At 60.1% G+C, this 57671-nt stretch carries 48 protein-coding genes (2 of these 48 running past the window's edge); 35 read left to right on the top strand and 13 right to left on the bottom strand.

What is annotated here, in order from left to right:
• The 6 genes from HY795_01825 to HY795_01850 form a co-directional block, all read left to right on the top strand.
• Nucleotides 1–1351, top strand: the end of a protein-coding gene (locus tag HY795_01825; GenBank protein ID MBI4803954.1) for a pyruvate carboxylase. Its footprint begins 2351 nt before the window's first position; the window shows 1351 of its 3702 coding nt (coding positions 2352–3702); its start codon lies beyond the left edge, outside the window; it ends in the stop codon at nt 1349–1351.
• Nucleotides 1352–1452: 101 nt separating this feature from the next.
• Entirely contained in the window at nt 1453–5001 is a 3549-nt protein-coding gene (locus HY795_01830) for a phosphoenolpyruvate synthase (GenBank protein MBI4803955.1), read from the top strand.
• A gap of 157 nt (nt 5002–5158) precedes the next feature.
• On the top strand, nt 5159–7156 hold the full coding sequence (locus tag HY795_01835) for a YgiQ family radical SAM protein (protein ID MBI4803956.1): 1998 nt from the start codon (nt 5159–5161) through the stop codon (nt 7154–7156).
• Between the two features lie 164 nt (nt 7157–7320).
• Nucleotides 7321–7572 carry a hypothetical protein gene (locus HY795_01840; protein MBI4803957.1) on the top strand — a complete coding sequence of 84 codons (252 nt, stop codon included), beginning with the start codon at nt 7321–7323 and terminating at the stop codon, nt 7570–7572.
• 48 nt (nt 7573–7620) lie between these two features.
• Nucleotides 7621–8733 carry a peptide-methionine (R)-S-oxide reductase MsrB gene (gene msrB / locus HY795_01845; protein ID MBI4803958.1) on the top strand — a complete coding sequence of 371 codons (1113 nt, stop codon included), beginning with the start codon at nt 7621–7623 and terminating at the stop codon, nt 8731–8733.
• Between the two features lie 9 nt (nt 8734–8742).
• Complete coding sequence (locus HY795_01850; GenBank protein ID MBI4803959.1) at nt 8743–9441, top strand: YceI family protein; 699 nt, start codon at nt 8743–8745, stop codon at nt 9439–9441.
• A gap of 88 nt (nt 9442–9529) precedes the next feature.
• On the opposite strand, the gene HY795_01855 is transcribed toward HY795_01850, so the two are convergent.
• Nucleotides 9530–9925, bottom strand: coding sequence for a hypothetical protein (locus HY795_01855; GenBank protein MBI4803960.1), 396 nt, complete (start codon nt 9923–9925; stop codon nt 9530–9532).
• A 125-nt stretch (nt 9926–10050) separates the two neighbouring features.
• Nucleotides 10051–11040, bottom strand: a complete 990-nt coding sequence (locus tag HY795_01860) for a zinc-dependent alcohol dehydrogenase family protein (protein ID MBI4803961.1) — start codon at nt 11038–11040, stop codon at nt 10051–10053.
• A gap of 238 nt (nt 11041–11278) precedes the next feature.
• Here HY795_01860 and HY795_01865 point away from each other — a divergent pair, with 238 nt between their 5' ends.
• A complete protein-coding gene (locus HY795_01865) occupies nt 11279–12469 on the top strand; it encodes a beta-lactamase family protein (GenBank protein MBI4803962.1) in 1191 nt (396 codons plus the stop codon).
• A gap of 51 nt (nt 12470–12520) precedes the next feature.
• On the opposite strand, the gene HY795_01870 is transcribed toward HY795_01865, so the two are convergent.
• Nucleotides 12521–13819, bottom strand: a complete 1299-nt coding sequence (locus HY795_01870) for a M23 family metallopeptidase (protein MBI4803963.1) — start codon at nt 13817–13819, stop codon at nt 12521–12523.
• Nucleotides 13820–14104: 285 nt separating this feature from the next.
• Here HY795_01870 and HY795_01875 point away from each other — a divergent pair, with 285 nt between their 5' ends.
• The 12 genes from HY795_01875 (at nt 14105) to HY795_01930 (ending at nt 31337) form a co-directional block, all read left to right on the top strand.
• The gene (locus tag HY795_01875; protein MBI4803964.1) at nt 14105–14581 is read left to right on the top strand and encodes a HyaD/HybD family hydrogenase maturation endopeptidase; all 477 of its coding nucleotides are present in this window, start codon (nt 14105–14107) and stop codon (nt 14579–14581) included.
• 33 nt (nt 14582–14614) lie between these two features.
• The gene (locus HY795_01880; GenBank protein MBI4803965.1) at nt 14615–15742 is read left to right on the top strand and encodes an efflux RND transporter periplasmic adaptor subunit; all 1128 of its coding nucleotides are present in this window, start codon (nt 14615–14617) and stop codon (nt 15740–15742) included.
• Nucleotides 15739–18810, top strand: a complete 3072-nt coding sequence (locus HY795_01885; GenBank protein ID MBI4803966.1) for an efflux RND transporter permease subunit — start codon at nt 15739–15741, stop codon at nt 18808–18810. The genes HY795_01880 and HY795_01885 overlap by 4 nt, the downstream gene beginning before the upstream one ends.
• A gap of 232 nt (nt 18811–19042) precedes the next feature.
• A complete protein-coding gene (locus HY795_01890) occupies nt 19043–19939 on the top strand; it encodes a delta(1)-pyrroline-2-carboxylate reductase family protein (protein MBI4803967.1) in 897 nt (298 codons plus the stop codon).
• Between the two features lie 4 nt (nt 19940–19943).
• Complete coding sequence (locus HY795_01895; protein MBI4803968.1) at nt 19944–22976, top strand: glycosyltransferase family 39 protein; 3033 nt, start codon at nt 19944–19946, stop codon at nt 22974–22976.
• A gap of 18 nt (nt 22977–22994) precedes the next feature.
• Nucleotides 22995–24236: a class I SAM-dependent methyltransferase gene (locus tag HY795_01900; GenBank protein MBI4803969.1), complete on the top strand. Its 1242-nt coding sequence runs from the start codon at nt 22995–22997 to the stop codon at nt 24234–24236.
• Entirely contained in the window at nt 24233–25177 is a 945-nt protein-coding gene (locus HY795_01905) for a GDP-mannose 4,6-dehydratase (GenBank protein MBI4803970.1), read from the top strand. Before HY795_01900 ends, HY795_01905 begins: the two co-directional genes overlap by 4 nt.
• Entirely contained in the window at nt 25174–26598 is a 1425-nt protein-coding gene (locus HY795_01910) for a glycosyltransferase (GenBank protein MBI4803971.1), read from the top strand. The genes HY795_01905 and HY795_01910 overlap by 4 nt, the downstream gene beginning before the upstream one ends.
• A gap of 12 nt (nt 26599–26610) precedes the next feature.
• Nucleotides 26611–28296: an energy-dependent translational throttle protein EttA gene (gene ettA / locus HY795_01915; protein MBI4803972.1), complete on the top strand. Its 1686-nt coding sequence runs from the start codon at nt 26611–26613 to the stop codon at nt 28294–28296.
• Between the two features lie 131 nt (nt 28297–28427).
• Nucleotides 28428–29123, top strand: a complete 696-nt coding sequence (locus HY795_01920; protein MBI4803973.1) for a cytosolic protein — start codon at nt 28428–28430, stop codon at nt 29121–29123.
• Nucleotides 29124–29150: 27 nt separating this feature from the next.
• Entirely contained in the window at nt 29151–30659 is a 1509-nt protein-coding gene (locus HY795_01925) for a sigma-54-dependent Fis family transcriptional regulator (protein MBI4803974.1), read from the top strand.
• Between the two features lie 339 nt (nt 30660–30998).
• Nucleotides 30999–31337: a hypothetical protein gene (locus HY795_01930; protein MBI4803975.1), complete on the top strand. Its 339-nt coding sequence runs from the start codon at nt 30999–31001 to the stop codon at nt 31335–31337.
• 450 nt (nt 31338–31787) lie between these two features.
• Here HY795_01930 and arsM read toward each other — a convergent pair whose 3' ends face one another.
• The 3 genes from arsM to HY795_01945 all read right to left on the bottom strand — a co-directional run bounded on the left by arsM (nt 31788) and on the right by HY795_01945 (nt 34735).
• Nucleotides 31788–32627, bottom strand: coding sequence for an arsenite methyltransferase (gene arsM, locus HY795_01935; protein ID MBI4803976.1), 840 nt, complete (start codon nt 32625–32627; stop codon nt 31788–31790).
• The gene (locus tag HY795_01940; protein MBI4803977.1) at nt 32563–32985 is read right to left on the bottom strand and encodes a winged helix-turn-helix transcriptional regulator; all 423 of its coding nucleotides are present in this window, start codon (nt 32983–32985) and stop codon (nt 32563–32565) included. The genes arsM and HY795_01940 overlap by 65 nt, the downstream gene beginning before the upstream one ends.
• Nucleotides 32986–33064: 79 nt before the next feature.
• A complete protein-coding gene (locus HY795_01945) occupies nt 33065–34735 on the bottom strand; it encodes an FAD-dependent oxidoreductase (protein ID MBI4803978.1) in 1671 nt (556 codons plus the stop codon).
• Nucleotides 34736–34836: 101 nt separating this feature from the next.
• Between HY795_01945 and HY795_01950 the strand changes: the two genes are divergently transcribed.
• The 8 genes from HY795_01950 (at nt 34837) to rpoD (ending at nt 44444) form a co-directional block, all read left to right on the top strand.
• Nucleotides 34837–36150: an O-acetylhomoserine aminocarboxypropyltransferase/cysteine synthase gene (locus HY795_01950; GenBank protein ID MBI4803979.1), complete on the top strand. Its 1314-nt coding sequence runs from the start codon at nt 34837–34839 to the stop codon at nt 36148–36150.
• Nucleotides 36147–36932, top strand: a complete 786-nt coding sequence (gene rsmA / locus HY795_01955; protein ID MBI4803980.1) for a ribosomal RNA small subunit methyltransferase A — start codon at nt 36147–36149, stop codon at nt 36930–36932. Before HY795_01950 ends, rsmA begins: the two co-directional genes overlap by 4 nt.
• Before the next feature lie 251 nt (nt 36933–37183).
• Complete coding sequence (locus tag HY795_01960) at nt 37184–37456, top strand: HU family DNA-binding protein (GenBank protein MBI4803981.1); 273 nt, start codon at nt 37184–37186, stop codon at nt 37454–37456.
• Nucleotides 37457–37716: 260 nt separating this feature from the next.
• Complete coding sequence (locus tag HY795_01965) at nt 37717–37917, top strand: 30S ribosomal protein S21 (GenBank protein ID MBI4803982.1); 201 nt, start codon at nt 37717–37719, stop codon at nt 37915–37917.
• On the top strand, nt 37917–38363 hold the full coding sequence (locus HY795_01970) for a GatB/YqeY domain-containing protein (protein ID MBI4803983.1): 447 nt from the start codon (nt 37917–37919) through the stop codon (nt 38361–38363). Before HY795_01965 ends, HY795_01970 begins: the two co-directional genes overlap by 1 nt.
• 122 nt (nt 38364–38485) lie before the next feature.
• Nucleotides 38486–40879: a Smr/MutS family protein gene (locus tag HY795_01975; protein MBI4803984.1), complete on the top strand. Its 2394-nt coding sequence runs from the start codon at nt 38486–38488 to the stop codon at nt 40877–40879.
• Nucleotides 40880–40950: 71 nt separating this feature from the next.
• Nucleotides 40951–42675, top strand: a complete 1725-nt coding sequence (gene dnaG, locus HY795_01980; protein ID MBI4803985.1) for a DNA primase — start codon at nt 40951–40953, stop codon at nt 42673–42675.
• The gene (gene rpoD, locus HY795_01985) at nt 42672–44444 is read left to right on the top strand and encodes an RNA polymerase sigma factor RpoD (protein MBI4803986.1); all 1773 of its coding nucleotides are present in this window, start codon (nt 42672–42674) and stop codon (nt 44442–44444) included. The genes dnaG and rpoD overlap by 4 nt, the downstream gene beginning before the upstream one ends.
• A gap of 391 nt (nt 44445–44835) precedes the next feature.
• On the opposite strand, the gene HY795_01990 is transcribed toward rpoD, so the two are convergent.
• Both HY795_01990 and HY795_01995 read right to left on the bottom strand, forming a co-directional pair.
• Nucleotides 44836–45018 (bottom strand): hypothetical protein, encoded by a 183-nt coding sequence (locus HY795_01990; protein ID MBI4803987.1) that lies wholly within the window; start codon nt 45016–45018, stop codon nt 44836–44838.
• The gene (locus HY795_01995; GenBank protein ID MBI4803988.1) at nt 45015–45527 is read right to left on the bottom strand and encodes a nucleotidyl transferase AbiEii/AbiGii toxin family protein; all 513 of its coding nucleotides are present in this window, start codon (nt 45525–45527) and stop codon (nt 45015–45017) included. The genes HY795_01990 and HY795_01995 overlap by 4 nt, the downstream gene beginning before the upstream one ends.
• A 180-nt stretch (nt 45528–45707) precedes the next feature.
• Here HY795_01995 and HY795_02000 point away from each other — a divergent pair, with 180 nt between their 5' ends.
• Complete coding sequence (locus HY795_02000; protein MBI4803989.1) at nt 45708–45992, top strand: EF-hand domain-containing protein; 285 nt, start codon at nt 45708–45710, stop codon at nt 45990–45992.
• Nucleotides 45993–46156: 164 nt separating this feature from the next.
• Here the strand turns inward: HY795_02000 and HY795_02005 are convergent, their stop codons facing one another.
• The 5 genes from HY795_02005 to HY795_02025 form a co-directional block, all read right to left on the bottom strand.
• Nucleotides 46157–46912: a ThiF family adenylyltransferase gene (locus HY795_02005; protein ID MBI4803990.1), complete on the bottom strand. Its 756-nt coding sequence runs from the start codon at nt 46910–46912 to the stop codon at nt 46157–46159.
• 245 nt (nt 46913–47157) lie between these two features.
• Nucleotides 47158–47442, bottom strand: coding sequence for a MoaD/ThiS family protein (locus HY795_02010; GenBank protein ID MBI4803991.1), 285 nt, complete (start codon nt 47440–47442; stop codon nt 47158–47160).
• A 172-nt stretch (nt 47443–47614) separates the two neighbouring features.
• Nucleotides 47615–47842: a MoaD/ThiS family protein gene (locus HY795_02015; protein ID MBI4803992.1), complete on the bottom strand. Its 228-nt coding sequence runs from the start codon at nt 47840–47842 to the stop codon at nt 47615–47617.
• 162 nt (nt 47843–48004) lie between these two features.
• Nucleotides 48005–49732 carry an aldehyde ferredoxin oxidoreductase gene (locus HY795_02020; GenBank protein MBI4803993.1) on the bottom strand — a complete coding sequence of 576 codons (1728 nt, stop codon included), beginning with the start codon at nt 49730–49732 and terminating at the stop codon, nt 48005–48007.
• 458 nt (nt 49733–50190) lie between these two features.
• Entirely contained in the window at nt 50191–50841 is a 651-nt protein-coding gene (locus tag HY795_02025) for a carbonic anhydrase (protein ID MBI4803994.1), read from the bottom strand.
• 546 nt (nt 50842–51387) lie between these two features.
• Here HY795_02025 and HY795_02030 point away from each other — a divergent pair.
• The 7 genes from HY795_02030 to secD all read left to right on the top strand — a co-directional run.
• Nucleotides 51388–52911, top strand: coding sequence for a 4Fe-4S dicluster domain-containing protein (locus HY795_02030; GenBank protein ID MBI4803995.1), 1524 nt, complete (start codon nt 51388–51390; stop codon nt 52909–52911).
• A gap of 3 nt (nt 52912–52914) precedes the next feature.
• Complete coding sequence (locus HY795_02035; GenBank protein ID MBI4803996.1) at nt 52915–53367, top strand: 4Fe-4S dicluster domain-containing protein; 453 nt, start codon at nt 52915–52917, stop codon at nt 53365–53367.
• Between the two features lie 13 nt (nt 53368–53380).
• On the top strand, nt 53381–54670 hold the full coding sequence (locus tag HY795_02040; protein ID MBI4803997.1) for an NAD(P)/FAD-dependent oxidoreductase: 1290 nt from the start codon (nt 53381–53383) through the stop codon (nt 54668–54670).
• Between the two features lie 15 nt (nt 54671–54685).
• Nucleotides 54686–55783, top strand: coding sequence for a glutamine amidotransferase family protein (locus HY795_02045; GenBank protein ID MBI4803998.1), 1098 nt, complete (start codon nt 54686–54688; stop codon nt 55781–55783).
• Between the two features lie 12 nt (nt 55784–55795).
• Nucleotides 55796–56536, top strand: a complete 741-nt coding sequence (locus tag HY795_02050; GenBank protein MBI4803999.1) for a hypothetical protein — start codon at nt 55796–55798, stop codon at nt 56534–56536.
• A 36-nt stretch (nt 56537–56572) separates the two neighbouring features.
• On the top strand, nt 56573–56977 hold the full coding sequence (gene yajC / locus HY795_02055; protein ID MBI4804000.1) for a preprotein translocase subunit YajC: 405 nt from the start codon (nt 56573–56575) through the stop codon (nt 56975–56977).
• A gap of 78 nt (nt 56978–57055) precedes the next feature.
• On the top strand, nt 57056–57671 hold the start of the coding sequence (secD, locus tag HY795_02060) for a protein translocase subunit SecD (GenBank protein MBI4804001.1). It continues 986 nt past the right edge of the window; the window shows 616 of its 1602 coding nt (coding positions 1–616); it begins with the start codon at nt 57056–57058; its stop codon lies beyond the right edge, outside the window.

The raw sequence follows: 57671 nt of genomic DNA on the forward strand, positions 1-57671 counted from the left end.
CTGGTACGGCCAGGGCGAGGTGCTCTCCCAGGCCGCCTACATCGAGGACGAACTGGGGCTCAAAACCCACCTGAACAAGGAGATGATCCGCACCTGCGGCTTCGCGCTCAAGCAGATCATGCCCTACTACGACCGCTATACCGCTCCTTACTTCCAAGGCATCGACTACGACGTGGTGGAGCACGGCATGCCCGGCGGGGCCACCAGCTCGAGCCAGGAAGGAGCCCTCAAACAGGGGTACATCCACCTGTTGCCCTACATGCTCAAGTTCCTGGCGGGCACCCGGCGCATCGTGCGCTACCACGACGTGACCCCGGGCTCGCAGATAACCTGGAATACCGCGTTTCTGGCCGTTACCGGCGCATACAAGCGCGGCGGCGAACGCGCGGTGCGCGACATGCTGGAAGTGCTCGACGCAACCAGCCAGCACCAGGACGAGTGCATCACCCAGGCCTGCAAGGCGGACCGGCTCATGCTCTATGCGGACGCCAACGACGCCTTCCGCCAGCTGCTTCTGGGCAAGTACGGCAAGCTGCCCTTGGGGTGGCCGCCGGACTGGGTCTACGAGTCCGCTTTCGGAGCGGAGTGGAAGACCGCCATTGAGCAGCGCACCACGGAATCTCCCCTGGCTTCGCTCAAGGACATGGACCTCTCGGCCGAGTTCGAATCCCTGGCCAAGCGTTTGCAGCGCGAACCAACAGGCGAGGAATTCGTGATGTATCTGAACCATCCTGGCGATGCGCTCAAGACCATCGAGTTCAAGACCAAGTACGGCGACCCCAACCGCCTGCCCTTGGACGTGTGGTTCGAGGGCCTGGAGCCTGGCCAGGAAGTGTTCTTCGAGGACTCGCGCGGCAAGCCGCACACCTTCACCCTGCTCGACATCTCCGCCCCGGACCACCAGGGCATGAGCGTGGTGCGCTACGTGTTGGACTCGGAAATCCTGTCGCATCAGGTCAAGGTGGCCGAAGCCGTGGGCGGCCAGACCGGCCAGGAAGTGGCCATGGCCGATCCCTCGAACCCCTATCACATATCGGCCCCGTGCAACGGCGACCTCTGGGTCATGCACGTGAGCCCAGGCGACTTCTTGAAGCCCGGACAAGAGGTGTTCAACATCTCGGTGATGAAGCAGGAGAAGTCCGTTCTGTCCCAGGTGGAAGGCGTGGTGAAGCGTGTGCTGAAAAACGCCGACTACTTTGAGGACAAGAAGATGGTCCCGGTGAAAGAGGGCGAACTGCTTGTGGAACTCATGCCCGTGAGCAAGGTGTGCCCCGGTTGCAAAGAGCCCCTGGCCACCGAGGACTTCCACTATTGCCCCTGGTGCGGGCATGGAATGGAGTACACGGATTAACCGGGTTTAACTTGCTCGCCGGTTCCCGCGTCTGATAGCTCGTAGATCATGAGGTTGGCGTCGCGTACGACGCTGTTTGGACATTCCTAAGGAGGACTCGAATGGCTAAAGCCGCTCCTAAAGCTCCCACCAAGGAGAAAAAAGACTTGACCAAGAAGCTCATCCTCACCGGAGCCGATATCTCCGTTATCGGCGAGGAGTCCGAGCTTCTGGTGGGGGGCAAGAACTATAACACCGCCATCATAAGCCAGGTTCCTGGCATCCGCGCTCCTCAGTTCAGGGCGGTTTCCTCCATCGCTTTCCATAAGCTTCTCGATGAGACCAAGGTCAATGCGGCTCTCATCCGCCAGACCGTGGACCACGAATATAACCGCGTCGACTGGACCAGCGAAGAGGTCAACAAAGACCCGGAATTCCTCAAGCACTTCGTTCGCACCCTGGCGCAGGAGGTGAAAGCCACCGCTGCCGAAAAGGCCACGCTCATAAAGCTTCGGACCTTCGTGAACAACGTGGTCGAGGGTTTCGCCACCTCCCCGGAAGGCATCGACCAGCTTCGCAAGCGTAGCGTTTTGGTGCAAGTGGCCATCCTCTGCGTCGAATTGCCCGAAGAAGTAGCCGAGGCAGTTCGCAGCGCCTATCAGGACATCTGCCGCGACGCCGGACTCGAAGACGTGCCCGTGGCTGTGCGCTCCTCCGCGGCTGGAGAAGATTCCCGCAAGAAGGCCTTTGCCGGACTTCAGGACACCTACTTGAACATCGTGGGCGACGACCGCGTGGTGGAAGCCTACCAGTGGGACTGCTCCTCGGCCTACAACCTGCGTTCCATGACCTATCGCCGCGAGGCCATCCTGGACGCGGTCTCCCTGGCCGAACGCACCGGCGACGACACGATAGCCGAACAGGCCAAGCAGGAATGGGCCATCGAGAACACCTCGCTCTCGGTGTGCATCATGCGCATGATCAACCCCGTGATCTCGGGGACGGCCTTTTCCGCGGACACCGCCACCGGCTGCCGGGGAACCGACCGCAGGGATCTGGTCTCCATCGACTGTTCCTACGGCCTGGGCGAAGCCGTTGTGGGTGGCATGGTCACCCCGGACAAGCTCTTCGTGTTCCAGAGCGAGGACTCCCGCGAGGTGGTCATCCGCTTCATGGGCTTCAAGGACAACAAGATCATTTACGACGAGCGTGGCGGCACCAAGATCGTGCCCGTGGACGAGCTCGAGGCCTACCGCTGGGCTTTGTCCCTGGCCCAGGCCGAGGAAGTGGCCAGGGGCGTGCGCGCCATCTCCAAGGCGTACGGCGGCATGATCATGGACACCGAGTTCTGCATCGACCAGTCCGAACGGCTCTGGTTCGTGCAGGCCAGGCCCGAGACCCGCTGGAACGAGGAGTTCGAGCAGCACCCGGACACCATCTTCATGCGCCGCATGGAAGTGGACAAGAATGCACTGTCCCGGGCCGAGGTGATCCTTGAAGGCAACGGCGCCTCCCGAGGCGCCGGGCAGGGCACCGTGCGCTTCCTGCGCTCGGCCTTGGAGCTCAACAAGATCAACAAGGGCGACATTCTGGCCGCTGACCGCACCGATCCGGACATGGTGCCTGGCATGCGCGTGGCCTCGGCCATTTTGGCCGACGTAGGCGGAGACACTTCGCACGCGGCCATCACCTCGCGCGAACTCGGCATCCCGGCGGTCATCGGCATCCAGCGCGCTGAACTGCTGCGCTCCCTGGACGGCCAGGAAGTCACCGTGGACGGCTCGCGCGGCGTGGCCTACCGGGGGCTGTTGCCCCTGGTCGCCGTGGGCGGCGAGATGGACCTCTCGAAACTCCCCGCCACCAAGACCAAGATCGGCCTCATCCTGGCCGACGTGGGCCAGGCCCTGTTCCTGTCCCGCCTGCGCTCGGTGCAGGACTTCGAAGTTGGCCTTCTGCGCGCCGAGTTCATGCTGGGCAACATCGGCGTGCACCCCATGGCGCTTGAAGCCTATGACCAGGGCACATTGAATCAGCTTGTCGACAAAAAGCTCCAGGAATACGACCGCCGCCTGACCAAGGTCATCAAGGAGCAGATGGCCGCGGGCTATATCACCCTGGACTTGAAGCTCAGACAATACGTCGGGCTGGTCACCGGTCTGGCCAAGGAACTTGAAAACCTTACAGAACGCGAGGGCGCGCGCGGCACCGACGAAGTGCTGGCCATCCACCGCCGCCTGCGCGAGCTGGACAAGAAGCTCGACGAATACCTGGGCAACGCCACCAGGCGCCTGGACGTGCTCAAAACGTCCACCAGCCTGGAAGACCACGTGGCCGTCATCATGGGCTACTGGGAAGAATTAAGCGACACCGCGACCCATGCCGACGCCGTGAAGCGCCGCATGGAGGTCAAGGCCCACGTGGGCGAGCGAGCCCAGGCCGTGGCCAAGGAACCCTTCATCATCGAGACGCTGGAGAAGATCAGCCAGATGCGCGCCGAGATCGCCCGCCAGGTGGGCATCCAGCGCGACATGGAAGAGGTCCGCACCCTGCCCGGCCGCATCTCCAAGCAGCTGCGTTCGCGCGGCTACCGCACCGGCAAGGAACTCTACGTCCAGACCCTGGCCCAGAACCTGGCGCTTTTCGCCATGGCTTTCTACGGCAGGCCCATCATCTACCGCACCACTGACTTCAAATCCAACGAGTACCGCAACCTTGTCGGCGGCATGCTCTTCGAATCCTTCGAGGACAACCCGATGCTGGGTTACCGCGGCGTTTCCCGCAACATCCACGACTGGGAGATCGAGTCCTTCAAGCTCGCCCGGGGAGTGTTCGGCGGCAAGAACCTCCAGATGATGCTGCCCTTCGTGCGCACCCTGGAGGAAGCCCGCAGCACGCGCCGCTACCTGTCTCGCGTGCACAAGATGCGCTCCGGCGAGGACGGCCTGAAGATCCACCTCATGAGCGAAATCCCCTCCAACGCCATTCTGGCCAAGGAGTTCATCGCGGAGTTCGACGGCTTCTCCATCGGCTCCAACGACATGACCCAGATGGTGCTGGCCACCGACCGCGACAACCCGAGCCTGAAGCACATCTACGACGAAGAGGACCCGGCCGTGGTCTGGGCCATCCTGGTGACCATCTTCACCGGACAGAAGATGGGCAAGAAAGTGGGCTTCTGCGGCCAGGGCGTGTCCAACAGCCTCATCCTGCGCGGCCTGGTGTCCATCGCGGGCATCGTGAGCGCCTCGGTGGTGCCCGACACCTACTACCAGACCAAGTTCGACGTGGCCGCCGTGGAGGCCTTGAACATCCCTGTGTCCAGGCTTGGCGGCTGGCTCTCCGAGCAGCACCTGAACAGGCTGCACGAGCTCTTGAAGGCTCACAAGTACGAGCACATCCTGAAGAAGTACAAGTCGTCCAAGGATCTCGACGAATGGTACGAGGGCGAACTGACCAGGCTGTGCACCCAGCTGCGCGACCACCTGGACACCCCCAAGGAGGGCTTCTACCGTCAGGAGCTGGAGAAGTTCCGCGCGGCTTTCCATAAGCCCGTTATCTATGCCGCCTGGGACTGGGAGAAGACCGTGGGCGACGCCCTCTACCACGCCGGCTTCAGCGACTGGGAAGAGCAGGCCACGGCCATGGAAGCGCAGAGGAAGAAGACCTGGTAGAAGTAAAGATTAGCTGGAGGGGAAAGCCTCCGGCGGCCAAAGGGGCAGCGCCCCTTTGGAATCCCAATAGAGCAAAAAGGCGGCCCGAAGGCCGCCTTTTTGCGTGGGTCTGAATGCGCCACTGGACGGAACCCCTTCCAGTGGCCATACTCTGCCGATGCCCCGCACGCCCATAAGCCAGCCCGATTTTCTCCCAATGAGCCGTTCCGAGATGGAGCGGCTGGGTTGGGACGAGCTCGACGTCCTGCTCGTCACTGGCGACGCCTACGTGGATCATCCGTCCTTCGGCGCGCCGCTTCTTGGGCGCTGGCTGGTTTGCCACGGCTACAAAACCGGCATCGTGGCCCAGCCGCGCTGGGACGAAGTGGACGACGTGACCGCCATGGGCCGCCCCCGCCTGTTCGCCGGGGTGACTGCGGGATCGCTTGATTCCATGTTGTCCCATTACACGGCGTTTCGCAAAAAACGCTCCGACGACGCCTACACACCCGGCGGCCTGTCCGGAAAACGGCCGAACCGGGCCGCGATAGCCTACACCAACCTGGCGCGCCGGGCCTTTCCCGGCTTGCCGGTCGTCCTGGGCGGCATCGAGGCGTCCCTTCGGCGCATCTCCCACTATGATTTCTGGTCCGACTCGCTCAGGCGCTCCATTCTGCTGGATGCCAAAGCCACGCTTGTGCTCTACGGCATGGCCGAGCACTCGGTCCTTGCCCTGGCCGAAGCGCTTGACCGGCTGGCCGAAGAGGGTGGTGAGGTAAAAAGCGTGTTTTCCAGCATACCGGGCGCGGTATATGCCGGGAGAGCCGGGGACGCCCCCGGGGGGGCGGAACTCATGGAGCTGCCCTCCCACGAAGCCATTCTGGCTGACCCGAAGCTGCTCGTTGAAGCGACGCTTCTGCTCGAACGCCATGTTCACCAGAACCGTCAGGTCGCGGTGCAGCAGTCAGGCGACCGCCACGTGTTCATCACCTCCCCAGGGGAGGGGCTTGACGGGGCTGAACTGGACGAGCTCTATGCCTTGCCGTTCTCCAGGAAGGCTCATCCGTCCTATTCCCAGCCCATACCGGCCACGGAGATGATCAAGGGCAGCCTGAACATCCACCGGGGCTGCGCTGGCGGGTGCTCCTTCTGCACCCTGGCCCTGCACCAGGGGAGAAAAATCCGCTCCCGCAGCCGCGAGTCGGTTCTGGAGGAGGCCGGACGCCTGGCCGGGATGAAGGGATTTTCCGGAAGCATTAGCGACGTGGGCGGGCCCAGCGCCAATATGTGGGGCGGATACTGCGCGGGGGAGATGGCCGAATGCAAGCGCCCCAGCTGTCTGACTCCAAGGATATGCAAGCATTTCCGGGTGGATCAGAAGGATTTCGTCAACCTGCTTGAGGATGTGGGCGCAGTACCCGGGGTCAAGCATGTGCGCGTGGCCAGCGGCTGGCGCATGGATCTGGGCCTGGCGGACAAGGCGGCGCTTGGCAGGATGATCCGGGAGTTCACCGGAGGCCAGGCCAAGGTGGCACCCGAGCACATGGGCGGGCGAATTCTGCGGCTCATGCGCAAACCCTCCTTTGCGGTGTTTGAGCAGTTCACGGAGCTCTTCGAGCGTGAATCCGCAAGGGCTGGCAAGGAGCAGTACATCGTCCCCTACCTCATGAGCGCCTTTCCCGGCTGCACGCAGGAGGACATGCGTGAATTGGCCGGGTGGCTTAAGTCCAAAGGCTGGAAGCCGAGCCAGGTGCAGTGCTTCATCCCTCTTCCGGGAACGGCTGCAGCGGCCATGTACTTCGCGGGAACCGACCTGGAGGGCAATCCGCTCCATGTGGCAACCACCGATGCCGAGCGCCTGAGCCAGCACGCCATCTTATCCCCGGAAAGGGACAATCGTCCGGGCCGGCCCGCGCCAGCCAGATCGAGCCGGCCTGCGCCAGCGCACCCCCGTGAAGGACGCAGGCCGGACCGGGTCGGAAAACACACGTCGAATCAGGACTCGAAGCACGCGTCTGGCCAGGATGGGCGACGCCCGTCCAGTAAGGACTCGAAACGATCGTCTCATCCTGGCAAGACCCATGAACCCGGCCAGGACGAGAAGCGCAGGGCCGACCAGGACGCAAAGAGGATCGCGGGACGCGGCGGGAAGCGTCGCGGTCCCAAGGGAAGATAGCCCCGCATCTCTTGTTTCTTGCTGCTGTTTTGTTCTCGCCAAAGAAAAACGAAATCCTCACGTAACCGACTCATTTTGCGTTGCCTTTCCTGAAAAGAGTGGTATGCGGGCGATAAGACTCCGAAGTTCGTTTGTCATCCAACCGCTCAACAAGGAGGCACGGCATGCTCGGACTGTTCACTCTTCCCGTTCTGGATGGCGAGACAGGCGAAATAATCGGCATGACCCCCCCGAATATGGGCATGATTACAAATTTCGGCGCGATCTTGCGATACGAGGGGTGTGGATTCACCTTCCTGGATGATAATGGGATCGTTTCCGTGCATGACGCGGCCAGGCCCTGGGTGGAGGAGGAAGAAGCCAAAAGATGGGGGTTCGCCCCGGCTACCCGCTTGACTACCGCCATCGCGGTCTAATCTTAAGGCTTTACAACCCAGTAACCAAGACGGTGGTAACGGATGTTCATGCGCGCGACAGGCTGGTTTTTGACCCTCATCGCGGCCGGATGTGTCTGGCCGCTTGGAGATGGAGCCATGGCGGTGACTGCGGAAGAATTAAGTCCCAAGCCCGGCGAGGCCGTGGCCACATTCGCCGGGGGCTGCTTCTGGTGTACCGAGTCCGACTTCGAGAAGCTCCAGGGGGTCACCCGCGTGATCTCGGGCTACTCCGGCGGCAAGGAGAAGAACCCCACCTACCAGGATGTCTCGGCCGGAGCCACCGGCCATCTGGAGTCCATCCAGCTGTATTTCGATCCCAAGAAGGTGAGTTACGCCGATCTGGTGGAGTATCTGTGGCAACACATTGACCCCACCGACGCCGGAGGGCAGTTCGTTGACCGGGGCAAGCAGTACCGGTCGGCCATCTTCTACCACGACGAGGAACAGCGCAAAGTTGCCGAAGAGTCCAAGGAACGCCTGGCCAAGTCCGGGAAGTTCGGCAACAAGGCAATAGTTACCGAGATCCTTCCTTTCCAGTCCTTTTATCCAGCGGAGGACTACCACCAGGATTACTTCCGTAACAATCCGGTGCGCTACAACTACTACCGCTGGGGCTCCGGCCGCGACCAGTTCCTGAAAAAGACGTGGGGAGACAAGCCGGAGACCAGCAAGAGCACAAGCGAGCCTGTCGCTCCGCCCAAGCCCTTCAAGAAGCCCAGCGACGACGAACTCAAGAAAACGCTCAGCCCCATGCAGTACAAGGTGACCCAGCACGAGGGGACCGAGCAGCCTTTCAAGAACGAATACAACGACAACAAGCGCCAGGGCATCTATGTGGACGTGGTTTCCGGAGAGCCGCTCTTTTCCTCCCTGGACAAGTTCGACTCCGGCACGGGCTGGCCGAGCTTCACCCGGCCTTTGGTGCCCGGGAACATCGTGGCCAAGGAAGACAGGACGCTGTTCAGCGTGCGTACCGAGATACGTTCCAAATTCGCGGATTCGCACCTGGGCCACGTATTCGAGGACGGCCCCCCCCCCACTGGCCTGCGCTACTGCATGAATTCGGCGGCACTTAAGTTCATTCCTGTCGAGGACTTGGAAAAAGAGGGCTACGGGCAGTACGTCAAACTGTTTCAATAGGAACGCCGCATGCGAACGAGCAGGGTATTGCTGATTCTTTTCGTGCTTGCCTGGGCTGGAGTGGCCGCGGCCGCGTCAGGGGATGCTTTGTCAGGTCCCACTCTCGTACTGGCCGGCGGGGAAGGGGTCCAGGTGGCCAAAACCTACACCCCGGAACAGGGCGACGTCCGGCCAGCCCAGGGTGGAGCCATTGCGTCCTGGAGCTTCGACCCGGCGCACTGCTCCATAGTCTTTTTCGTCAAGCACATCTTGGCCAAGGTGCCGGGAAGCTTCGACGTCTACTCCGGGACCGTCCGGTTTGACCCGGCCAACCCCGAGGCCGGTTCCATAGACGTCAGCGTGGACTTAAAGAGCGTGAACACCGGCATCCAGAAGCGCGACGAGCACTTGAGGAGTCCGGACTTTTTCGATGTGGCCAAGTATCCGGCCATGTGGTTCGTCAGTCAGAAGATCGTGAAGAAGGGTGAGAACAAGTACGTGGCCGAGGGCGATCTGACCATAAAGGACGTGACCAAGCGCATCGAGCTGTCGTTCACCTTCCTGGGAACGAAGCCTTCTCCCATGGAAAAGGGGAAGCAGGTGGCGGGATTCGAAGCCACATTTTCCATCAATATGCTCGACTATCATGTGGGGGACGGCAAGTTCCAGCAGATGGGGGTGCTGGGCGAGACCGTGGACATCATCTTGAATATGGAGATGCTGCGGTAGGCTGTCTTCCGCTGCTGCCTGAAGAGGCAAAACGCTTTTTATGCCATGCGAAAGGGCCTCCGGGAGTCATCCGGAGGCCCTTGTTTTATTACTTCACCCGCTTGTACTCCACATATCCAGCCCTGGGGTTCGCACCGCCCGGCACCACATAGTAGAAAGTGAAGGCGTTCGCTCCTTCCATCTTGCCCAGGCGCAGACCCTCGGCGTGTCCGGCCAGGTAGAAGCTGACGTTGTCCTTGTCGATCACGCCGGAGAAGGAGTCCTTGCCCGGAGCCTTCCCACCCCATTCAATCGTGCCGTGGAATACGCGGCCTTCCTGCGCGGTTACCACCAGTCTGGCTGTCTTTTCTCCTTCGGCCTTGATGAAGCCGGTGCTTTTATGGTGCAGATGGAAGGGCCCCGCCTCCCATGTGCCAACCAGATTGGGTACGGCTGCCTGGGCTTGTTGGTTCAGCTTCTGTGGAGCCATGGAGGTCTGGGCCATGGCCGGGAGGCTCAGGCAGAGAGTCAGGAACGTTGCCGTAAGAAGGATTCGAATCATTTCCGTGCTCCTTGCACAAAACGGTTGGGGATGAGCTCATTATTCTGTGCCCTAACGAGCATCCCCAGTCAACGAATCTCCACCACCACCTTGCCCACGGCCTGGCCGCTGTCCAGGTAGTCGTGCGCCTGGGCTATTTCATCCAGCATGAATCGTTTTTCCGCCAGATGCGGGCGAAGTTTGCCCGCGTCAGCAAGGTCCGCGGCCAGAGAGAGTATGTCTCCGTGCCGCTCGCGGCCATCCCCGGTTAAAAGCGGCAGGAGCATGAACACCACGGTCAGGGTAAGACCCTTTGCGTGCAGCGGGGAAAGGTCGTGGCTGGAGCGGGTGTTGGTGGAAGCCACCACGCCCTTTGTGCGCACGGCCGTAAACGAGGTCTCCAGAGTGGTCCCGCCCACGGTGTCGAACACGGCGTCGAACCCCCGGTCGTTCGTAAGCCGGGCCACGTATTCGTCCACGGACTCCTGACGGTAGTTGATGATGTCGTCCGTTCCGAAGGATGAGGCCAGCGCGGCCTTGTCGGGAGAAGACACGGTAGCGGCCACGCGCGCGCCATGGGCCTTGGCCAGCTGCACGGCCACATGCCCCACGCCTCCGGCTCCGCCGTGAATCAGGACATGCTGGCCCGGAGCCACGCGGGAGCGGTCGAACAGTGCTTCCCAAGCGGTGATGGTCACCAGGGGGAGGGCGGCCGCCTCGACCATGGAAAGGGTCCGAGGCTTTTTTGCCACGAGCCTGGCGTCCGCCAGCATGTATTCGGCCAGGGCGCCGGGAATATCCCCGACGCCGCCCGGACAGCCGTATACTTCATCCCCGGGTTTGAATGGGTGGACTCCGTCGCCCACAGCCTCCACCACCCCGGCCATGTCCATGCCAAGGATGGCGGGCAGTGCGGGTGCGAAGGCCGGTTTCAGCTTGCGGATCTTAATGTCGATGGGATTGACGCTGCTGGCCGCCACCCGCACCAGTATGTGGCCGGGTTTCAGCGAAGGTTTTGGGATGTCAGCCGGGCGGAAATCCGGCTTGTCGCCAAAGGTATGCAAGAGCATGGCTTTCATGGATTCTCTCCTTAAGGCAAATGGGGTATCAAGACCCATGCCCCGCGAGTTCAGCCCGGGGAGGAGATGATACTATATGAGCCAAGCATACCAGCATTTGCGGGATAGGTCATGCGCCTTCCGGTGACGCAAGGGGGCTTAAGCGGAGTACATCATTATGGCGGATGGCCGGGGGAACCGCCGCCGGGTGGCTTCCGGTGCTCACCCGATCCGCTGTTCACCCCAAAGGAGTCTTTTCATGAACAGAGTCCGATGCCTCCTGTTGTTCGTTCTGGTCTGCTCAACCTCGCCCCTCGCATCCGGACCGGTTTTGGCGCAGGCTTCGCTCGACGCCATGCTGCGGCCGTATCTCGCCAGCCACGGCCTCCCGGCCCTGGCTGCCGCTGTGGTCAAAAACGGTGAGATAGTTGCCGCCGGGGCGGTGGGTACGCGCCGGATGGGGGCGGATGCCCCGGTGACATTGAACGACAGATTCCACATCGGCTCGGACACCAAGGCCATGACCGCTCTTCTCGCGGCCATGCTGGTGGAGGAGGGGGCGCTGCGCTGGAATTCGACCCCGGCCGCGGTCTTTCCTGAATTCGCACCCGGGATGGACCCCGGATTCGCCAAAGTCACCCTGGAACAGCTCCTGTCGCACTCGGGCGGCCTGCCCACGGACAACGAGGTCATCGGCGAGGTCTGGAAACAGGCGATGCTTCAGGGCGGAAATCTCGACACCATGCGCCGTTTCGTGGTTGAGGCATGGAGTACAATGCCGCTCGCCTCTTCTCCGGGGGCACGCTTCGAGTATTCCAACATGGGCTATGTCATCGCCGGGGCCATGATCGAGCGGGCCGCAGGAAGAACCTGGGACGAGCTGATGGTGGAGCGGATCTTTTCGCCCCTCGGCCTTTCCACCGCCGGGCTTGGTTGCCAGGCCTCTCTCGGCAAGGTGGACGCGCCCCTGGGGCACATAATGATTGACGGCAAGGCGCAGGCGTTGTTGGCAGGGCCCAACTGCGACAATCCTTCCATCATCGGGCCGGCCGGGATAGCGCACCTGTCGATTCTGGACTTCGCCCGCTGGGCCTCCTGGAACGCGGGGGAGGGAAAACGCGGTCCGGCCCTGGTCAGCCCCAAAACCGCGCGCAAGCTGCATACGCCGGTCATAGGCTTCACACCCAGGGAGGACGCCAAGCCGGGCACGCCGAAGATCAAGGGCGGATACGGCTTCGGCTGGGGGGTGGTGAAGATTGATTCCGTATCACATCCGCTTCTGCAGCACGGTGGGTCCAACACCTATAACCTGGCGCAAGTCTTGGTGGACACGAAAAAGAACCTGGCCGTGGTCATGGCCGCCAACATCGGCGGTGAAAAGGCCGACGAAGCCATGGGCATCCTGATGCGGGAACTGTACGCGAAATACGCTGTGGCGGCGAAGAACTGAAGGCTACGAGGCATTTGAAGTAAGGGGGCCGCATGGGCCCCCTGAAGCCGGTTACTGGAACTTGCTGGTGATGTTGTCTTTTATCCAGTGCGAGTCCCACCATTCGATGGGCTGAACCTCGATGCCGTGGAGGATGACGCCGAAGTGCAGGTGATCGCCGGCAGCCAGGCCAGTGGCCCCGGTGTTGCCGATGATGGTTCCCCTCTTGACCTCGTCGCCTTCCTTGGCGCTTATCTGGCTCAAGTGCGAGTAGATGGTCTGCAAGCCCCACCCATGGTCGATGACCACGGCGTTGCCGTAGATGCCGAAGAATCCCGTGAAGATCACCTTGCCCGCGTTGGCCGCGGGAATCTGGGCGTTTTCCAAAGAGGCCAGGTCCACTCCCAGGTGGGTCTCCTCGTCGATGCGCTGGTTCTTGTAGTTGTAGGTGCGCCCGTCTCCGAATCCGGCCCTGGGCGCGGCGTTCGGCATGCGCAGGAAGGGGCCCTCCCAGAGCATCTTGGGGGAGGTCTTCTTGGCGAACTCGTGGAGTTTGGCCACGTTTTCCTTGCGCAGGTCGCGGTTGACCTTCACGTAGAGCTGCACCGGGTCCTTGATGTCGGGATACATGGCCTCGAACTGGGGCATCTTGGACTGAAGGAATTCCTCGCCAACGTTTATGGTGTCGTGTTTGAACTTGGTGGCCTTGGCCTGGTAGCGGAAGGTGATGGACCGCTCGTTTCCGGCCGAGTCCTCGGCGTAGAGCTTGGGCTGGAACTTGGAGGGGTCCATGTTCCAGGGGTACACAAAAACGCAGGCGTAGTTGCCCGAATCGAGCTTATAGCCGGGGAAGAAGTACTCCCCCACCTGGACGCCTGAGCGCTCGACATCCTTGTTCACCTGATAAACCACTCCGCAGGCTCCGCCCTGCTTGATGATATGCGCCTGGGACAGAACGCTTATCACCGGAGCCCTGTTGTCCAGGGTCATGGTCTTGGTGATGCGGGTGGTGTTGCCCGCGCTGAAATTGAACACGGACTTGTCCGTGACGACCAGCACCAGGTCGAATTGACCTTCGCGCAGACCGGCCTGGTCCAGGCTGAACTTCTCCTGGATTTCGCGCGGCGCCCCGTCGTAGTTCTTTGAAATAACGGTAGTTTCCTTCTGGGCCTGGAGCACGGACACCTTGAGGGTCTTGATTCCCGAGCCAGGGTCCTTGGCCGTGGCCAAGAACTCGCGCTTGCTGCCGGTGACGGCCCTGTCCGGCGAGAGGACCACTTCGGGGGCGGCCATGTCTCTGGTGAAGAAATACGCGCCGATGCCAAGACCGACGAGGATCAGCAGAAGAAGAAACGAGAGAAATTTGCCCATACTGTGCCGGAGTGGTTGTTTAAGGTGCTGCGCACTGTTCGGCGCGGGTTTCGACCTAGTAACGTGGCGGGGGGGAACGCGCAAGAGGTCTCGGCTCTAAGGGCCTCTCCTTCGGCCCTTGCCGGGTCGCTGTGCGCTCGTGCCTCGCCGGTGGATCTGGCTGATGCTTGAGTATGCCTTGGCGTAGGAGAGATGCTGGGCGAGTCAGCCGGAAACGGAGGTGGGGATCACCGGGAATAAAGGTCCCGGCTTGATAAACCGGACCGGCGCGGGTAGCACCGCTGCATGAAGATTCTCGTCATGGGCATAGGAAACACGCTGTTGGGCGACGAAGGGGTGGGCGTGTACGCCCTGCGCGAGCTGGAATCGCGCTCATGGCCGGAGGGGGTGGAATTCCTGGACGGAGGCATTTTCAGCCAGGACTTCTTCCACCTCTACCAGGACTACGCCTGGCTGGTGGTGCTTGACTGCGTGAAGGCCGGAGGTAAGCCTGGAGAGCTTCACCGGCTGGGCGAGGCCGATCTGGCCAAGGCCAGCCGTCAGGCTGTGGGCGTGCACGACTTCGGCATGCTCGATTCGCTCACCTTTGCCGAGGTGTTGGGCGGGCAGCGGCCCAGCCTGGTGGTTCTCGGCGTGGAGCCCGGGGAGATTGGCTGGTTCGAAGGCCTGACCCCTGCCGTTGCCGAAGCTTTGCCCCGTCTTGTGGACGCTGCGACCCGCGAAATACGTACGCTCCTGGACGGCGTGGTGCAAAACGGGTAATAGCGCGCAAAACGTTATTCCCGAGGCCAACGCGTGAAGATCATTCTGGCATTGGTTCTGGCTGTCCTCGTCTTGCCGGGCTGTGAGAAGAAAAAGGATGCTCCAGCCTTGAGGCCGGTTGCGGTCGGCGTGGCCAAGGTTGAACGCAAGGACGCCCCCCTCACCGTGGCCGGAGTGGGCCATGTGATCGCCATGCGCACGGTGTCCGTGCAGCCCCAGGTCACCGGCAAGCTGGAGAAACTGCACTTCCTGGAAGGGGCCCTGGTGCGCGAGGGCCAGCTGCTGGCCAACATCGACTCCCAGCCTTTCGTGGCGGCGCTTGGCCAGGCCAAGGGCAACCTGGACCGGGATTGGGCCACGGCCGTCCAGGCCGGACGCGATTACGTGCGCTACAAGGACCTTGTGCGCCAGGAAGTGGTGAGCGTCGACGATTACGAACAGAAGCTCACCGCGTTCGACACGGGCTGGCAGCAGGTCAAGGCCGACCAGGCCGCCCTGGAAACAGCCCGCATCAACCTCAATTATTGCAGCATCTTTTCTCCGGTCACCGGCGTCACCGGATACCAGCAGGTGAAGCCGGGCAACACGGTGAGCGCCTACACCTCCACCATGGTCACCATAAACCAGATCCAGCCCGTGCTGGTGCGCTTCTCGGTGAGCGAGGGGGACCTGGCCCTGGTACGCCGCTATTACGGCAAGGAGGTTATCCCCGCCTCGGCCAAGCCGCCCAAGGAGGAACAGGACCTCAAGGAGAAAGGCTTTCTCACCGCCATAGACAACGCCATCGATCAGCAGACAGGCATGATAAGCCTCCAGGCCCAGTTCGAGAATCAGTCCCTGGCCTTGTGGCCTGGCCAGTTCGTGAACGTCGTCGCCACTCTGGCCGTGGACAAGGACCAGACCGTGATACCCTCGGACGCGGTCATGAACCGCCAGGACGGCTCCTTCGTGTTCGTGGTTTCGCAGAATTCAACTGCGGAGATGCGCAAAGTGACCACCGGTCGCACCGTGGGCAGGAAGGAGGTGGTGATCCTGGATGGTGTGTCTCCCGGCGAAACGGTGATCACCGAAGGCGTCATCCGGGTTGCCCCTGGCGGGCCAGTCACCGTGCGCCAGCCCGGAACCGGACAGCCCGAAGCCCAGACCGGGGCCGGTAAATGACCGACCTGTTTATCAAGCGCCCCATAGCCACGGCGCTTATCACCTTCGGCCTGATGTTTCTGGGCATAACGGCGTACAACGCCTTGCCGGTGTCCGAGATGCCGGCCATCGATTTTCCCACCATTCAGGTCAGCGCGTCCCTGCCCGGTGCGGACCCGGAGACCATGGCCTCCTCAGTGGCCACGCCCTTGGAGAAACAGTTCTCCACCATCGCCGGGATCACCTCCATGAACTCGGTGAACACCCTGGGCCAGTCCACCATCGTCTTGCAGTTCGAACTGTCGCGTAACATGGACGGTGCTGGTTCGGACGTGCAGACAGCGATTTCGGCGGCGTCAGGCTATCTGCCGCCCAACCTGCCGAATCCGCCCACCTACCAGAAAGTGAATCCGGCGGACGTGCCCGTTCTCTATATCGGCATGCGATCCAAGACATTGCCGCTCTACAAGCTTACCGACTTCGCCAAGACCTTCGTGTCCCAGCGCATCTCCATGGTGGCCGGCGTGGCCCAGGTGGCCATTTACGGCGACCAGACCTACGCCCCGCGCATCCAGGTGAACCCGGACAAGCTGGCCGCCTATAACCTTTCCATCAACCAGGTGGCCGACGCGGTTCAGGCCCAGAACGTCAATCTGCCCACCGGATCGCTCTACGGCGAGATGAAGCTCTTCACCATCAAGGCCAAGGGCATGCTGATGAATGCCAAGCACTACCTGAACCAGATAGTGGCCTGGCGCTCCGGAAAACCCATCCGCCTCTCAGACGTTGGAACCGCCATCGATTCAACCATCAACGACAAGAACGCCTCCTACCACAATCAAGACCCATCGCTCACCATCGCGGTGCGCCGCCAGCCAGGCACCAACACCATAAAACTGGTGGACGAGATAAAGGCCCTGCTGCCTGCCATTCAGGCCACGCTGCCGCAGTCCATTGAGTTCGAGGTGATGTACGACCGCTCCCAGACCATCCGGGAGTCGGTTCAGGACGTGAAGCTCACCATGGCCCTGGCCGTGGCCCTGGTGGTCGTGGTGGTGTTCTTGTTTTTGAAAAACCTGCGCGCCACGGTGATAGCGAGCCTGGCCCTGCCTGCTGCCCTTATCGGCACCTTCGCGGTGATGAAGCAGATGGGGTTTTCCCTGGACAACCTTTCGCTCATGGCCCTGACCCTGGCCGTGGGCTTCATCGTGGACGACGCCATCGTCATGCTGGAGAACATCGTCCGGCACATGGAGATGGGCAAGCCTCCCATGCAGGCCTCCCTGGAGGGCGCCCGGCAGATCGGCTTCACCATCGTCTCCATGACCTTGTCCCTTGCCGTGGTGTTCGTGCCAATCATGTTCATGGCGGGCATTCTCGGGAGAATCCTCAACGAACTGGCCGTCACCATAACCATAGCCATTCTTGTTTCGGGCTTTGTGACGCTCTCGTTCACGCCCATGCTGTGCAGCCAGTTTCTGCGCCACGGCTCGGTTGGGCATTCGGGCCGCTTCTTTGGCGCGCTGGAGCGGGCCTACGAGAAAAGCCTGCGTTATCTTCTGAAGCACCGTTTCGCCACGCTCATGGCCAGCTTCGGCATACTTGGGATGACGCTCTGGCTCTTCACCAAGGTTCCCACGGGTTTTATTCCCACCACGGATTCTGGCTTTATTTTCGGCTACGCCATGGCCGAGCAGAGCGCTTCCTTCGAAACAATGAAGAAGCGCATCCTAAACGTTGCCGGACTGGTGGCGGAAAACACCAGCGTGCACAAAGTGGTGGGCATCGTGGGAGTTGGCGGACCCAACACGTCCATGAACAATGCGGCCTTCTTCACCTTGGTAAAGCCAGCCCACGAGCGAAAGGACAATATCGACACCGTGCTCGCCCAGCTTCGCCAGAAGGTCTCTGGCGTGAACGATCTGCGCATTTTCATGTTCAACCCGCCAGCCATCCAGATCGGCGGGCGCAGCACCCGCGCTCTTTACCAGTTCACGCTTCTTTCGCCTGAAGTGGACAAACTCTACGAACACGCCAGGAAGTTCGAAGGACTGATGCGGGCATTGCCCGAATTACGAGATGTGAACTCTGACATGCAGATCGACGGCCCCCAGGTTCTTTTGCGCATCGACAGGGACAAGGCGGCCAGCCTCGGTGTCTCGGCCAAGGCCATTGAGACGGCCCTCTGGTCCGCCTATGGCGCGCGCCAGATATCGAACATCTACGCCACCACGGACACCTACCGGGTGGTCATAGAGGTTCAGCCGGAGTTCCAGCTGGATCCTGAGCTTCTCTCCAAGCTTTACGTCCAGCCGGACCTGGAAGAGAACAAAGACAAGAACAAGGACAAGCTGATCCAGCTGAACAATCTGGTGGCCATCGAGCAGACCGTTGGCCCCATCACGGTGAACCACACCGGCCAGCTCACCTCGGCCACCATCTCCTTCAATACCGCCCCTGGCTATTCCTTAAGCCACGCCGTGGCCGCCATCGAAGCCCTGGCAGCCAAGGAGCTTCCCGGGGAGGTGAGCAAAACCTTCGAGGGACAGGCCACCGCCTTCCGGGAGTCCGCTGCCAGCGTGCCTTTTCTGCTGCTTCTGGCCATCGTGGTCATCTATATCATTCTGGGAGTGCTCTACGAGAGTTTCGTGCACCCCATCACCATCCTCTCGGGCCTGCCGTCGGCCGCCCTTGGAGGTCTGTTGACGCTTCTGATCTTCGGGCGCGAGCTGGACCTCTACGGGTTCGTGGGCATCATCATGCTCATAGGCATCGTGAAGAAGAACGCCATCATGGTCATCGACTTCGCCATCGAATCCGAGAAGAGCGGAAAATCCGCCTACGACGCGGTGTTCGAGGGCTGCATCACCCGTTTCAGGCCCATCATGATGACCACCGTGGCCGCCATTGCCGGCATCCTGCCCATCGCCATGGCCTACGGCTCCGGCGGAGAGGCGCGCCAGCCGCTGGGGTTGGCCGTTGCCGGCGGCCTGGCCATATCCCAGGTGGTCACCTTGTTTCTGACCCCGGTGGTGTACACCTATCTGGACGAACTCCAGGGATGGATGAAAAAACGCTACGGAAAGTAGGTGAGGACAATCTCTCTAAGCCGACATGGCGTTTTAACCAGTAGTGAAAAGCCTCCGGCGGCCAAAGGGTTGACTCGGGCCGTCCTGGCCCTCGCCCTGCGGGCGCTGCAAGCAGCGCCTAATTCCGCTGTCCTGCGGAATTGTCAGGCCCTTTGGAACCCCCTACGGTTGCTATCTCGTATCCGGCAGCCTGGTGTGAATGAAGCGGAAATCTTTTAGCGAGCAACACATGATGCGTATTTTCGATGCGGCGGCCACGGCCTCCATGCTGCCCTATGTTCCCCTTTCCGAATCCATAGCCAAGGTCCTGGCAGGCAAGGCCAGTGGAGCCGTATGCTCCCCGGCGCGTTTAAGCATGCCTTTGCCGGATGGCGGAGTGTTGCTGTTGATGCCCGCCGCTGACCAGGATCTGGCCGTGACCAAGCTGATAACGGTGTGTCCCGGCAATTCAGAGAAGGGGCTGCCGCTCATCATGGGCGAGGTGGTGGTGATGCGCGCGGACACCGGCGAGCGCCTTGGAGTGCTGGACGGCCCCGAGGTAACGGCCCGGCGTACCGCAGCGGCATCGCTTCTGGCTGCGGAGCGCTTGGCCCCGAACACCGATGGCCCGCTCCTGGTGGTGGGAGCCGGAGTGCAGGCCCTGTCGCACGCCTTGGCATTTACATCAGGCCTTGGAGTGGGGGAGGTGTTCGTGTGCTCGCGTTCGAGAGGCTCGGCCGACGCCCTGGCTGATCGGTTGCGCGCTGCGGGTCTTGTGGCGTGGAGCGTGGGTCATCCGGAAGAGGTGTTGGACAAAACGCCGCTCATTGTCACCGCAACCACCAGCCCCGTACCGGTGATTCCGGCAAAGGTCCGCCAGGACGCGTTTATCGCGGCAGTGGGATCTTTCAGTCCCAAGCAGGCTGAAATACCGGCTGAGCTGGTGCGCCGCTGCCAACTGTTCGTGGACGACCTGGATGCGGCCAGGTCCGAGGCTGGGGATCTGATCCTGGCAGATGTGGAATGGAAGGAAGTGACCCCTCTTGAACTCGTGCCGGAGCGGCTTGAATTGCCTGGGCCGGTATTCTACAAGGCCGTCGGCTTCGCAGCTCTCGATTTGGCCGCGGCCAGGCTGGCTTTTCCTAGATAAACTTATGCACCAAGACAATTCTTCTCGCATTTGGGGTATTGCCGTTGTTTCGGTGACCCTCTTAGCCTTTGCATTGCGCCTGACAGGGATTGACGGGCCATCCTTCAAAATATGGGATGATTTCTTTGCACTACGCCTGGCGATTAAGGACTATGGAGCCATTATCCATACCTTGATGCACCAGCCCTTCGACGCATATCAGGAATTCCAGCCGCCTTTGTATTATTTTTTTGTGCATGCCTTCCTTGAGTTCGGTAAAACTGACACTCTTGCTCGACTCACGGGCGTGCTGGCCGGAACATTGACCATCCCTGCCGTCTACTGCCTGGGCCGCAGATTGCTAGGAAGGAGTACTGGCTTGGTGGCGGCGCTTCTTCTGGCCGTAAACGTCTACCACATCGAGTACAGTCAACAGATAAGGAACTATGTCCTGTTTCTATGTCTGGCCTCCTGGGCCATGAATTTTTTCGCTGCCTGGCTTCTGGAACGCACCCGGGGAGCGCTTTTTGGCTACTCACTCTGCACCGCCTTGATGCTCTACACCTCATACATGTCCACGGTTGTCGTGGCGACTCAGATGGCGTTGTGGTTGGTCTTTTTCGTCCAGGATGCACGTAGCGGTTTCGGCCGAGCATTAATGGCCCAAACGCCCTTCATCGCCGCTGCGGTTCTTGCCGGAATTGCCTTCCTTCCCTGGCTACCTATCTACAAGAACATCTACGCTGTCCTCTCGGGCATCATCGGCAGCTCACGCCCCCCCCTGTGGGAAACGCTGTCTGTCACTTTCAGAGAGTTTAGCTCCTATTACTGTGAAAATCTTGGGTATCCCGAGATGACGGTTCCCTTCCTGGCGCTTGCCTTGGTCGGAATATGGATGGCGCTCAGAACCCGTGCGTGCCCTGCGGCCATTTTGCTCGCCTGGATGGTGATAACCATGGTCTTTGTGCTCGGTTTCAATCGACAGGGCCTCCATGTCCGCACCCGTCACTTGATCGCAGTGTTGCCCGTGTTCATCTTGTTCGTAGCGCATCCTGTAGGCAGTCTGTTCGGGCGATCGCGTCGCCCTAGGCTAGGCGTCACGGCCGCTTTGGCTGTGGTTATAGCTCTCAACGTTTTCAACTTCCGGGCACTTCCCTTTTTTTACCGTCGGGAGGACGACCGTCTGAAAGATCTCTGTTACACCATGGCCACTTTCAAAAGGGACACGGATCGTCAATTCTTTTGGGGGAGCGATTCCAAGTGGTTCCCCGACGTGAATGAAATCGTGCAAAACTGGTATCTCCCTGGTGTCTTCAAGCGTCCTGACCAGGATTTCTCCCGAGAGTACATGCGCGCCTGGGTGGTCTCGGCTCCCAGTGCGCGTCAGGATTTAGATGCCATGGGAAGTGTCATCGTCCTTGGCAGGCGAGGGTATGCCGAGTATTCACTTGCAGGTATCGTCAATACTTCCCCCCTGGTCTTAGGATTCGACCAAAATGGGCGTTTTCTCCACAGGGAGACATTCGCGAGTCCCTTGTCCTTCGGGTTGTTGCACGATCTGAATAACATCGTGTTGGACAAGGGGCGAGCCATCCTTCGCGACTTAACCGGTCCTGGGCAGGCTACCTGGGCTTTTACTCTTCAAGAGGGAGCTTCCGTCGCGTCCGTACGGGTGGATTTCACAGCGATCTTCCTGGCCGACGTTTCCGGTGTCCCGGATAGTTCAGTGACTGTTTCCGCAGCCGGACCGGATGGCGATTTCACATCCCTGGCCAAATTTCCCTTTAGGGAGTTGGCCGCATCTCAAAACTTCGACGGTAAGCAGCTCGTACTTACCAGCGGGGTGGATGTCCCTCGGGCTCTTTGTCGCGAAGGCCTCCGCCTCCGGCTTGAAATGGACCCCGGGCAGGACCTGGGCACCATTTCAGTCACATCCGTGACCATCTCCGCCACCGGCCAAGCCTGTACAAGCGCAAGAAAATCACAGGCGCGCACGCAACTGGAGCATGCGATGAGTAATACCCTCGTTGCCCCGGCCCTGGCGTCAGCAAACTCTTATGAGGCATCATCTCCCGCTTCGGCAAACGTACTGCCCGGTTTTGTAAATGCCGGAAGGCCAGTGAAGGACTCCATCCCCATGGGCAAACCGCTCCGCGTCTTCACAACGCTTGAGTGCGACCCGTTCGATCCGACCCGTATTGGCGGATCGGCGGCTTTGGCCGCATTCCGCGAAGGGCATCCGGGGCTCAACCCCGTGCTTACTCTGGAAGATGGTGATGTCAGGTATTTCCTGTACGACCCAGCACTTGCTGTTCCTGCCTTGCCTGTTCCCGGCCGGTATGTCCTGGACGCATCAACAAGTACCAGTCTTACTCGCTCTGTGTCAGCTTGGGGACTGATGCCAGGTGCGGCAGTGAGTCTGGATGGGAATGTTCTTCCGCTGGCCTCGGCAGGTAAAGAACCTGCCTATGTGGAATTGGATGGGTCCGGCTTGGGGAGGCTGGTGTTGACGCCCATCTTCGCCAAGGGCGGGCCAGTCGCGCCGGGCGTGGCGGAGGCGGTGGGTGTCAAACAGAAAACCGACGAGGACTGCCTGACTTGCGTGGATGCCAAGCCATGCCATTTGATCTACAAATTGAGTGCCCCAGGCGGTTTCACTTCGCTTACGCTTCGGGCTTACCCGCGGGTCTTCGGCGACTGGAGGCTCAAAAATGGCTGGCAGGCCTCAATCTCCACCGATGGTCGAGTTTTTAAACGCCTGGACTCGCTGACGTCAAATGCCTCTGGCCGGTGGGACGGCTGGCGTGTGCCGCGCACCTCCGGAAAAAAATGGGCTTTACCTCCGCACGATATTTACCTACGTTTCGATCTTTCCGGTGACGGGGTGCAGCTGTGGTCCTCGACAGATTTCCCTATACTCATCCAAGCCGATTGCATGCCCGGGGGAGTTGTCCTGCCATCACCTAGTTCCACATTGGATGCCCTCGGACAGAATGGAGCGGTCCAGTTGTTGGATGCGCCCATGTTTGATGCCAAACATTTATTGCGATCAAACTAATATTCCAGACGGTCCCTCATGCACACCGAAATCAAGGCCTGCCGTCTATGCGGCGACAAAAGGCTCACAAGTCTCATTTGTCTGGGCGAACAGCATCTCACGGGTGTCTTTCCTAAGGACCCTGCCGCCTCTCTCAGCAAAGGTCCCCTCGACCTAGTCCTCTGCGGCGACTGTGGTTTGGTGCAGCTTAGGCATTCCTTCATTCCAGGCGAGATGTATGGCCAGAATTATGGTTATCGATCCAGCCTCAACCGCTCCATGGTGGACCACCTTAAGGTCAAGATCGAAAGGTTGCAGTCCCGTTTCCCGGTGGGCTTGGGCGACTACGTACTGGACATCGGCGCCAATGACGGTACGTCCTTGGCGTTCTACCCTCAGGGTGGGGCCACCCTTTGCGGCATGGACCCATCTGCCGAGAAATTTCGGAGCCATTACCGGCCGGATATCAACTTGGTGGTGGACTTCTTCTCAGCTGAGCGCTTCCGCAAAGAGTTCGGCCAAGAGGCGCGTCCCAGGATCGTCACTTCGATTGCCATGTTCTACGATCTGGAAGATCCTCTTGGGTTCGTTCGCCAGATCAAGGAAATTTTGCACCCCAAGGGAGTGTGGCATTTCGAGCAAAGCTATCTGCCGCTTATGCTCGAGGCTAATGCCTACGATACTATCTGTCATGAGCACCTGGAGTACTACGGACTAAAGCAGATCAAATGGATGATGGACCGGGTGGGGTTTGAAATCCTGGATGTGGAATTGAACAGCATTAACGGCGGCAGCTTCGCCGTCACAGTGGCCCACCAGGGTTCCGGCCTTCCAGGCAATCCTGCAACCGTGCAGTTCCTTCTCGACGCTGAAGAACGCCTGGGAACACACACAGTGGATTTCTATGAGGCCTTTTCCAAGGGAGTAGAGGCCCATCGTGAGGGACTCAAGAACCTGCTGGTGGACCTTAAGTCGCAAGGAAAGATCGTACTGGGCTACGGGGCGTCCACCAAGGGCAACGTCATTCTGCAATATTGCGGCCTGACGCCTGAACTTCTGCCCGCTATCGCCGAGGTCAATGAGTCCAAGTTTGGATCCTACACACCAGGTACGTGTATACCCATAATCTCTGAGACGCAGGCTCGGGCCATGAAACCTGACTGTTTCGTTGTGTTCCCATGGCACTTCAGGGAAACCATCGTGGCTCGGGAACGTGAGTTTCTGGCTTCAGGCGGGACTCTCGTCTTTCCCCTGCCAGTTATCGAAATCGTTTCTGGATGAAGCGGGTTCTCATCATTGGAGACCGGGGGCAGGACGGACGGCTCTTGCGTGAACTCCTGGAAGGGGAGGGCTGCGCTGTAACGGGCCTGTCCCGCCAAGCCACGACCCTGCCAGACGGGAGCGAGACGGCTCCTGTGAATGTGGCCGATGCATTGGCTGTGGCTTCGCTGGTAAGAGACGTCCAGCCGGAAGAGATTTACTACTTGGCAGCGTTCCACCATTCCTCTCAGCAGGCTCAGGGAGCTGACGCTCATGCCGTATGGACCTTCAGCATGGAGATCAACGTCGCCGGGCCGGTGAACTTTCTTGAAGCAGTGCGTTTGAACACCCGGCCTGCGCGTTTCTTCTACGCCGGGAGTTGCCTGGCTTACGGGGTTCCCGACTCTACACCCCAAACTGAAGACACCTGCCTGCGCCCAGCGTGCGTTTATGGCATTAGCAAAGCGGCCGGGGCGCATGCGGTCAGTCTTTTTCGGGAGCGCCACGGTGTATTCGCTGTGACCGGAATACTATTCAACCACGAATCGCACCTGCGGCCCGAATATTTCCTCTCTCGTAAGATCGTGCGAACCGCCTGGCGAATCCGAAAGGGGCTGGAGCAGGAGCTTGTGCTGGCAGATCTGTCCGCCCGTGCGGACTGGGGCTACGCCCCGGACTTTGTTGATGCTTTCAGGCGTACCCTGCGGGTTGATGCGCCGCGTGACTACGTCATCGCCACGGGTGAACTCCATGGGGTGCGGGATTGGGTGGAGAAAACCTTTGCGCTTGCCGGTCTTGATTGGCGCAAACACGTGCGCGAGGATGCAAGCCTCGCAATACGCAGGCGGGAGCCGCTTGTTGGCAATATCACACGCATCCGTGAAAAGTGCGGTTGGAAGCCTACTGTAGGTTTCAAACGCATGATTGAACTGCTGTTTGAGCATGAAGGAAATATCAATTGAAAACGCTCCGCATTCTCATCTTCATCCCCACATTCAACGAGCATGGCAATGTGGAGCGGATGGCCAGGGAGTTGTCCGCCCTGAAGCTGGACGCTGATATTCTTTTCTTAGACGATAATTCCCCGGACGGTACAGGGGTACTGCTGGATAGTCTGGCCGAGCAGATACCCAGTATGTCCGTGATCCACCGCTCCGGTAAAATGGGGATAGGGTCCGCCCACCAAGAAGGCATCAGGCACGCCTACGAAGGTGATTATGACGTGCTGATTACTCTTGATTGCGATTTCACGCATGATCCCAAAGATATCCCTCGCATGCTGGTGGCTCTTGAAGGGTATGACGTGGCCCTGGGGTCACGCTATATGCAACGAGGCAGTCTCCCGGGATGGAATCTGAGCCGGCGTTGTCTCACCCTTTTCGGACATTTCCTGACATCCACTTTGCTAGGGCTCCCACAGGATGCGAGCGGGGCCTTTCGTGCTTATAACTTGCGCAGGATCAAGAGGGACATCTTCGAATTGGTTGTGTCGAGGAGCTATTCTTTTTTTTACGAAAGCCTGTTCGTTCTGGTTCGAAACGGCCTTTCCATCAAAGAGATACCAATTGTGCTTCCCGCTCGTACCTATGGTAGCTCAAAGCTTTCAACACGTGAAGCGATTCGCGGCGGTATGTATCTAGTGCGTTTGTGTTTGGAAAACTTGGCCCATCCCGAGCGGTTTCGGCAGGGAAGGCCGGCGGATTCCTTGCTCGGCGATTCTCCAGCAACGGATTGGGACGCGTATTGGGCCAAGAAGCAAAGTGCCGGGGCCTTGGCTTATGAAGTGGTAGCAGCTGTTTACCGCAAACTTTTCATCCGGTTGAACGTTCGCCGCGCGATCTTCGATAACTTTGAGCCGCATGCGAAGCTTCTGCACGCAGGCTGCGGATCTGGACAGGCTGATGTGGACCTGCATGAGCGATTTAACGTCACTGCTGTGGACATATCCATGGAGGCTTTGGAACTCTATGGACGGAATAATCCGGCAGTCCATCGCCTGGAGCAGGCTGACCTCTTCAAGCTGCCCTTCGCATCCGGAAGTTTCGACGGCGTATTCAATTTGGGGGTGATGGAGCATTTTGACGAGAAGCAGATCCAAATCCTGCTTGAGGAGTTCCATCGGGTGTTAAAACCGGGCGGCAAGGTAGTGTTCTTCTGGCCCCACGCCCGCGCCACTAGTGTCCAGGTAATAAGGGTCATTCATTTCGTGATGCGTTGGATCCTGGGGAAAACTTCCAAGCTCCATCCTGATGAAATCACCCTGATATATGACAAAGCTCACGCCCGCTCCCTACTGGAAAGTGCCAAGTTCAAGTTGGAACGATACACATTTGGCCCCCGAGACTTGTTTGTCCAGGCTCTGATAGTGGGGACTAAAATATAAAAAGGCCTGTGTATGAGCAACGAACCAAATAAAATAATCTACTCCATGATCCGGGTTTCCAAGTTTCACGACAAGAAACCCATTTTGCAAAACATCTCGCTTTCGTATTTTTACGGGGCCAAGATCGGCGTCATCGGTATGAACGGCTCGGGCAAGTCCACGCTTCTGCGCATTCTTGCGGGCGTGGACAAGGATTTCCAGGGCGAGACCGTGCTTGCTCCGGGCCACACCATCGGCTTTTTGGAGCAGGAACCCCAGCTCGACGAGACCAAGACCGTACGCGAAATAGTGGAAGAGGGCGTGGCCGAGACCATGGCCCTGGTCCGCGAATTCGAGGAAATAAACGCCAAGTTCGCCGAGCCCATGGACGACGACGAGATGAACGCCCTGATCGAGCGCCAGGGGCAGGTACAGGAGAAGCTCGATGCGGCGGGTGCCTGGGACATCGATTCCCGCCTCGAGATGGCCATGGACGCCTTGCGCTGCCCGGCGCCGGACACGCCGGTCAAGGTCATCTCAGGCGGCGAGAAACGCCGGGTGGCCTTGTGCCGCCTGCTCCTCAAGGCGCCTGATATTCTGCTCCTGGACGAACCCACCAACCACCTGGACGCCGAGACAGTGGCCTGGCTGGAGCACCACCTGGCCACCTACCCCGGCACCATCATCGCCGTCACCCACGACCGGTACTTCCTGGACAACGTGGCTGGCTGGATTCTCGAACTCGACCGGGGCCGTGGTATCCCCTGGAAGGGCAATTATTCCTCGTGGCTTGAACAGAAGCAGGAGCGCTTGAAAAACGAGGAAAAGAGCGAGATGGAGCGCCAGAAGACCCTCGAGCGCGAACTCGAGTGGATCCGCATGAGCCCTCGCGGCCGCCACGCCAAGAGCAAAGCCCGTATCAGCGCCTATGAGGCCCTGGCGTCCCAGGATACCGACAAGGTGTCAAAGGATCTGGAAATCTTCATTCCGCCCGGACCGCGCCTGGGCAACAAGGTCATCGAGGCCGTGGGCGTGTGCAAGGCTTTCGGCGACAACATGCTGGTGGAGGACTTGAACCTCCTCATTCCCCCCGGAGCCATCGTGGGTATCATAGGCCCTAACGGCGCGGGCAAAACCACCCTGTTTCGCATGATCACCGGGACCGACAAGCCCGATTGCGGCGAGATCAAGCTGGGCGACACCGTGGTTCTGGCCCATGTGGACCAGTCCCGCGAGGCACTGAAGGAAGACATGAGCGTGTGGGAGGCAATAAGCGAGGGCAAGGACACCATCCCTCTGGGCAGGCGTGAGGTGAACTCCCGGGCCTATGTGGCCCGTTTCGGCCTGACCGGCACGGATCAGCAGAAGAAGGTGGGCCTGCTTTCGGGCGGAGAACGCAACCGCGTGTTCCTGGCCAGGATGCTCAAAAGCGGGGCAAACGTGATCCTCCTGGACGAACCCACCAACGACCTGGACGTGAACACCATGCGCGCCCTGGAGGACGCTCTGCTTAACTTCGCGGGTTGTGCCCTGATAATAAGCCACGACCGCTGGTTCCTGGACCGCGTGGCCACGCACATCCTGGCCTTTGAAGGAGACTCCAAGGCCGTGTGGTTCGACGGCAACTACTCGGAATATGAGGCGGACCGGAAGGAACGCCTGGGCAAGGAAGCCGACCAGCCCCACAGGATAAAATACAGGAAGTTCGCCAGGGCCTAGGTCGTCTGGCCCTGCCCAAGCCTTGCCCGAAGGGATGTCTTTTCGGGACCGGCTTTTCGCATCGCGTCCAAGGCCGGAACGACCGACCTGGACGCGATACTTTTTTGCACTTCGGAAACGAAGGAGAAAACATGGATGACGATGAAGCGGTTCTGGCCGAGTCCGTTTTGGAATCCATGCGGCTCATGGCCGTGCATTACGGTCTCTGGTTCGCCGAGACCATAAAGCAGCAGGGCCTGGAAAAAGCCCTGGAAGCAGAAGAAAAGGCGGGCGGTCAGGCCTTGTCCCTGGCCCTGAAGCGATTCTCCGATGGTACCAATCCCTTTCTTGGTCGGTCGCGACAGGAGCTTCTGGGGCTTCTCGATACCCTGGGAAAACTCTGGCTCGGCCTGGATGGAGTGTGGTTCCAGGCTGTGGAGGGATTTGCCGGAATGGACGGAGCCAAGCGGATCAACGATGCCTGCTGGACCGCGTTTGCTCCCCTTGAGGCGTCGCGCATCAAGGCCGTGCTCGGGTTGCCCGCAAACGGTGGGTTCGATGCCTTGGAGAAAGCCTTGAGACATAGGTTCAGCAGCCGCATCAACGAGGTTGAAATCCTGCGGGAACAGGCGGCGCTGACGCTTCGCTACACGGCATGCCGGGTACAAGCCGCGCGCCGTCGCAAAGGTCTTGCGGATTATCCGTGCAAGTCCGCCGGAGTGGCTGAATTCACAGGTTTCGCCCGGACTCTGGATTCACGGTTCACAACCACCTGCATTGCCTGCCCCCCGGACCCGCTGCCGGACGGTGATTTCTGCTTCTGGCGTTTCACCCTGGAAAATGATTAGATATTCCCATCCGTTCGGGAGGGGCAGATGCTCGACAAAGTCTTGGAATTCACCCGCTCAATCTTTGACGATCTCGATTCGAAATCCTTCCAGCGGCGTTTTTTGGGCGGCCTGCTGGCCATCCAGAACGTGGAGCGCGGTTCCCTGTGGGTCAAACGCGGCAAGGTGATCACCTGCATCGAAGCGGCCGGGGAGCAGAGCGAACAGGTTCTGGGCATCGAAATCCCGGCGGACAAGCCGAGCGTGGTCGGCTGGGTGATCGACAACGCGCGCATGACCATAGCCGAGCCCTCCAAAGATCCTCGCCACTTCAAGGAGCTGGAAAGCGGCCTGGCGTCCAAGAGCACCCTTATCCTCTGTTATCCTTTGGTGCTGCGCGACGGCGAGGTCTACGGCGCGGTGGAACTCATCGACACCGCGGCCATGGGAAGCCGGCTCAATCTCCGTAAGGACTACCTGGATCTGCTGCAACACTTCGTGTCGGTTGGGGCCATCGCTTTGGGACAGGCCCTGGCTTTTGACAGCAAGGAACGCGAATGCCGCGGTTTGAAAAACGCGCTGGATCGCTTCCGGGGGCAGCCGCCGGTCGTGGGGCAGTCGCCCGCCGTGTGCGAGGCCATGAAAAAAGTTCAGGCCTTTGCACGCACGGATTTTCCGGTGCTTATCACCGGCGAATCAGGCACGGGCAAGGAGCTTTTCGCCCAGGCCATCCACCAGGCAAGTACTCGCAGGGACAAGCCGTTCTTCGTGCAGAACTGCTCGGCCATTCCGGAAACCCTGCTTGAGAGCGAGCTCTTCGGCTACAAAAGGGGCGCCTTCACCGGGGCGGATCGCGACAAGACCGGCCTGTTCGAGTCGGCCGAAGGCGGCACGGTGTTCTTGGATGAGATTGGGGACATGGCACCGTCCCTGCAAGCGAAGATCCTGCGCCTTATCCAGAACAGCGAGGTCAAGCCCCTGGGGGGAGCCGCCGCACGCACAGTGGACGTTCGCATCATCTCGGCGACCAACAAGGATCTCGCTACGGCCATTTCGGACGGAGAATTTCGCGAGGACCTTTTCTACCGTTTGAATGTGCTTCCCCTGCACCTTCCACCACTTCGCGAACGTCCCGAGGACATCGGGGAACTGCTTGATTATTTCATAAAACGCGAATGCGTGCGCCTGGGCGTTTCCCCCAAGCGCCTTTCCGCTCCTGCCCGACGCAGATTGGGAGAATATGCCTGGAGGGGGAACATCAGGGAGATGGAAAACCTGGTGAAGTACATCCTGACGGTTACCGAAGGCGATGTTATCGAAGAGCGCGATCTGCCGGTCCACATCGTTGGCAGTGAGAGCCACGTCTCGCCCGAGGAGTTGGGGGAACGTCGCGGTTTTACGCTGTCGGAGTTGACCTGGGATGAAGTGGAGCGAGCCTATACGCTGGAGATACTTGAGAAGTACAGGTGGAACATCACCAAGGCCGCCAAACAGGCGGGGGTGAACAGGTCCACATTCGATTCCCGCCTGAAGAAGCTCGGCATCTCCAAGGCCTAGGCCGGTCCGGTTTCGCGCTTTGGTGACTGTTGTTTCAGCATGTGTCCTGTGGATGACTCAGGAACGCTTTAAGGATCGATCTTCGCGCCCGCCTTTCCCTCTATCTAGGTAACGCCCAAATGGTGTGCTTGGTTAGAAATAATCTTGAGTGTGCCAAACTTTTTTTGAGTTTTACATGCCAGCCAATTTCTGTGTAACCAGGGAATGGCTCGTTACGACATATGATAAGTCATTGAAGATTCCGGATGTCGGTCATTGCGGTTACGGACAAAGGTGGCGTTCGTGGTTTGACCACGGTTGTCTTGGTTCACTCGTTGAGAGAGCTCACAAGGAGAAAACATGCCCCGTATCATCCGCGCGCTGTACGTCCTGCCGGCTTTCATCCTGACGGCTGCTTTGGTTCTGGGAGGTCTGGCTGGCGATGCTCAGGCCTACAAACGAAAATCCACGGCCACAGGCTCCGGCGGAAAGTCGGTCACACAGGATGTGGAGGCGAACAAGACCGGATCGGGCTATAACAGGTCGTCCACGACCACCGGCCCCAACGACAAGTCCGTTTCCAAGGACGCGACAGGCACCTGGGACAGCTCCACCAACACCTGGAACAAGGATAAAACCGTCACCGGGCCCAAGGGAAAATCAAAAAGCTGGGAGAAATCCACCACTATTTCCAAATAGCGGGCAAGGGATTCGTTTGGATATGGTAGAGAAGCGGCGTTTTCGAGTCGTAATGGTTCAAACTGATACGTCTTAAGATTGAGCCCGCAGAAGCATTCCACAGCTGTGACAGCGTTTTCGCGAAAACTGCGGATGTGGCAAACGAAGCAGCAACGACGGTTTAAGCTGCGATGAACCGGGAGTTTTTTTCCGGTTCTGGAGGAAACCCTAATGGAACAAGTACTTGAAAGAATCTGGACTGGTCTTGCCGTGCCGGTTTGCCTGGGCCTGCTTATGGCGGTCTGCGCGGGCGAGGCCATTGCTAGTTTGAAAAGCAGGATGCACTGTTAAAGTATGTGTGGTCATCAGGCATTCGTACATCATGGGATGCCTGGAACACATTGGCGAAGAGTTGCATGCACAGGTCTCCGGCCGGTCCGGCCGGAGACCCGTGAAATGCACTAGAGGGTCTTATTCCGGCTTTGTGCCAGTGAACTTCGCGCTCCAAACATTGCCTGCCAGCTCGTCTAATACGTCCCGTCCAACTCCTGCAGGGGCTGTCTCAGGCAGAATGCCGCCAAGCATGGCCCGCATTTGCTCCGCCGTATAGATGAGACGTTCCACAACATCCGTCTGTATGAACCCCGCTTCTTTGAGACCATCCAGATACTGCGTTTCGGAGAGCGCTCCAGCCACGCATGCGGCGTAAGCCTGTGCACTTTCACGCACATCGTCTGGGATATTTTGAGCCACGATGTCGGAAATGCTGAACCGTCCTCCTGGTTTGAGAACCCGGAAGATCTCCCGGAACACTGCGGGTTTGTCCGGAGAGAGGTTGATGACGCAGTTGGAGATGACCCAGTCCACGCTGGAGTCCGCCACCGGCAGTTCCTCGATAATACCCCGGCGCAGGTCGATATTGGCCTTCCCGGAGTTTTTGACGTTTGCGGACGCTGTGGCGAGCATCTCGTCCGTCATGTCTACCCCGATGACCAGACCGCTTGGACCGACGATATCGGAAGCGATGAGCAGGTCGAATCCCGCTCCTGATCCGAGGTCCAGCACCGTCTGGCCAGGCTGCACTCCAGCAAAGGCCAGAGGGGCTCCGCAACCGAAAGAAGTCGAGGCGGCATCCTTATAGAGTTCGCGTTCCGGGCCGTATCCGGCGATGCTCGCCAACTGGCCGGGGCTGCTTGAACCGGAGCAGCAGCCGCTTGAGGCGCCGCATCCGCATGTGTTTGCATTTTTAGCCGAGGTGATCGCCTTGCCGTACGCCAGGGCTACCTCCCGGCGGACATTGTGTCCCTTCATGGTTTTCTCCTTGTAGCCGGCAGCATTCCCCGGAAAGCGCAAAGCTTTCGATGGCGTCCGCCATGCCTCGCAGCGTGGCCACGAGTTCTGAGAGGCGCGGACGGTACACCACTTCCCGGCCGTGCTTGGCCGCTTCCGCCAACCCGGCATCCTTGAGCGCCTTCAGGTGTCTGGAGACGCCCGAAAGGTGTACCCCACAGCACTGCGACGCCTCGCTGACTGTAAGCGGCGAGGGCGAGGCGGCCAGTCTGATCAGGACGGCCAACCGGGTGGGGTCGCTCAGGATTTTGAAGAGGTCCGGGCTTGCCAGCCTGGAGAGTTCTCCGGTGCATTGGCCGAGGAATTCGGTGCCGTTCATGGAGACATTATTTGCATCATTGCGCAAATGTGCAAGTGTTTTTGAGGGATTAATTTTCATGTTCTCTTTAACTGTTCGATTATCCGTGAGTTTTCTTTTGCAAGTCCTCGAAGATTGAAAGCGCTGCGGTGCCCCCTTGGCCCACCGCGGTGATGATCTGGCGCACCCCGCCGGTGACGTCTCCAGCAGCGTACACCCTGGGCACGTTGGTGCGCATGCGCGCATCCACCTCCACGTTGCCGTCCTGGTTGAGCCGGCACCCCAGCCGCGCTGCCACCTCAGAATTCGGGGTCTCCCCGATTGCCACGAACACCCCGTCGGTCTTGACTTGGTCGGACTTGCCCGTTGTTACATCCTTGATGGTGACGGCGTTCACCTTCACGTCGCCCAGAATGGCTTCGACAGTGCAGTTCAAGTGCAGGGGGATGGATTCGCGCTTCACGGAATCCACCAGATAGCGTTCGGCCCTGAATTCTTCGCGCCTATGAACGATGCTCACGTCCACGCCGAGGTTCTTGAGGTACAACGCATCGGTGAGGGCCGTATTTCCGCCACCCACCACCAGGACCTTGCGGCCTTTGTAGAGGTAGCCGTCGCAGGTGGCGCAATAGTTGACCCCGTGGCCGAAGTACTCGACCTCGCCTGGCACCTCCAGTTTTTTCCATTTCGCGCCGGTGGCGATGAGCAGGGCCTTGGCCTTGATTTTGAGGGTCGAGGTTTCGGCCGTCACCCCCCCCGGCCCGGCGCTGACCCGCTGCGCCTCTTCCTGTATGATCTCGCAGTATTGCCTGGCCTGGGCCGCCATGACCTCCATGAGGGCAATGCCTGGAATGTTGGCGAATCCGGGATAATTCTCCACCACCGGGGTGAGCGCCACCTGGCCGCCGATGGTTTCGCGCTCCAGGATGATGGTTTTCAGTCCGGCCCTGCCCGCGTAGATTCCCGCGGTCAGTCCGGCAGGCCCGGCGCCAAGTATCAGACAGTCCACTTCGGCGGTTTCCCCGGGTTTGTGCCTTGGAGCGCTCAAGAGCGATTGCGCGTCCTTCAGGCTGACGAGTTCGGCCACGAAACGCAGTTCCTGTTCGAGCCCCAGAACGGAGAGCTTTTCGTTGATCACCGTGTGGGGAACACTGCCTACCCCGTAGCGTTCGGCCAGATCGGGCATCTGGCCGATCTCAACGCACCAGGCCTGCACCGTGCCTGGGCGCTCCACGGCGCACCGGAAAGCGTTAACCGCCTGGGCGGGGCAGTAGGGGCAGGTCGGACTTACGAACACCTTGACGGTGCGTTCCTCAGTGAGCTCCTTCAGAAGGGATTTGGACTCCTCCGATAATCCGGACTGTCGCTTGGAGGCCAAGAGCAACGCCTCAAGAAAACTGCGACCTTCCTCCCCCATTGGAGCCCCGACGAAGCGTATCTGGTAGCGTTCGGGCTCAACGAGCACGGTTGGTGAATGGGTCACCTTCCATTCCCGGGCTTTCTCGTCTCCCACGGTGTGTTGGTGTATCAGTATTTTGTCGGACACATGGGCCAGGTCCGCGGCGAATCGAAGCAGGAATTCGTTGAAGAGGTCGTTGGTCCCGGCCAAGGTGAAGAGGTGCAGGTTCACAGGGTGCACGAGTTCCTTGAACAGGGTCTTCAACTGCTCCCGGCTTTTTTCAGGCAGATACCACTGGTGCTGCACGGCTTCGTCGTTCATGTCGGATGCCTTCTTCTTGCTTGATGAAAAGAGTGTATTGAAAAAGCCCATGGAATGTACACATTACACCGGTTGCCGGAAAGAATTCAACTCCCTTTTCTTTTTCGCTTCACAGGGCTAGAGAATACGGGAGACTCAGCAAGGAGCCATTTATGAGCCCGAAAAAAATAGGAATTGAAACCTTGGCGCTGCACGCCGGCCAGATCCCGGACTCTCAGACCAGGGCCAGAGCCGTGCCAATCTATCAGACCACGTCATACACCTTCCGTGACTCCGATCACGCAGCCAACCTTTTCGCCCTGAAGGAGCCGGGCTACATCTACTCGCGCATCATGAACCCAACCAACGAGGTGCTCGAGAACCGCCTCGCCGCCATGCACGGCGGCACAGCCGGGCTGGTTGTGGCCTCGGGCATGTCCGCCATATTCTATGCCGTGGCCGCCATCACCCAGGCCGGGCAGAACATCGTCTCCGGTTCCAATTTGTACGGCGGGACGGTCACTTTGTTCGCGCACACCCTGAAGCGATTCGGCATTGAGGTCCGGTTCGTGGAGTCCGCGGATCCGGAGAATTTCGCAGCGGCAATTGATGCCAATACCCGGCTCATATTTATTGAATCCATCGGCAATCCCCGCTGCAACGTGGACGATTTTGAGGCCATCGCCAAGGTGGCCCACGACCATGGGCTGCCCCTTGTTGTCGATAACACCGTATCCCCTCCGCCGATATTCAACCCCTTTGATTTCGGGGCGGACATCTGCGTGTATTCGCTCACCAAGATCATCGGAGGGCATGGGAATTCCATCGGCGGCGCCATCGTGGAAAAAGGCAGCTTCGACTGGGCCGCGTCCGGCAAATACCCGGAGATAACGGAACCCGACCCCACCTATCATGGAGTCAACTTCTACAAGAGTTTCTGCGGCTTGGAGGAAGACCAGCTCAAGTGCATGGCCTACCTGCTCAAGGTCCGGTGCGGCCTTCTGCGTGATACCGGCGCCTGCCTGGCTCCACTGAATGCCTTTCTCATCCTCCAAGGTGTCGAAACATTGCCGCTCCGGGCCAGGGCCCATTGCGAGAACGCCAGGAAAATAGCCATGTTCCTGAGCACCCACTCGGCTGTGAGCTTTGTCAATTATGCGGCTCTTCCCGGACATCCCGACCATGACCGGGCAGGGCGTTACTTCCCTAACGGGCCTGGCGCGGTGTTCGGGTTCGGCATCAAGGGCGGGCTGGCCGCTGGCCGCAAATTCATCGATTCGGTGAAACTGTGCTCCCACTTGGCCAACATACTGGACGCCAAGACCCTGGTGATCCACCCCGCATCCACCACCCACTCGCAACTGACACCCCAGGAGCAGCTCGATGCGGGCGTCACTCCCGATCTGGTGCGAATATCGGTGGGGCTGGAGTCCGCTGAAGACATCATTGAGGACCTGGAACAGGCCCTGGCCGCGAGCCAGGCGTGAGAGGGGATTTTACAGGAAGGCCCAAACGCAGTCTTGGCCAGAATTTCTTGAACGACCCCAACGTGGCGCGCAAGATCGTGGAAGCGCTTCGCATTGAACCCGGGGACACGGTCGTTGAGATCGGGCCTGGTCGAGGGGCGCTTACGGGTTTTCTGATGGGGTCTCAAGCCGCGCGGGTTATTGCGGTGGAAAAGGATTCCAGTCTCGCTCCGGAACTCGCCCGAAGCTGGCCTGGTCTCCAGGTGGTGAACGCGGATGCACTGGCCTTTGCCTGGGAACGGCTGGGCAGGGTCGCACCTGTGAGAGTGGTGGGCAACCTTCCCTACAACGTGGCCTCACCAATCATGTGGGATCTGGTGTGGCGTTGCCCCGGTTTTTCCCGGGCCGTATTCATGGTGCAGCTCGAGGTGGCCGAGCGCATCGTGGGCAAGCCGCGCACGAAGGACTATGGGGGCTTGTCCGTTTGGCTACAAAGCCACGTGGTTGCCGAAAAGCTCTTCAAGGTGGCTCCTGGCGTATTCTTTCCCAAACCGAAGGTGGAATCGGCGGTGGTTGCCTTTACGCCAAGGCCCATGTCTGATCGGCCGGCCCATCCGGAGCGATTTTCGGGGCTCATAAAGCGCCTTTTCGGCATGCGCCGCAAACAGCTTGGAAGGATTCTCGGATCGGATTTGAACGAGAGGGCAAAAATATTCCTGGAAAGTGAACATTTAAGCCATTTGAGCCGTCCGGAAGAGCTGAGTCCTGTTCAAATGTATAACCTGCTGAAATATTTGAATTGATATTTATTAACAAAGTTTCATTCTTTCCGGGTCTGGAATGAAAAAAACCTCGGAGGCCACAAATACTGGGCATTCCCGCTAGACATTGATCCGTGATTGCTATAAGCCTGACCCGTCTTCCGCGAAGTGGACGGCCTGGGGAAGCCTGGGCGAGTCAGCTCCGGATGCTGTAGTTGCATAGACTGTATTGAACACGTAAGTCCCGGTACGCTTTGGGCGTATCGCAACAGAACCCGAGGAGGAGAGGACCGATGACGAAGGCTGATCTGGTTGTCAAAATTGCTGAGAAGGCCGGTATCACCAAGGCCAACGCCGAACGCGCCCTGAACGCCTTCCTGGAGGCTGTTGAGGCCACTCTGGTCGCTGATGGCAAACTGACCCTGACTGGCTTCGGCACCTTCCTTGTGGAAGAGCGCCAGGCTCGCACCGGCCGCAATCCCCGCACCGGCGCCGAGATCAAGATTCCTGCCTCCAAGGTGGTGAAATTCCGCCCCGGCAAGCTGCTGAAAGACGCAGTGAAGTAGTTTTAGAGGCGGGCTTCGCCGGTATTCGCCGGCGGCTACTCCTCCTCTGTTCCCATGGCGACGCTTGGCAGCTGCCGGCGCGCTGTGGAGCAGGATTTTCAAGAGGCCATCCGGCTGTAAGGCCGGGTGGCCTTTTTGCGCTCTGTGGCGAAAATAATGCTTGAACCTTGCGTCGAGTGAGGTTAACTAAACGTTCTTTACGCTAAGAATACTTTTCGGGCGTCCGGCTTCAGGCCGGACCAGAAGGGGAGGTGATCTCTTTGCCCGGTGTTTACCTTGAAGAATCCGATAACTTCGACATCTCCCTGCGCCGTTTCAAGAAGCAGGTGGAAAAGGCCGGCGTTCTCTCCGAGCTGAAAAAGCGTCAGCACTACGAGAAGCCGAGCGTCATGCGCAAGAAGAAGAAGGCCGCCGCCCGCAAGCGTCTGCTCAAGAAGATGCGCAAGATCAACCAAATGTAATGACCCTTCAAGAACAAATCGAAAAAGACTTTCTGGCTGCCTACAAAGCCAAGGAAGAGGTTCGGGTGGCCGTCTTGAGGATGCTCAAGACGGCCGCTAAAAACCGCCAGGTGGAACTCTTGCGCCCTCTCAGCGACGAGGAGATGCTTGAGGTTATCGCCCGCCAGGTCAAGCAGCGCCAAGAATCCATCGACCAGTTCAGCCAGGCCGGACGCACGGAAATGGCCGAGCGCGAAGCCGCCGAGATGGTCGTGCTCAAGGCCTATCTGCCGGTTCAGCTCTCCGCCGAGGAAACGGTCGCTGCCGTGGAAGCGGCCATTGCCGAAACCGGCGCGACTTCCGCCAGGGAGATGGGGAAGGTGATGCAGGCGGTAATGGCCAAGCATAAAGGCCGCATAGACGGCAAAGCCGTCAACGAAATCGTTAAAGCCCGCCTTACCGCCTAGGCCTTCCTGTGCCGTTTGACAGCCGAAGGCTACGACCGGTTCAGCGCCTCCGCATGACCACAATATTTCCCCCCGGAAAGACGCGTTCGCGCCTTTCCGCTTCCGGATGGTAACCTTCGGCTATGGAATCCCGCGCCCTGCACCAACTGGAATTCACAAAAGTCCTTGCCCTGTTTTCGAAACTCGCGGTTTCGGAGCCCGGCGTGCAGGCGTGCCGTGCCCTCGCTCCCCTGGAAAGCCCTGCTGAACTGGCCATGGCCCAGGATTTACTGCGCCAGGCCGTGTTCTGCGTTTCCGACACGGGGCTTCGCATCCAGGCCTTTCCTGAGCTTGATGGGGTGTTCCGATATCTCGCCCAGGCTCATCGCACCCTGGATGCGGACGGGTTCTGGGCTGTGCGCGAAGTGCTTGAGGCGTGCCGGGCCCTGCGCGATCATTTTGATTCCGGCAGCGGGTTTGAGCGCTGGCCGCTTCTGGCCGAGACCGTTCTAGGCTGCATCTGGCCCCAGAAGCTTTTCCCGGCGCTGAAACGGTGCCTGGCCAAGGACGGCGGACTGCGTGACGAATCGAGCCCGGAGCTCTTTTCGGTGCGCCAGGAAATACGGCGCATCCATCAGCGCTGCTCATCCCAGGTCAAGGATTTCGTTTCCAAGGAGGGGTTGGCCCTCTTCCTCCAGGACGAGTACATGACCATCTCGTCCGACCGCTACGTCCTGCCGCTCAAGTCCAATTTCAAGGGGCGCATCCAGGGCATCATCCACGACTACTCCCAGACCGGGGAGACCTGCTATGTGGAGCCCATGTTTTTGGTGGATGTGAACAATCGCCTCCAGGAACTCAAGCGCGAGGAACGGGAGGAGGAACAGAAAGTCCTCAAGTTTCTCACCGGCCTGGCTCGCGATGAGGAGCCGGCGCTGCGCGCGGCGTACACGCTGGCAGTGGACACCGATGTGCTCCTGGCCAAGGTTGCCCTGGCCGGACTCCTGGACGGGCACGTACCCGAGGTTGGCGGAGAAGGCTCGGTTGAACTTTTCGCGGCCCGGCATCCCTTGCTGGCAATGGCCGATGCGGCCAAGGCCAGGCCCGTGGACATTCTTCTCAAGCCGGAGCAACGGGCCCTGGTCATCAGCGGGGCCAACGCAGCCGGCAAGACGGTGTGCCTGAAGACCTTGGGGCTTACGGCCGTCATGGCCCTGGCCGGCATGCCCGTGGCCGTGCGCGAGGGGAGCAGGCTTCCCTTCTGGAAAGACGTGTACGTGTTCATGGGCGACGAACAGAGCCTGGAGGACCATCTCTCCACCTTTACCGCCCAGATCAGCCATTTGAGCCGCGTCTGGGACACCCTGGGGGGCGACTCGCTGGTTCTGCTCGACGAGTTCGGCGCGGGCACGGACCCGGCCCAGGGGGCGGCTCTGGCCCAGGCCGTGGTGGACAAGCTTTTGGACAAGGGATCGTTCGTGGCCGCGGCCACACATTTTCCGGCGCTCAAGGCCTACGGGCTGACCAAACCCGGGGCGCGCTCGGCCAGCATGCTCTTTGACCCCAAGACCAAGAAGCCCCTCTACGTCCTGGCCTACGACCAGGTCGGGGCGTCCGTGGCCCTGGACGTTGCTCGCGACTGCGGCCTGGCTGAAGAGGTGTTGGACCAGGCCCAGAAGTACCTGCTCATGGGCGGGGAGGACTCGGCCCGGCTGTTCGACAGGCTAAACGAGCTGGCTCTGGAGCGCGAACTCGAGCTCCAGTCTCTGGCCAAGGAAAAGCTCAAGCTCGAGGAGCGGCGCCGCAAACTGGCCGAGAGCTTCGAAAAGGAGCGCAAGATCCTGCTGGAGGAGCTCAAGTCCCAGGCCCGCACCATCCTTCGCCAGGCTGAGACCGAGAAGATCGGCCGCAAGCAGGCCTTGAAGGAACTGGCCGAGACCCGCAAATCTGTCGAAAAGCTGGGTCCCCAGGTTGATGAGGCGCCTGCCGTCCAGGCCTGGGCCTGGGAGGACGTGAAAGCCGGAGACCGGGTCCGCCTCAAAGGCTGGGACAAGTCCGGGACAGTCCGGGAGTTGGACGACAAGCGCAAGGCCCTGAAGGTGGACATGGGCGGCGTGAGCCTCTGGGCAGCGTTCGAGGACGTTGCCCTCGCCCCGGAGCAGGCCCGGACGGGAACTGGAGCCGCAGGCCCGGCTCGAGCCGGAGCCACAGGCAAGTCGGGCGGTACTGTCTCTCCAGGCTCCTTTCATGGCCAGGCGAAGGATTCTTCTTCTGGAAAAGGGGAACCCTCCGGTCCGACCATGGTGCTCGACCTGCGGGGTATGCGTGCCGATGTTGCCCTTTCCGAGCTTTCCGCCTTTTTGGACAAGGCCATCCTGCGCGGGGCGGGCGGCCTGGAAATCGTTCATGGACGCGGTACCGGGGCGCTCAGGCGCGAGGTTCACGCGTTTCTCAAGGAGTTTCCCGCCGTGGCATCCTTTGCTTTGGCATCGGAAGAGCGGGGCGGAGACGGCATGACCATGGTGGAATTGAAATAAAAAAGTGGCGGCCGGGCTTGCCCTCGGCGGAAACGGACTTAGCTTGAGCGCAACCCGAACGTTTGAGGATCATGAAAAACGATCCCAGGGCGATACAAGCCCTCAAGTCCCGGCTCAACATTGCCGATGTAGTCAAGCGGTACCTGGCCCTTCGGCCAGCCGGGGCCCGCTTGGTCGGCTTGTGTCCGTTCCATAACGAAAAAACCGCCTCATTCAGCGTCAGTCCGGAAAAAGGGGTCTTTTATTGCTTCGGCTGCCAAGCCTCCGGCGACGTTATAGATTTCTACTGTCGTATCAATGGTCTGGACTTTCGCGAGGGTTTGGAGCAATTGGCCCGTGAGGCGGGAATCGCCCTGGCCGAGTTCAAGCCAGACCCCCAGGAAGAGAAGAAACGCAGACTGCGCCAGGCCGCCAGCGACATGCATTCACTGGCCCGGGACTACTTCCGCGACTGCCTGCGCGGTCCGGCTGGGGAATCAGCCAAGGATTATTTGGCGCGTCGTGGTGTGAGCCAGGAAATGGCTGAACGCTTCCAACTTGGGTTCGCACCCCAGGACTACCACGGCCTTGAACGCCACCTGGGAACCAAGGGGTTCAAACCCTACGAGGCCGTGGCCTCCGGGCTCCTGGTGCAAGGCGACGACGGCCGGGTGTGGGACCGCTTCCGCCAGAGGCTGATGTTTCCCATCCATGAGGTCTCGGGCAAGGTTGTTGCCTTTGGAGGCCGGGTGATGGGAGAAGGGGAGCCCAAATATTTGAACAGCTCCGATTCGGTGGTCTACAAGAAGGGCGACCATCTTTACGGGCTGCACCAGGCCCGTCCGTATTTGTCCCGCGCGGGCAGGGCACTTTTGACTGAAGGATACCTGGACGTTATCGCCCTGCACCAGCACGGTTTCCCTGAAGCCGTGGGTGTGCTCGGCACGGCGCTGACGCAGCCGCAGGTAAAGCGCCTTACAGGCTTCACCCGCCAGGTTACCCTTGTTTTCGACGGCGACTCCGCCGGTGAAAAAGCGGCCTTTCGCAGTGCCCAGATGCTCTTGTCCCAGGGCGCGGAATGCCGGGTTGTGCTTTTGCCCAAAGGTGAAGATGCCGACAGCCTGCTCAAATCGGGCGGGCCGGAAGCGTTCCAGAGCTTTCTGGATTCGGCCCGCGAGGGGCTGGATTTTTGCCTGTCCAACGTGCGCTCGCGCTCCTCGAAAGAGGTGGTGGACTGGGCGCTGGAATTTTTGGACGAACTGGACTCCGACGGAATAAGGGCCGCCATGCTCACCCGCCTGGCCCATGGGCTGGGAATCGGGGAGCATGAGCTGCGCAAATTGGCCGTTGTAAGGGCCAAGGGCCGCGCCAGCCGGGAGGGCGAAAAGACCGCGCCCCCCAAGGCCAAGCCCATGAGCGCTGACGCCAAGAAGGACGCCCAGATGTTGGAGTTTGCCATCCGTTGCCCCTCCTACATACCGGAGATGGAGCGGATGAATGTTTTCGAGTCCCTGGCCACGGATAGGGCCAGGGCCTTTTGGCGTCTTCTCGCTCAGTTCGGCCAGTACGACGTGCTGCCCTATCTGGATGAGCGCCAGAAGAGCTTCTGGGGACAATGCGCCAGCAAGGAGCCTCTCTCCGATGAGGAGGCGAAAGGCTGGTGGGAGGACATAACGGCCCACGCCGGACGCGTTCGGGCCGAGGAACGCAGGCGCGAACTCATAGAGGCCATGCGCTTGGCGCGCGAGCAGGGCGACTCCGATGAGGAGAAACGCCTTATGGCCGCATTCAGCGAGCTTGTTGGGAGGGATCAGTGAGCAACATCAAGGATATCCAGCAGATCAAAACCCTTATCGCCAAGGGCAAGGAAAAGGGCTTCCTCACCTTCGAGGAAGTCAACAAGGCCTTGCCCACGGAGCTGTCCACCAATCCGGACCAGATTGAGGAAGTGATCTCCATTTTCGACTCCATGGACATAGCCATAGTCGATTCCGAAAAGGAAATGCGTAAAATTGAGGTCATGCCCGCCGAGGGCGAGGAAGCTCCGGACGAAGCCGCGCTGGAACTCACCGAAACCGAGGACGCGCTGGACTACTCCTCGCGCTCCACCGACCCCGTGCGCATGTACCTGCGCGAGATGGGCGCCGTGCCGCTTCTGGACCGCGACGGCGAGGTGACCATCGCCAAGAAGATCGAGAACGGCGAGATGGACGTTCTCTACGCCTTGGTGGAAGTGCCGGTCGCCCTGGAAGAACTCATCCAGGTGGGCGAGGATCTGAAACAGGGCCGCATTAAGCTTAAAGACGTGGTCAAGACCATCGAGGAAGACGATCCCTCCGAAGACGAGATGAACCAGCGCTCGCGCGTCATCCTTCTTTTGGACGAGCTCAAGGCCATCTTCAAGAAGCGCCGCAAGGTCTACACCAAGCTCGACTCCTGCGCCTGCCTGGAGCGCCGCGTGGCCGGCGTGCAGCGCGAGATCATGGCCTTCAAGGACGAGGTGGTGAACCGCCTGCGCGACATCAAGCTGGAGAAGACCCTCATCGACCGGGTCATCGAGACCGTGGAAGACTACGTTCGCCAGATGCACAACTGCCAGCGCGACCTCTCCGCCTACATCCTCTCCACCGGCAAGACCCAGGTGGAAATCCAGGGTCTGTTCCAGCAGCTCGAAGCCCGGGACATCAATCCCATGGTGGCTGCCGAGGCCCTCTCCATGACCGTGGAGGAGATCTTCTCCTTCAAGGAAATGATCCTGGCCAAGATGGAGATCCTCCACCGCCTGCAGGACAAGTGCTGCCACCACGTCTCCGACCTGGAGGAAGTGCTCTGGCGCATCAAGCGCGGCAACAACGCCGCCTCGCGCGCCAAGCAGGAGCTCATCCGGGCCAACCTGCGCCTGGTGGTGTCCATCGCCAAGAAGTACACCAACCGCGGCCTGCAGTTCCTGGATCTGATCCAGGAGGGCAACATCGGGCTCATGAAGGCCGTGGACAAGTTCGAATACCAGCGCGGCTACAAGTTCTCCACCTACGCCACCTGGTGGATCCGCCAGGCCATCACCCGCGCCATCGCGGACCAGGCCCGCACCATCCGCATCCCCGTGCACATGATCGAGACCATCAACAAGTTGATCCGCACCTCGCGCTACCTGGTCCAGGAGCTCGGCCGCGACCCCACTCCGGAGGAGATCGCCGAGCGCATGGACTACCCGCTGGAGAAGGTGAAGAAGGTCTTAAAGATCGCCAAGGAGCCCATTTCGCTCGAGACGCCCATCGGTGACGAAGAAGATTCGAGCCTGGGCGATTTCATCGAGGACAAGAAGGCCCTGGCCCCTGCCGAAGAGGTGGTGAACACCAAGCTCATGGAGCAGATCGCCCGGGTGCTGTCGGACCTGACCCCCAGGGAGGAACAAGTGCTCCGGAAGCGCTTCGGCATCGGCGAGAAGAGCGACCACACCCTGGAAGAGGTTGGCAAGCTGTTTAACGTCACCCGTGAGCGCATCAGACAGATCGAGGCCAAGGCCTTGAGGAAGCTGCGGCACCCGGTGAGGAGCCAGCACCTGCGGAGCTACTACGAGAGCTAAATCTGTCCGTTGGGATAGAATAAAAAGGCAGCCTGGAGCTGCCTTTTTTATTGGTCTAGCGTCTCTGTGGGCGGGGCCGTCTCGGCTGCAATGCTCGGATGCATGTGAAGAGCATCCTCGCATTTCGCCGCGAGACCCCGCCCTCTGAGACGCTTCGGTCATCCAAACTTTTGGTGTATTCCAAAAATATAAGGAAGTGGCGGGCCCGCGAGCGGGTCTGAATCCGGCCAGGGCGAAGAATGTTCTTCAAATACATTCGAGCCCTGCCGGAAAAGACCCGGGAGCAGGGCATTGTCCGAGCGTGCTTCAACGTACTGGGCTTCTTAAGGAAAAAGGAAGGCGATGCGAAGTAGAGATGGTTCTAGTTTGGTAGTAAAGCGTAAGACCTCAATTATCTTTCCCCCCTCCTGAACTGATCCTGCAACTCCCTCACTTCCTTTGGCAGAAGAAGCCGTGCTTTAAGCCCCGCGAACAGCCAGGCCGCCCGACGTTCCAGCGGCCAGGTGCCGTATTCCTTCACCATCTCTGGATCAGGTTCATGAAAGAAGCCGACAAGCGGTTTGTCCCCATTCACGAGCATTTCTCCAATTTGCGCAGCGCCTCGACATCGCAGATATCTTGCTGCCTTGGAGATACGAGCTTGCTGGCTATGAGGTCCTCACGGGCAATGAGCGGGACCGTGGTCTGTCCGAAAGGCATGTCCTGGCGCCGGGTCATCAGCTCCTCGAAGGGCGCGGGCGCGTCCAGCATCACATCCACCTCGGCCATGGGCTGGCTGGGATGCTGGAAAGTGAAAGCCAAAAGCCCTTTTTCGCGTTGCCACTCCGCGCGTTTGGCAGGGTTGGCTAACTCCGTGGCAGGAACCGGGAGCCTTGGGCGGTAGCCGAGTCCTTCCAGTAGGGCAGTCAGTTTCTCCAGATTCTCCTTCTCCAGCAGCACGATCAGATCAACATCGTAGGTCATGCGGGGGAGACCGTGAAAATTCACCGCCACTCCACCCGTAAGCAGGTATTGGATCCCGGCCTTGTTCAAGGCAGTGAAAAGACCTTCGTAGTCGAGCTGCATGGCTTGTGGATAACCCAAAGCTTTCTCCCGCGCCACTGCATTGCGCCAGCGTATGACCGAGTCGAGAAGAAGTGGCAGGGGAGGAAACCGGTCACTGAACAGGGTTGCAATGCCTTGTGTAACCCGAGCGAACCATCCGCCGACTCCCTTGAGAACAGTCGGGATTTGCACCCGGCACCATCACTCTGGAGGAATGAAATGCGTCGTAGTCTTCTTGTATTCGCCCTGGCCGGTATCCTCGCACTGTTTGTTACCGCAGCTTTCGCCCAAAACCCGGATCATCATCCGCTGTTCGACAAGATGGACACCAACAAGGACGGCTTTTTGACCAAGGAAGAGATTCAGAAGCGGTTCCCCAAGTTCACGGACGAGATGATGAAACAGGCCGACACCAACGGAGACGGCAAGCTGACCGTCGCGGAGTGGCGGACCTTCGCCAAGGCCAAACGGGCCGAACACAGGGGCGGCGCCAACATGATGTAGCCTGTTCGTTTGCACAAAGCGCTAAACACAGTGGAATACGGGGAAGCGTTGTCCGTGGAGCATATACAAAACCTAAGAGGCGGCCTGAAGCCGCCTCTTGGGTTTGAAATGGGATTCCAAAGGGACGCAGTCCCTTTGGCCGCCGGAGGTCTCTTCTCCCCAAATCATGTCGGCAACGAAAACCGCTCCAGGCTCATGCGTTCCAGGTCCATGGCAACCATGCGCCCGCCTGGTCCCCCGAGCTGCGGGGGCTTGCCCAGGGCGATCCTCACGGCTTCGGCCAGCACCAGGCCAGCGGCAACGTGGATGGCCGGGGTCAGGCAGCCGAGCGAATCCTCGGCGGAAGGCTTCTTGGCTTTCGTCTCCGGGCAGAAATACCCGGCCGGACCTTTGCCTCCGGGCAGAACCGTGGCTGCGAGCAGGGTCCAGCCCGCCACGGCAGCGGTTATCAAAGGCACGCCCGCCTTGGCCGCGCCGCGTTCGGCCGCCGGGCGGCAGGCCGCGCCGCCCAGGGCATCGATGGCGATGTCCACGCCCGCGTAGAATTCTTCAAAATCCTCCGGTTCCACGTAGAGCTGGCGGACGTGAAGCTCCACGGCCGGGTTCACCTCGTCCAGCCGGGCCTTGGCAGTGCCCGCCTTGGATGCGCCGATGGAGTTCTGGGTGGCCAGGAGCTGGCGATTCAGGTTGGAGGGCTCGAACACGTCGTGATCAGCGGCGGAGATGATGCCGAAGCCCAGCCGGGCCAGGCCGTCCAGGATGTGCCCGCCCAGGCCGCCCAGGCCCACCATGGCCACCTTGGTGTTCAGAAGCCTGGCTTGAGCGGCGCAGTCGAAGGTCTTGAAGTTGCGCAGGTAGCGTTCGGGGATGATGCCTTGTTCCAAGGCTGTGATCTCGGCCAGGCGCAGGCCCGTGCCCATCAGATGCGCCGCGCTTCGAGCGGAGCGAAGGGAGAGGATGCGAACAGGGGTGCCGTCGGGAAGTGTGCCTGATTCGGCCAGATCATCGACCGGGGAAGTCATGCCAACCTCCGGGCACGGCTGTGAATAAGTCCACCCTGTCGCCGTGGTCCAGGGGGGAGCTCTCTCCGGGAGGAGAGCATTGGCCGCCTCATGGTGTCCGGGCCGATGTCGACGCACAGAAGGAACAGGCCCGGTCCACCCCCTCATCCCATGTTCTTGAAGCCGAGCAGAACGCGATACGGACCAGGAACCCCGGGAGGGGCCAAGGCAACCCTGTCCCCACCGGCCACTTCGGCCAAGGAGGGGGTGTGGGCCCTGCCGTTGACGAAAATAACCTCGACCATTTCCTGTGGGATTCCAAGAAGTTCCAGCAGTTCAATGCCGGACATTTTTTCTTGGACATCAACCTGCTTCGGATTGCTCCAGCCTCTTTCCCGAAACAAACCGACAAGGTCCATAAAGGCACGGAGTTCGATAGTCGACGGCACGTCCGGTTCCTCCAATTGGGTTCCCGCATTGCTGACGGTGTGAGTATTTCCGTAAGCTTGCGTCACTTCCGCGATACTTTCAAGCTCTCTGCCGTGGATGCGGTAAGGAAGTGGGCGGGCTCATTCTGGAACAATGCGGGAAAAGTTCGCCGGGTAAAAACTCGAGTCGCAATCACCCGCCGCCTACGGCGGGAAACAGGCTGACCCGGTCTCCATCGGATAGAACCCTGTCCCTTGCGGCGTGAACCCCGTTGACGAACAGCACCGCCACCATGTCCGGGGCCATGCCCAGGCGTTCAATGAGGGCTTCGACTGTTTCGCCGGCGTGCAGCGGGAAATGCTCCTCGTTTTCCGGTTGAAACGAGTTCAGGGTGGCAAAGCATTTTACGGTTATATTCATACGGCAAAATTAAGAGCGGACGGTTGGGGAGTCAATCGCAAACACCGGGTGCCAAACATCGAGCTGATGGGAGCCTGGGCCTTACTAAAACATGAAGGCGAACGGCAATGAGCCGTCCGCCCTCATTGGCTTACAGTTCAGCCCGTGCGCTCTTGCACGGCGCTAGAAGTTGAACACCTCGTCGATTTCCTCATCCGTGAAGTCCCAAATCGCATTGTGCGGCGGGCACGGCTCTTCGAAGAACTCCGGCAGCCGGTCGTGAGCGTTGGTGAAGCCCGCCCGCTGGTTGAAATCGCGTTCAGCCTTAAGAATGGTCTTGCCAAGCGCCGTGACGTCGTCTCCGGTCAGGGAGAGGTTGTAGCGGGCGTTTATCATGTCGACCAGGGCGTTGAAGCCGTCGGCAATGTCTAGGATGGCGAACGCGATGAACAGGCACATGCCGGTGCTGTCCACGGCGGCAGTGGCGATCTGCAGATTGCGCGACAACTCCACCTGGCCTTCCTTGGCGAGCGGGTCCACGAAACCGCCAACCTTCAGGATGTTGGTGGCCACGGCATACCCGGCGGTGTGGTCAGCGCCCATGGGGCTCGTGGCGTAGGTGATGCCGACGCCCTTGACCGCGCGCGGGTCGTAGGCCGGGATGGCCTGGTTTTTCACCACAGGCACCCTGGTAAGGCCGTACATCTGGCCGACAGCGGCGGCGCCGCAGCCGAGAATCCTGCCGAGGGGGGTGCCTTTGCGGATTTCTTTGATGAGTTCGAGGGCCTTTTTCCCATCGCCCCAGGGAATGATTCCGGCATCCATGGCCACGGCCACGGCCACGGCGGTCTCGATGGAATCAACGCCCACCTCGTCGAATTCGCGGTCGGCGTAGGCGATGGCGTCAAGGTCGTCGATGGCCGCGTCGGCTCCGAGCGCCCAGATGGTCTCGTATTCGAAGCCGCTGGTGATGTATTTCCCCTGCTTGTCCACATAGTGCTGGGAGCAGCGGATGATGCACCCGGCGTGGCAGCCGTGGGTGGTCTTGCCACCGCGCTCTTCGATGATGGCGGCCATGGTCTCGCCGCCGACGTTGTTGGCCCACTCGTTGCGGCCGCAGCGGAAGTTCTTGGTGGGCAGGCCGCCGGCTTCGTTCATGATGTTAATGAGCACGTTGGTACCGTACTTGGGCAGGCCCTGACCGGTGACCGGATGGGTGGTGAGGGCGGTGGTGAAACGCTTGGCCGCGCTCTTGAACGCGTCCGGATTGGCGATGGTGACGCCGGGGGCGCCGGTGTCGTCGATGACCACGGCCTTGATCTTCTTGGAGCCCATGACGGCGCCCAGGCCACCGCGTCCGGCGCTGCGGATGTTGCTCTCAGGGTCGGCGAAGGAAATGTTGGCCGCAGTAAGCTTCATTTCGCCAGCCGCGCCGATGATGGCCACGCCGGCTTTGGGGCCGTACTTGGCTTGCAGGACCTTTATCGCGTCGTAATTGCCCATGCCGATGATCTCGGAGGGAGCATCGTCGATAGTCACGCCGTTGGCGGTGACATGTACCACATAGTACTTGTCTTCGGCCGGAAGGCCCTCAAACACGATGGCCTTTATGTCCAACTTGGACATCTTCTGGGAGAAGGTGCCGCCGGTGTTGCTTTCCTTGATGCCGCCGGTCAGCGGGCTCTTGGCGCCGCAGGACAGCCTGCCGGAGTTGACCGCGCTGGTGCCGGTGAGAAAGCCGGGAGCGAAGATCAGCTTGTTGTTTTTGCCCAGGGGATGACAGGTGGGCTTCACTTCGTTGGCGATGAAGATGGAGGTAAGCCCGCGACCGGCCAGGCCTGCGTATTGTTCGGGGCACTCGGCGATGGTCGCCTTCTTCGTGCCCATATCCACCCGAATGAACTTAGCCATGTAAGCCTCCGTTGATCTCGGAACGTCAATTACGGTTAGTTTCCGTTAGTGTTTCAACCTACTGTAACTGCGAACGAAAAACGGATCGTTCGTATTGTGTCGTGTAGTGGGGTGGGCAGAGTATGTCAATTTATGCCAGGGGTGGCATAACAGAAAGCCGCTCATTAAGGTCGGCTTTTCGCAGAGTTCAAGAACTGTGGATGGTACGCAGGAAAAACAATGCAGAATTGTATAAAACGCTAAACAGTTTATGGTGATTTTTTTTGCCAATCACCTTTGTTGAATTGAGTGGCGATGCTGATGGTGTGGTGGAACGGGCATCGCGATGCAGTGTCAACGCAATGAAGACGCAACGCATGATGCGCACTGGTCTTTGCTGCGCACGGGAGACGATCAGGGTGAGCCCAGGGGCGGGAAAATGCAGACCTGCCCGGGGTGCCTTGCTTGTCTAGACGAGTCTACCGCTTCGATTCGCAACGAGCCACCAGGGGCTCGAACGTGCCGGTCTCGGGCAGGTAGCTCAACAGCTCCCCGCGCTGCATGTCGAAGTACCAGCCGTGCAGGTAGAGCCTCTCGGTCATGACCCGGTCGAAGATCCAGGGGAAGGTGAGCAGGTTCTCGAGCGATACGAGCACGGCGGCCTGCTCGCAGGCGCACTGGCGCACGTCAGGGTCCTTCTCAGGGAGCTTCTCGGAGACTTCGCGCAGGGCGGGTTCAGCTATCTTCACCCAGGGGGCGATGAACTCGCCCAAGTTCTCGCGGTCAGGAGTCATGAGAGCCTGGATGCCGCCGCACCCTGAGTGGCCGAGCACGATGACATGCTCCACCTGGAGAACCTTGACCGCGTATTCGACTGCCGCGCTCACGCCGTGGTGGCCGGGGTGCTTCTCGTAGGGGGGGACCAGGTTGGCCACGTTGCGGACAACGAACATGTCGCCGGGCTCGCACCCGGTGAGGATGGCCGGGTCCACCCGGGAGTCGGAACAGGCGACGACCAGGACTTTGGGGTTCTGGTTTTCTTTGAGGCCGGAGAATATCTGGTCGTCACCGCAGAAGTAGGTGCGCTGGAATTCCTTGAAGCCGGAGAGGAACTTGGCGATATCCTTCATTGTATTAAGACTCCGTGAGAAATGGGCAGGCAGGTCCGCCGATGGCCTTGTAGGACAGAGTGGGGCGGACAAGCAAGAGAAGATGCCACAAAGCAGTTAGAATAGTATACCAATTTAGTATACTATTTTCGACAATCCCTACAAAAATGTAACATCATCTCCAGCCGCCCACTCAACCATCCCAAAACCCCTCCTGCGTCCTGTGCTCCCGTGAAGTTCACTAGCCGCAACGCCCCAAACCAATATGACCAAAAAGGTACGCTCAGCGGAACACCGCAAAAAAAGTTTTCCATAATGTAAATCCCGCCAAGCCTCGAAAATAGCCGTATTTCGTTGTATAGCCTGGGCTGAGACCCGTTTTCAGCGCATTTTCCACTTGACGAAATCTTCGAGAATTCCCATTCTCCCTTTCCCGCATTTCCGAGCCCCGGCCACCCATGCCGCACGGGCAGCTCGGCCCGACGCCTTGAAGGGGGCGCGGGCCGGGGGCGCCGCACCATCAGCGCCCGCAATACCCCTCCAAAACGTATGAAAGAGGTGACCGTCTTGGCCTTCGCTCCCATAAACAAGAACTACCACGACTTTCACGTCGTCAGGGACAAGGACGCCTGCATCAATTGCCAGGTGTGCGTGCGTCAGTGCTCCTACGGCGTGCACTACTGGGATGAGGCGCGCCAGTGCGTGCGGCACGACAACACCAAGTGCATCGGGTGCCATCGGTGCGAGGCCCTGTGCCCCACCCAGGCCCTGCTCATCCAGGAGAAGCCCTCCGCCTTCAAGCCCAACGCCCTGTGGCGGCCGGTGTTCATAAAGAACATCTACAAGCAGGCCGACACCGGAGGCGTTCTCCTTGCGGGCATGGGTTCCCCCGTAGACATCCCTGTCTACTGGGACAAACTTTTGCTGGACGCCAGCCAGGTCACCAACCCCTCCATCGACCCGCTGCGCGAGCCCATGGAGCTGCGTACCTTCCTCGGAGCCAAGCCCACGCGCCTGGAGTTCGAGGAGACCGCTGACGGGCCGAAACTGAAGACCGAGCTCAAGCCCAACATCAAGCTGGACATTCCCATCATGTTCTCGGCCATGAGCTTCGGGTCCATCAACTTCAATCTGCACATAGCCATGGCCCGCGCCGCCACCGAAGTGGGCACCTACTACAATACCGGTGAAGGCGGCCTGCACGAAAGCCTCTACAAGTACGGCAAGAACACCATCGTGCAGGTGGCTTCGGGACGCTTCGGCGTGCACCGCGACTACCTGAACGCGGGCGCGGCCATCGAGATAAAAATCGGCCAGGGCGCCAAGCCCGGCATCGGCGGCCACCTGCCCGGCGAGAAGATCACCGCCAGGGTCTCCGAGACACGCATGGTGCCGTTAGGCTCCGACGCCATCTCCCCGGCCCCGCACCACGACATCTACTCCATCGAGGACCTCCACCAGCTCATCTACGCGCTGAAGGAGGCCAGCGACTACAAGGTGCCCGTGTCCGTGAAGATCGCGGCCGTGCACAACGTGGCCGCCATCGCCTCAGGGATAGTCCGCGCCGGAGCGGACATCGTGGCCATCGACGGCATTCGCGGCGGCACCGGCGCGGCCCCGGCCATGATCCGCGACAACGTGGGCATCCCCATCGAGCTGGCCCTGGCCTCCGTGGACCAGCGCCTGCGCGACGAAGGCATCAGGAACGACGCCTCCATCGTCATTGCCGGCGGCACCCGCTGCTCGGCGGACGTGGTCAAGGCCATCGCCCTGGGCGCGGACGCGGTCTACATCGCCACCGCGGCCCTGCTGGCCGTGGGCTGCACCCTGTGCGCCCGCTGCTACACCGGCAAGTGCCCCTGGGGCATCGCCACCAACGACCTCTACCTGGCCAAGCGCCAGAACCCCGATATCGCCGCCAAGAAGATGGCCAACCTCATGAAGGCCTGGGCGCACGAAATCGAGGAGATGCTTGGCGGCATGGGGCTCAACTCCATCGAGAGCCTGCGCGGCAACCGCGACAAGCTCCGGGCCGTGGGCTTAAACCAGAACGAGCTGGACACCCTGGGCGTCAAGAGCGCCGGGAGGTAGGCCATGAAGAAGATATACCCCAATAAGGAAGTCTGCATCGGGTGCCACCTGTGCGAGGTGGCTTGCCTGACGGCCCACTCCAAGACCAAGGACACCATCCTGGCCCACAATGTGGAGAAGGTTCAGGAAGGCCTGGCCCCCCGTCGCGGCGTGCTCCAGGAAGGCGCGGTGTGCGTGGCCCTTTCCTGCCGCCACTGCGAGGAGCCCATGTGCGTGGCCGCCTGCATCTCCGGAGCGCTCACCAAGAACCCGGAGACCGGCCGCTGCGAATACAACGAAGAGCAGTGCGTGGGCTGCTGGTCCTGCCTGATGGCCTGCCCCTTCGGCTCCATCCGCAGGCACCCGCTCAAGGAAAAGATCGTCAAGTGCGACATGTGCGCGGGCCGCGACACGCCCGCCTGCGTGGAAGCCTGCCCCAACGCTGGCCTGGTCTTCGAAGATCGCGGCAAGGACTAAGCGGAGAAATGCGATGAAATATGTGATCGTGGGCAACGGCGTGGCCAGCGTGGGCGCCATCGAAGGCATCCGCAGGAAGGACCCCGACGGAGAGATCATGGTCATCTCCGAGGAGAACTCCCCCACCTACGGCCGTCCGCTCATCTCCTACCTGTTGGCCGGAAAGATCGGTCCTGAGCGCATGCAGCTTCGGCCCGTCACCTTCTACGACAAGAACAAGGTGAAGATGATCCTGGGCACCAAGGTGACCGGCATCGACACCAAGGCCAAGAAAGTGGCCACCGCAGACGGGCACAGCTACGGCTACGACAAGCTCCTTGTTGCCACCGGCGGCGTCCCGTTCATTCCGCCCCTGCCCGGCAAGGACGGCCCCGGCGTGTACAGCTTCACCACCCTGGCCCATGCCGAGACGCTCATCGACGTGGCCAGGAACTGCAAGAACGTGGTGGTCATCGGCGGCGGGCTCATCGGTTTGAAGGCCGCTGAATCCCTCCACGACAGGGGCGTGAAGATCTCCATCGTGGAACTGGCCCCCCGGGTGCTCTCGGCCGCCTTCGACGACAAGGCCGGCAACCTGGTGGCCAAGCGCCTGGAAGAGGTGGGCATCACGGTCCACTGCGGAACCCAGGCTACAGAGATAAAGCGCGGTGCCGACGGCAAGGTCCAGGGCGTCACCCTGAAGAACGGCGAGTTTCTTCCCTGCCAGGCCGTGGTCATCGCCATCGGCGTGGTGCCCGCCTCGGATCTGGCCAAGACCGCCGGAATAAACGTGGACAGGGGCATCGTGGTCGACGACATGCTTGCCTCGTCCGATCCCGACGTGTTCGCGGCCGGAGACGTGGCCCAGGCCAAGGACCTCATCCTGGATGAAAACCGGGTGGTGCCCATCTGGCCCAATGCCTTCAACCAGGGCTTCTACGCGGGCAAGAACATGGCCGGGGCGGAGAGCCCCTACACGGGCGGCCTGGCCATGAACGCCATCGCCTTCTACGGGCTGCCCACAGTAAGCGTGGGCGTGGTCAACCAGGCCGTAAGCGAGCCCGGCATCGAAGTGGCCGACACCCTGGACGAAGAGCACGGCACCTACCGCAAGCTTGTCTTCAAGGACGAAAAGCTCATCGGCTACGTGTTGCTCGGCGAGATTGACATCGCCGGGGTCTACACCGGGTTCATCCGCTTCAAATTCCCCCTGGACGCCGAGACCAAGGACAAGCTCATCAATGGCCAGCCCTCCATCCTTCAGTGGCCGGAAGGCTTTTTTGACGAGCAGTTCAACCCCGTCGGCGCGCAAGAGATCGTTTAAGGAGACGCACGTCCAATGAAGGCTCCAGAAAGATATTACGACTTTGAGAAGGACATCTCGGGCTGCGGCGTCTTCGGCGTCATCAACACCAAGCGCGAGCTGATCCCGGGTTCCATGCCCATCCAGGCGATGTGCACCATGCACGACCGCGGCAACGGTCTGGGCGGCGGCTTCGCGGCCTACGGCATTTATCCGGACCACGCCGACAAGTACGCCTTCCACGTCATGGCAGACACCCAGGACGGGCTCGACTCGGCCGAGGAACTCATCAAAAAGTTCTTCACCACCCACGAGTCCCAGCCCATTCCCACCAAGCCCACCCTGGCCATCAAGAACCCGCCCCTCGTGTGGCGCTACTTCTTGTCGCCCAAGCAGGGCGTGGACAGGCCCATGTGGCGCACCAATGACGAGAAGGACTACATCGTCAACGTCATCATGCACATCAACAAGAAGACCCCGGCCTTCGTCTTCTCCTCGGGCAAGAACATGGGCGCCTTCAAGGGCGTCGGCTTCCCCGAGGACATCGCCGAGTTCTTCCGCCTGGACGAATACAAGGCCTACATCTGGACCGGGCACAACCGCTTCCCCACCAACACTCCGGGCTGGTGGGGCGGGGCGCACCCGTTCACCCTGCTGGACTGGTCCATCGTGCACAACGGCGAGATCAGTTCCTACGGCATCAACCGCCGTTACCTGTGCGAGCACGACTACGAGTGCACGCTCATGACCGACACCGAGGTGGTGGCCTACGAGCTGGACATGCTGGTGCGCAAGCACGGCCTGTCTCTGCGCATGGCCAGCTGGGTGTTCGCTCCCCCGTTCTGGGACGAGATAGACCGCATGCCCGCCGACCAGAAAAAGGCCTTCGAGGCCCTGCGCATGGTCTACGGTTCGGCTCTGCTCAACGGTCCCTTCGCCATCCTTGTTTCCGACGGCAAATGCCTGATGGGCTTAAACGACCGCATCAAGCTTCGTCCGCTCCTGGTGGCCGAAAGCGGGAACAACGTGTTCATGTCCAGCGAGGAATCCTCCATCCGCGACGTATGCCGCGAGCTGGACACCGTCTGGGCCCCCAAGGCGGGCGAACCCGTCATCGTGCATTTGGAAGACTAAGAGGGACGCGACATGCTGCTCGATGCCGACAACATCTACTACCGTGAACTCAACAAGCAGATCCGCGAACTGGTGGCCAAGGGCGAAACCGAGTTCGAGATCACAAACGTGCGCGGCCAGCGCTACATCGCCGACGGCCTGGACGGGGACATAAAGTTCCTCATCCACGGCGTGCCCGGCCAGGACATGGCCGCTTTCATGCGCGGGCCTTACATCCGCGTGGAAGGCAATGCCCAGGACGGCGTGGGCAATACCATGGACGACGGCCTGGTGGTGATAAACGGCATGGCCGGCGACGTGGTGGGCTACGCCATGCGCGGCGGCAAGGTGCTGGTGAAGGGCGACGTGGGCTACCGCGTGGGCATCCACATGAAGGCCTACAAGGAAAAATTCCCCGTGCTGGTCATCGGCGGCAAGGCCGGCGACTTCCTGGGCGAATACATGGCAGGGGGCGCCATCATCCTGCTCGGCATGCTGACCGGAAAGCCCGACGCACCCATCTGCGGGCGCTCGCTCGGTACCGGGATGCACGGCGGCGTCATCTACGTGCGCGGCGAGGTGCCCGTTGAACAACTGGGCCCCCATTTGAAGACCGAAGCCGTTGACGACGAGGATATGAAGCTCATCACAGCCAACCTCGAACAGTTCTGCAAGGAATTCGGGGTTGACTTGAAGACGATTTTGGCCGAACCCTTCCAGCGCGTGAAGCCGTTCTCTCATCGTCCCTACGGCAATCTCTACGTTGCCTGTTAGGCGCGGCATTCACGGAAACAACTACTGGAGGATTCAATGATGCTGACCAGCGTGGCGTACGCCATGGGCCAGATGCCTGCGGGAGCCGACGGCGGACAGGGTGGCGGTCTGATGTCTTTCCTGCCGCTCGTTTTGATGTTCGTCATCTTCTACTTCCTGCTTATCCGCCCCCAGCAGAAGAAGCAGAAGGAAATGCGCGAGATGCTCAAGCAGCTCAAGCGCGGCGACAAGATTCTCACCGGCGGTGGCATCTACGGACGCATCGAATCGATCACCGACGACAAGGTGAACGTGGAGATCGCCCCCAACGTCGTCATCACCGTCATGCGCAGCTACGTGGCCGGACTCGCCGACATGGCCCAGGCCCCTGCCAAGAAAGACGACAAGAAGGCCGCCAAAGCCGACGAGAAGAAGGAAGACAAGCCGGAAGAAAAGAAGTAATCCGGTTTTGCCTGACCTTTTGACCATTTGCGAGGGGGAAACCGGCGGTTTCCCCTTTTCGCGCATGAAGGAGCATGCATGTCCAGCCTGTCCTGGCGCTTGATAGTGGTGGCGATCGCCCTTGTTTTTGGGCTTCTCTTCACCTTGCCTTCCATCGAATCCGTGCGGCAATCGCCGCTGGGCAAGTATTTGCCCGGCAATCAGGTCAACCTCGGCCTGGACCTCAAAGGCGGCATCCATCTGACGCTCGGCGTCGATGTGGAAAAGGCTTTGGCCAACTCCCTGGCCCAGGCCGGGCAGGATATCAAGGCCTTCGCCCAGGAGAAGGAGATGACCATCATCCGGCAGAACATGCCGGACCCCAAGCGTCTCGAATTCGTTCTGGCCACCCCGGACAAGCGGGCGGACTTCGAGGAACTGCTCAAGAAGCAGTTCTCCGGAGTGCGTGTGCTCAAATCCGAAGTGGTGGATGACGGCAAGGTGAAATTCACCGTCTCCTTCACACCTGAGTACACCAAGAACCTCGAAACGCTCACCGTGGACCAGGCGGTGAAGACCATCAGAAACCGCATCGACCAGTTCGGTGTGGCCGAACCCGACATCCGCAAGCAGGCCGGGGACCGCATCCAGATCCAGCTTCCCGGCATGAAAGACCCTGACCGGGCAATCGCCCTGGTGGGCAAGACGGCTCACC

The sequence above is a fragment of the Desulfovibrio sp. genome, assembly GCA_016208105.1.
GTDB lineage: Bacteria > Desulfobacterota > Desulfovibrionia > Desulfovibrionales > Desulfovibrionaceae > Fundidesulfovibrio.

What these genes read in the sequence shown, in the direction of transcription:
- HY795_01830 (MBI4803955.1), top strand. Translation starts at nt 1,453, where the DNA reads ATGGCTAAAGCCGCTCCTAAAGCTCCCACCAAGGAGAAAAAAGACTTG.
- HY795_01835 (MBI4803956.1), top strand. Translation starts at nt 5,159, where the DNA reads ATGCCCCGCACGCCCATAAGCCAGCCCGATTTTCTCCCAATGAGCCGT.
- HY795_01840 (MBI4803957.1), top strand. Translation starts at nt 7,321, where the DNA reads ATGCTCGGACTGTTCACTCTTCCCGTTCTGGATGGCGAGACAGGCGAA.
- msrB (MBI4803958.1), top strand. Translation starts at nt 7,621, where the DNA reads ATGCGCGCGACAGGCTGGTTTTTGACCCTCATCGCGGCCGGATGTGTC.
- HY795_01850 (MBI4803959.1), top strand. Translation starts at nt 8,743, where the DNA reads ATGCGAACGAGCAGGGTATTGCTGATTCTTTTCGTGCTTGCCTGGGCT.
- HY795_01855 (MBI4803960.1), bottom strand. Translation starts at nt 9,925, where the DNA reads ATGGCCCAGACCTCCATGGCTCCACAGAAGCTGAACCAACAAGCCCAG.
- HY795_01860 (MBI4803961.1), bottom strand. Translation starts at nt 11,040, where the DNA reads ATGAAAGCCATGCTCTTGCATACCTTTGGCGACAAGCCGGATTTCCGC.
- HY795_01865 (MBI4803962.1), top strand. Translation starts at nt 11,279, where the DNA reads ATGAACAGAGTCCGATGCCTCCTGTTGTTCGTTCTGGTCTGCTCAACC.
- HY795_01870 (MBI4803963.1), bottom strand. Translation starts at nt 13,819, where the DNA reads ATGGGCAAATTTCTCTCGTTTCTTCTTCTGCTGATCCTCGTCGGTCTT.
- HY795_01875 (MBI4803964.1), top strand. Translation starts at nt 14,105, where the DNA reads ATGAAGATTCTCGTCATGGGCATAGGAAACACGCTGTTGGGCGACGAA.
- HY795_01885 (MBI4803966.1), top strand. Translation starts at nt 15,739, where the DNA reads ATGACCGACCTGTTTATCAAGCGCCCCATAGCCACGGCGCTTATCACC.
- HY795_01890 (MBI4803967.1), top strand. Translation starts at nt 19,043, where the DNA reads ATGCGTATTTTCGATGCGGCGGCCACGGCCTCCATGCTGCCCTATGTT.
- HY795_01895 (MBI4803968.1), top strand. Translation starts at nt 19,944, where the DNA reads ATGCACCAAGACAATTCTTCTCGCATTTGGGGTATTGCCGTTGTTTCG.
- HY795_01900 (MBI4803969.1), top strand. Translation starts at nt 22,995, where the DNA reads ATGCACACCGAAATCAAGGCCTGCCGTCTATGCGGCGACAAAAGGCTC.
- HY795_01905 (MBI4803970.1), top strand. Translation starts at nt 24,233, where the DNA reads ATGAAGCGGGTTCTCATCATTGGAGACCGGGGGCAGGACGGACGGCTC.
- ettA (MBI4803972.1), top strand. Translation starts at nt 26,611, where the DNA reads ATGAGCAACGAACCAAATAAAATAATCTACTCCATGATCCGGGTTTCC.
- HY795_01920 (MBI4803973.1), top strand. Translation starts at nt 28,428, where the DNA reads ATGGATGACGATGAAGCGGTTCTGGCCGAGTCCGTTTTGGAATCCATG.
- HY795_01925 (MBI4803974.1), top strand. Translation starts at nt 29,151, where the DNA reads ATGCTCGACAAAGTCTTGGAATTCACCCGCTCAATCTTTGACGATCTC.
- HY795_01930 (MBI4803975.1), top strand. Translation starts at nt 30,999, where the DNA reads ATGCCCCGTATCATCCGCGCGCTGTACGTCCTGCCGGCTTTCATCCTG.
- arsM (MBI4803976.1), bottom strand. Translation starts at nt 32,627, where the DNA reads ATGAAGGGACACAATGTCCGCCGGGAGGTAGCCCTGGCGTACGGCAAG.
- HY795_01940 (MBI4803977.1), bottom strand. Translation starts at nt 32,985, where the DNA reads ATGAACGGCACCGAATTCCTCGGCCAATGCACCGGAGAACTCTCCAGG.
- HY795_01945 (MBI4803978.1), bottom strand. Translation starts at nt 34,735, where the DNA reads ATGGGCTTTTTCAATACACTCTTTTCATCAAGCAAGAAGAAGGCATCC.
- HY795_01950 (MBI4803979.1), top strand. Translation starts at nt 34,837, where the DNA reads ATGAGCCCGAAAAAAATAGGAATTGAAACCTTGGCGCTGCACGCCGGC.
- HY795_01960 (MBI4803981.1), top strand. Translation starts at nt 37,184, where the DNA reads ATGACGAAGGCTGATCTGGTTGTCAAAATTGCTGAGAAGGCCGGTATC.
- HY795_01970 (MBI4803983.1), top strand. Translation starts at nt 37,917, where the DNA reads ATGACCCTTCAAGAACAAATCGAAAAAGACTTTCTGGCTGCCTACAAA.
- HY795_01975 (MBI4803984.1), top strand. Translation starts at nt 38,486, where the DNA reads ATGGAATCCCGCGCCCTGCACCAACTGGAATTCACAAAAGTCCTTGCC.
- dnaG (MBI4803985.1), top strand. Translation starts at nt 40,951, where the DNA reads ATGAAAAACGATCCCAGGGCGATACAAGCCCTCAAGTCCCGGCTCAAC.
- HY795_02000 (MBI4803989.1), top strand. Translation starts at nt 45,708, where the DNA reads ATGCGTCGTAGTCTTCTTGTATTCGCCCTGGCCGGTATCCTCGCACTG.
- HY795_02005 (MBI4803990.1), bottom strand. Translation starts at nt 46,912, where the DNA reads ATGGGCACGGGCCTGCGCCTGGCCGAGATCACAGCCTTGGAACAAGGC.
- HY795_02015 (MBI4803992.1), bottom strand. Translation starts at nt 47,842, where the DNA reads ATGAATATAACCGTAAAATGCTTTGCCACCCTGAACTCGTTTCAACCG.
- HY795_02020 (MBI4803993.1), bottom strand. Translation starts at nt 49,732, where the DNA reads ATGGCTAAGTTCATTCGGGTGGATATGGGCACGAAGAAGGCGACCATC.
- HY795_02025 (MBI4803994.1), bottom strand. Translation starts at nt 50,841, where the DNA reads ATGAAGGATATCGCCAAGTTCCTCTCCGGCTTCAAGGAATTCCAGCGC.
- HY795_02035 (MBI4803996.1), top strand. Translation starts at nt 52,915, where the DNA reads ATGAAGAAGATATACCCCAATAAGGAAGTCTGCATCGGGTGCCACCTG.
- HY795_02040 (MBI4803997.1), top strand. Translation starts at nt 53,381, where the DNA reads ATGAAATATGTGATCGTGGGCAACGGCGTGGCCAGCGTGGGCGCCATC.
- HY795_02045 (MBI4803998.1), top strand. Translation starts at nt 54,686, where the DNA reads ATGAAGGCTCCAGAAAGATATTACGACTTTGAGAAGGACATCTCGGGC.
- HY795_02050 (MBI4803999.1), top strand. Translation starts at nt 55,796, where the DNA reads ATGCTGCTCGATGCCGACAACATCTACTACCGTGAACTCAACAAGCAG.
- yajC (MBI4804000.1), top strand. Translation starts at nt 56,573, where the DNA reads ATGATGCTGACCAGCGTGGCGTACGCCATGGGCCAGATGCCTGCGGGA.